This is a genomic window from uncultured Serinicoccus sp. (genome assembly GCF_947500995.1).
Taxonomy (GTDB): domain Bacteria; phylum Actinomycetota; class Actinomycetes; order Actinomycetales; family Dermatophilaceae; genus Ornithinicoccus.
On the sequence record NZ_CANMUA010000001.1, the window covers coordinates 285,352 to 343,022 of the forward strand.

The window sequence follows — 57,671 nt, forward strand, 5'->3', positions numbered from 1 at the left end:
CCGTTCATCGCCCTGGCGCTGGCGGCGGTGCTGCTGGGCGAGCGCCTGCGCCGCTCCTACCTCCTCTTCCTCGTGCCCGCGGTGGTCGGCGCGTGGCTGATGACCTTCGCCGACCCCCTCGCGGTGAGCGTGAGCTCGGCCCAGGCGGCCCTGCTGGCCCTGGGGGCAGCCGCCCTGTGGGCGGCCGGGACCGTGCTGGGCCGGGCGGCCAGCGCCGAGCTGCGGTTCGTCGACCTCACCGCCCTGCGCTTCGCCTTCGGCCTGGTCACCCTCGCGGTCATCGCCGCCCTCACCGGGACCCCGCTCGCGGTGCCGCTGTCCGCGGCCCCCTCCATCCTCGCCCTCGCCCTGCTGCCCGGGCTCGCGGCGATGACGCTCTACTACCGGGCGCTGCGGCATACCCCCGCCGCACGGGCGACCCTCGCCGAGCTCACCTTCCCGCTCACCGCGGCTCTCATCGGCGTCGTCGCCTTCAGCAGCCGGCCCGAGCCCACGCAGTGGCTGGGCATGGCGGTCGTCGTGGCCACGGTCGTGGCGCTGTCGCTGCACGAGCACCGGGCTCAGCGCCCCTCGGTCAGCGCCCCCGCGCCCGCCGACGCCCTGCGCTGACCCTCCCCGACCACCGCCCGCCCCGGCGTGGCCGGGCGTCGCCGCCCCTCGCCTTCCGGGCGTGGGCCGCCCCGGCTCTCCCCGGCCCGGCGTGGGTGCGACTGCACCGGGTATGTCGCCGTCACGCCTCGCTGGGTGACATATCCGCTGCAGTCGCGCACCGCGGCCGCAGCCGGTCTCGTCGAACGCGTGCGGGCGCTCAGCCTCGTCCCGGGAAGTGGCGGCGCCACTCGTCGCTCGGCGGCTCGAGCGGGATGCCCCGCTGCGCGAAGATCCGCCGCAGACGCTCCACCGTCCGGCCCGGCGTGCGGTAGATGTCGGCGCCGACGAGCACGACGATGCGCCACGCAGCGTCCTCGAAGTCCTCCCGGCGCCCGAGGTCCGCCTCCCACTGGTCCTCCCGCTCGACGTGGTGCCTCCCGTCGTACTCCACCGCGGTCCGTGTCGCCCGGTCCCCCGCATCGAGCCGCCGCACCAGGTCGCCCCGTTCGTCGTGGAAGCGGAGGTCGGTCTCGAGCTCGGGAAGGCCCGAGAGCACGCGCAGCATCCGCGCCCGGGTCTCCATGGGTGAGTCCACGCCGGCCCGGACGAGGCCTGCCGCTCGCCGGGCGAGGCGGGAGCCCCGGCCCGTCGACTCCTGCGTCCCCTGCCCCAGCCGCTCGGGCGTGATCCGGCGCCGGGCGACGAGGCTGTCGCCCAGCACCACCAGGTCGACGAGGTCGAGGACGCGCGCGCAGTCGAGGAAGGTGTCCAGCGGCGTGCTGACCCGCTGACCCCGGAAGACCACCGGCTCCCGCGACGAGGCGTGCACGACGAGATCCTCGCGGGCCGACCGCGGCCGCCCCGTCGGCACGCTGACGTGCGGACGCACCGCGTGCGGGACGACGCCACCCCACAGCTCTGCGGCGGTGTGGTGGGACGCGAAGGCGTCGGCCGGCGCGACCAGCAGCACGGCCCGGGCGCGCACGTAGCCGTCCACCCGCACCCGGCGGTCGACATACACGCCGCGCAGGAGGCACACGTGGTCCCGGTGCAGCTGCGCCCGCGTCATCCCCACCTCGCGCGCACGGCGGTACGTGAACGGCATCGCCGTGAACCCCTCGGCGCTCCCCTCAGGCTGGCTCATCGAGCCAGCGTGCCTGCTCCCCTCCCGTGCTCGCAGACGTTGTCCACAGCCCACCCCGAGCACGAGAAAAGCGACTGCACCGGGTATGCCGTGAACTCACCCTGCTGGGCGGCATACCCGGTGCAGTCGCGCACCGTGCGTGGTGGGTCAGGCATTGGCGGCCGACTCCTCCTCGGTCTCGACGACCTCGTCACCGGCCTCGACGACCTGGTCGCCCGGGGCGACCTCCTCGTCGGCGTCCTCGTCGTCGTCGCCCTCGATGGCGTCCAGGTCGACCACGTTGCCCTCGGTGTCGGTGACCGTCGCCTGCTCCAGCACGTTGGCGAGCGCCTTGCGGCGGCCGACCTCGGCGACCATGGCGGGCACCTGGTTCTGCTGGTCGATCTGCTGCGCGAACTGCTGGGCGTTCATGCCGTACTGCTGCGCGGTCATCATGATGTACTCGATGAGCTCGCCCTGGTCGACCTCGACCTCGTCGCGCTTGACCAGCGCGTCCAGCAGGAACTGCGTCTGCATGGCCTTCTTCGTCGACTCGGTCACCTCGGCGCGGTGCTCGTCGTCCTCCAGGCGGTCCTCGCCCTCGAGGTGACGGTGCACCTCGGCCTCGACGAGGCTGTCCGGCACGGGGATCTCGACCATCTCGAGCATGGCCTCGAGGACCTTGTCGCGGGCGGCGACGCCCTGCTCGAACCGGGCGCCCTGCTCGGCCTGCTGGGCGAGGTCGGCGCGCAGCTCGTCCATGGTGTCGAACTGGCTCGCGAGCTGGGCGAACTCGTCGTCCAGCTCGGGCAGCTCGCGCTCCTTGGCGGCCTGGACGGTCACGGTGACGTCGGCCTTCTCGCCCTTGCGGTCACCGCCGGCGAGCGGGGACTGGAACTCCACCGTCTCCCCGGCCTTGGTGCCGCGCAGCGCCGTGTCGAGGCCGTCGAGCATGGTGCCCGAGCCGATCTCGTAGGACACGCCGGTCACCGAGTCGATCTCCTCCTCGCCGATCGTGGCGGTGAGGTCGATCGTCAGGTGGTCGCCGGTCTTGGCCTTGCGCTTGATCGGCTTGAGGGTGCCGAAGCGCTCACGCAGGTTGTCGATCCGGGTCTGGACGTCCTCCTCGGAGGCCTGGACCGGGTCGACCTGGACCTCGATGCCGGAGAAGTCCGGCAGCTCGAACTGCGGGACGATGTCGACCTCGGCCTCGAAGGCGAGGTCCTGGCCCTCCTCCATCGGCAGCGAGGTGAGGTTGACCTCGGGCTGGCTCAGCGGGGTGAGGTCGTTCTCGGTCATCGCCTGCGTGTAGTACTCCGGGAGCGCCTCGTTGACGGCCTCCTGCACCACGGCACCGCGCCCGAAGCGCTGGTCGATGATCCGGTTCGGGACCTTGCCCTTGCGGAAGCCGGGGATCTGCACGTTGGCGCCGATGCTCTTGTAGGCGGCGTCCAGCCGCGGCTTGAGGTCGGCGGCGGGGACCTCGACGGTCAGCTTGACCCGGGTCGGGGTCAGGGTCTCGACAGCGCTCTTCACTGCTGGTTGCTCCGTTGTCATGTCGGGGGTATGTCGTGGCCCGCCGGGCACAGATAGGCCGCGGGCGGGCACGCGGATCAGCACCATGCTAGGTGGTCGGGGTAGCCGGATTCGAACCGGCGGCCTTCCGCTCCCAAAGCGGACGCGCTACCAAGCTGCGCCATACCCCGTGGCGGGGCGGCGTCACGGCCGCCCCAGGTGGAGGTTTAGACTAACTGCTCGGCCAGGGCGAGCAGGACGTCGCGCTGGTCACGCGGGTGTAGCTCAATGGTAGAGCCCCAGTCTTCCAAACTGGCTACGCGGGTTCGATTCCCGTCACCCGCTCCACCCCACCCCGCTCGTCGGACGCCGGTCCCCACCCGGTACGGCCCGCTCAGGAGCCGTCGTCCGGGGGCACCATCTCCCCACGGACGCCGAGCAGCCGCACCGGCCGGTGGTCCTCGAGCCGCTCGTAGAGCGCGAAGGCCTCCCCCGCCAGCACCTCGGGGTCGGTCGTGGGCGCGGCCAGGACTTGGGACCGGTGCACGGTGAAGAACGGCGCGAAGCGGACCTTGAGGTGGACGCGCCGGACGGGGCGGCCCTCCTCCCCGACGTCCGCGACGACCCGCTCCGCGAGCCCGCCCAGGGCCTCGCGCACCTGCTCGGGGGTGAGCAGGTCCTCCTGGTAGGTCGTCTCCCGCCCCCGGGCGCGCGCCACCCAGGGCGTGTCGTCGGGGCGGTCCGCGCCCTCCCCGCGCGCCAGCTCGGACAGCCGCGGACCGTTGCCCGGGCCGAACTCGGCGCGCAGCACCTCGTCGTCGGCGTGGGCCAGCTCGGCCACCGTCGCGATGCCCAGCCCGGCCAGCCGGCTGGCGATCCGCCGGCCGACGCCCCACAGCGCCGTCGTGGGCCGTGGGCCCATCACCTCGAGCCAGGTGTCGGGGGTGAGGACGGCCGTGCCGCGGGGCTTGCCGAGGTCGGTGGCGGTCTTGGCCCGGACCAGGGTGTCGCCGATCCCGACCGAGCAGTGCAACGCGGTCTCGCGCAGCACCGCGGCCTGCAGGCCCCGCGCCACCTCCTGCGGGTCGTCGGCCCGGATGCCGACGAAGGCCTCGTCCCAGCCGAGGACCTGCACCACCGCGTACGGCCAGCCGCGCAGGACCGCCATGACCTGCTCCGAGGCGTCCTCGTAGGCGGGCAGGTCGAGCGGCAGGAACACCGCACCGGGGCACCGTCGGGCGGCGACGCGCAACGGCATACCGGAGCGGATGCCGTGCTCGCGCGCCTCGTAGGACGCGGTCGACACCACGGCCCGCTCGGTCGGGTCGCCCCGGCCGCCGACCACGACGGGCCGACCGGCCAGCTCTGGACGGCGCAGGACCTCCACGGCGGCGAGGAACTGGTCCAGGTCGACGTGCAGCACCCAGCGTCGGCTCACCCGACCATGGTGGCCGAGCCCGTGGACCGGCGCCACGGGGCGTGGCGCCCCGGTCGCCGGTGACGGCGCGGGTTAGCGTGAAGGGGTGGCGCCGGGACGGTCGGCGCGCGGTCGATCGCAGGGAGTCGTATGTCTGTCCACCACGCCCGTGCCCGTCGCCGGTGGGCGGCCCTGACCGCGACGGCGGTGGTGCTCGCCGCATGCACCCCGGGCGCGGACTCCCCCGGCTCGTCGGACGGGACGGGGTCGCAGACCGGCACTGACGGGTCCTCCGACGGTGGTGGTGACCCGGCAGGTGAGGGGGGTGAGGGGTCCGACACCCCGGCCGCCGCGCCCGTGGCCGACCCGGAGCAGACCGTGCTCGCCGGCGGGACAGCCGCGGAGCTCTCGGTCGAGGCCTCGCGCGCCTTCTTCGAGAGCGCCCCTGTGGTCGTCGTCGCGGCGCAGGACGAGCAGCTGGCCGCCGCCTCGGCCGGCGTCGCCCTCGGCGTGCCGGTCCTCGTGGACGGCCCCGGGGTGGCCGAGGAGGTCGAGCGGCTCGGCGCGGAGACGGCCCTCACCGTCGGGCCCGTCGAGGACCCGGGTGTCGACGTGCTGGCCGTCGAGGACGCGCAGGCGCTGGCCGAGGTCCTCGATGTCGAGGGGCCGGCCGAGCCGGTGCCCGACGGCGAGCAGGTCCAGGCCCTGGTCGGGCTCGAGCCGGGGGCGAGGACCGTGCTGACGGGAGCGGACCAGGACGACACCCCGCCCGGGGCCGACACCGACGCCGCGACCCGGACCGCGGGCGACCCGGCCGGGCAGACGGAGGCCCCGGCGGAGCCGCTGGAGTCCGACGTCGAGGAGCTGCCGGAGACCTCCGCCCCCGAGCCGGTCGACGGGGTCACGGTGATGACGACGGGCGTCGACCGGGACGTCGCCGCCGTCGCCTCGGCCCGGGCCGTCGGCGCGCCGGTGCTGGTCGTGCCGGAGGGCGACCCCCGGGCCACCTCCGAGACGGTGCAGGCGCTGGCCGACGCGGACCCGCGCACGGTCATCGGCATCGGGGAGGAGTTCGGTGCCGCGCAGACGCTGGCCTGGCGGGCGCAGACGGCCGCGACCGGCGTCGAGCTGCCCGGCGGGGGCCAGCTCGTGCTCCCCGACAAGACCTACGTCGCGCTCTACGGCAACCCGACGACGTCCTCGCTCGGCGTCCTCGGGGAGCAGGGCCCCGAGGAGACGGTCGAGCGGGCCGAGGAGGTGGCGGCACCCTACGCCGACCTCACCGACGAGCCGGTCGTGCCGGCGCTGGAGATCATCGCCACCGTCGCCAGCTCGGACGCCGGGGCGGACGGCAACTACAGCAACGAGATGGACCTCGAGACCCTGCGGCCCCTGGTCGACCTGGCCGAGGAGCACGGGATGTACGTCGTGCTCGACCTCCAACCGGGTCGGACCGACTTCCTCACCCAGGCGAAGGTCTACGAGGAGCTGCTGCGGCGCCCGCACGTCGGCCTCGCGCTGGACCCGGAGTGGCGGCTGGGCCCCAGCGAGGTGCACCTGCAGCAGATCGGGCAGGTCGACGTCGCCGAGGTCGACGCCGTGGTCGACTGGCTGGCCGACCTCACGCGCGACCACGACCTGCCGCAGAAGATGCTGGTCCTGCACCAGTTCCAGACCCGCATGATCCCCGGGGCCGACGAGGTCGACCAGTCCCGCACCGAGGTCGCGGTGCTCATCCATGCGGACGGGCAGGGCGCCCAGGCGGACAAGCAGGGCACCTGGCGGTCGCTGCACGACCACGCCCCGTCGGTGCCGTACTGGGGCTGGAAGAACTTCTACGACGAGGACCTCCCCGGGCCGCTCTCGCCGGAGCAGACGATGCAGGTCGAGCCGACGCCCGACTTCATCAGCTACCAGTAGGGCGACGCGCCGGGGACCCGGACAGGTCCACCACGCCGAGGCCCCCGACCGGTCCGTCCGGTCGGGGGCCTCGTCGTGAGTGGTGTCAGGGCAGCGGGGGCACGGTGCCGTCCGCCTCGTAGGCGCTCACCATGTCGATGCGGCGCTGGTGGCGCGGGTCGCCGGAGAAGGCGGTGGCGAGGAAGACCTCGACCATCGCCCGGGCCTCCTCGACGCTGTGCATGCGGGCGCCGATCGACAGGACCTGGGCGTCGTTGTGCTCGCGCATGAGCCGCGCGAGCTCCGGGTTGTAGGCCAGCCCGGCCCGGATGCCGGCGACCTTGTTGGCCGCCATCTGCTCGCCGTTGCCGGACCCGCCGAGCACGATCCCGAGCGACCCCTCCTCCTGCGCGACCGCCCGGGCCGCGCGCAGCACGAAGACCGGGTAGTCGTCCTGGGGGTCGTGGTCGAGGGGGCCGTGGTCGACCACGTCGTGACCCTGCTCGGCCAGCCAGGCCACGAGGTCGCGCTGCAGCTCGTAGGCGGCGTGGTCACCACCGATGTGCACCCTCATGTCCGCTCCTCCTCAGCTGAAGTCGGGACCCACGCTGCGGGTCCGCTTCATCTCGTAGAAACCGGGGGTGCCCGCGACGAGCAGGCAGCCGTCCCAGAGCCGGCCGGCGGCCTCGCCCTTGGGGGCCGGGGTGACGACGGGTCCGAAGAAGGCGACGTCCTCGACGCGCACCACCGGCGTGCCCACGTCGTCGCCGACGAGGTCGATGGCCCGCTGGTGGCTGGCCCGCAGGGCCTCGTCGTGCTCCTCGCCGGCGCCCGCCTGCGCGAGCGCCGGGTCGAGGCCGAGCTCGTCCAGCACCTCGGTGGTGATGGTGTCGAGGTCCTCGCTGCCGCGGCCCTCCAGGTGGATCCGCTGGCCGTAGGCGTCGTACATCCTCCGGCGCAGGGCGTTGGCCTCGTCGTCGGGCAGGTCGGCCGTGGCGGCGACGATGGTCCGGACCGGGCCCCACGCGCGGTCGAGCATCGCGCGGTAGCCCTCGTCGAGGTCGCGGCCCTCGTTGAGGACCGCCAGGCTCATGACCGAGAAGGTGATCTCGAGGTCACGCACCTCCGCCGCCTCGAGCAGCCAGCGGGAGGTCATCCAGGCCCACGGGCACGCCGGGTCGAAGAACATCTCGGCATGGGTGGTACCGCCGGAGAGGGCAGGGGACTCGTGATGCGTCATGCGACCATCGTGTCACGGCATACCCTGTCCTTCAGCCGCACCCGACGCTCGACGAGGAGACTCTGCATGCCCGGCACCAACCTGACCCGTGACGAGGCCGCCGCCCGCTCGGCGCTCATCCGGACCGAGTCCTACGACGTGGTCCTGGACCTCACCCGCGGGTCGGAGACCTTCTCGACGCGCAGCACGGTGCGGTTCACCTGCTCCCGGCCGGGGGAGTCCACCTGGATCGACTTCGTGGGTCCGTCCGTGGAGCGGGTCGTGCTCAACGGCACCGAGCTCGACCCCGCCGACGTCCTGACCGACTCCCGGATCGCGCTGCCGGACCTCACGGGGACCAACGAGCTGGTCGTCGAGGCGACCGGGGCCTACATGAACACCGGCGAGGGCCTGCACCGGTTCGTCGACCCGGCCGACGGCGAGGTCTACCTCTACACGCAGTTCGAGGTCCCGGACAGCCGGCGGATGTTCCCCGTCTTCGAGCAGCCCGACCTCAAGGCGACCTTCGCCTTCACCGTCACCGCGCCCGCGCACTGGCAGGTCATCTCCAACGAGCCGACCCCGGAGCCCACGCCCGCGGACCAGGGGCGCGACGCCGACGGCGGCGGCACGGCCACCTGGGCGTTCGCGCCGACCGCGCGCATCTCGTCCTACATCACGGCGCTGGTCGCCGGACCGTATGACGTCGTCCGCGACTCGGTGAGCACGCGTGCCGGTGAGGTGCCGCTCGCGGTCTACTGCCGCCGCAGCCTCACCCCCCACCTGGACGCCGACAACATCCTCGACGTGACGAAGAAGGGGTTCGCGTTCTTCGAGGAGGAGTTCGACTGCGCGTACCCGTTCACCAAGTACGACCAGATCTTCACGCCGGAGTACAACATGGGCGCGATGGAGAACGCCGGGTGCGTCACCATCGTGGAGAACTACGTCTTCCGGTCCAAGGTGACCGAGGCCATCGTCGAGCGGCGCGCGCTCACCATCCTGCACGAGCTGGCGCACATGTGGTTCGGCGACCTCGTGACGATGACGTGGTGGGACGACCTGTGGCTCAACGAGAGCTTCGCCGAGTGGGCCTCGACGACCGCCCAGGCCGAGGCCACCGGCTGGACCGACGCGTGGACCACCTTCGGCACCGCCGAGAAGGCCTGGGCCTACCGTCAGGACCAGCTCTCCTCCACCCACCCCGTCGCCGCCGACATGGTCGACCTCGCCGCGGTCGAGGTGAACTTCGACGGCATCACCTACGCCAAGGGCGCCTCGGTGCTCAAGCAGCTCGTCGCCTACGTGGGCCGGGAGCCCTTCCGCGACGGCCTGCGCGCCTACTTCGCCAAGCACGCCTGGGGCAACACCACCCTGCGCGACCTGCTCGTCGAGCTTGAGGCGACCAGCGGCCGCGACCTGGGCTCGTGGAGCGAGGTCTGGCTGGAGACCGCCGGGGTCAACACGCTGACGCCCGAGGTGGAGGTGGCGCAGGACGGCACCATCGCCGCGCTGGCCATCCGCCAGACCACGCCGCCGGAGCACCCCACCCAGCGCCCGCACCGGCTGGCCGTCGGGTGCTACGACCTCGTGGACGGTGCCCTGCGCCGCACCCACCGGGTCGAGCTCGACGTCGACGGGGAGCGCACGGAGGTGCCCGAGCTCGTCGGACGGCCGATGCCCGGCCTGCTCCTCGTCAACGACGACGACCTCGCCTACGCCAAGATCCGCCTCGATGAACGCTCGCTCGCGACGGCGCTGGAGCACCTGCGATCCTTCACCGAGTCGCTGCCGCGGGCCCTGGTGCTCGGCGCCGCGTGGGACATGACGCGGGACGGGGAGATGGCCGCGAGCGACTACGTGCGGCTGGTCCTCACCGCGCTCCCCGGCGAGACCGACTCCACCCTGCTCCGGGTACTCATCCAGCAGGTGAGCGCCGCCGCGCTGACCTACACCGCGCCGGAGCACCGCGCGGCCGTCGTCGCCGAGCTCACCGCCGGCCTGCGCGAGAGCACCCTGGCCGCCGAGGCCGGCAGCGACGCCCAGCTGCAGCTGGTGACGGCATGGGCCTCCTTCGCCCGGTCCGAGGACGACCTCGCCCTGGTGCGGGGGCTGCTGTCCGGGGACGAGAGGCTGGCCGGGCTGAGCGTCGACCAGGACATGCGCTGGACGCTGCTCACCGCCCTGGCGACGGCCGGCGCCGCCGGCGAGGAGGAGATCGCCGCCGAGCGGGAGCGCGACAACACCGCGACCGGCAACGAGAAGGCCGCGCGGGCGCGGGCCGCGGTGCCGACGGCGGAGGCGAAGGAGACCGCGTGGGTCGACGCCGTCGAGACGCCCGGCCTGTCGAACTCCGTGCTCGCGGCCATGGCGCTGGGCTTCGGCCGGGTGCACGACGAGGCGCTGCTGGCGCCTTACGTCGAGCGCTACCACGACGTGGTGTCCCGCGTCTGGGACGAGCGCACGCACCACATCGCCGAGTCGCTGGCGGTCGGGTTCTACCCGCTCGCCGTCGCCTCGCCCGAGCTGCTCGCGGCCAGCGAGACCTGGCTGGAGGCCCACCCCGACGCCTCCAACAGCCTGCGCCGGACCGTGGCCGAGAACCGCGACGCCGTCGCCCGCGCCCTGCGCGCGCAAGCCGCCGACGCCGACGCCGCCGCCCGGACCCAGGACTAGACGCAGACCTATCCCCCCGCCCCCGCACAGGACGCGCGCCCAGGCCGCACCAGACGCGTGGTCCGACGACTCGGGACTCGTGGTCCGACGACTCGGGACGCGTGGTCCGACGACTCCGGACGCTTGTTCGGCGTCCTCATGTGCGCTGATCCACACCCCGGTCTGCAGCCGGCCTTCATCCACAGGATGGTCCGGAGGCCTGGTCGTGTCTCTGGTCGAGACAGAGGCTGAGTGGCATGGACCTCGACTCCCTGCCCTCGGTCTTCAGTCGCCGGTTCGCGCTCGATGCCGGTATGTCGTCCCGCGAGCTCACCGAGCTGCTCCTGCTCGGCGAGATGGTGCGGGAGTCGAGGAGCTGGTTCCGGCGGCCCCGTGCCAGCCTCCAGCCCGATCAGGAGGAGTGGCAGCGGGTGCAGGGCGAGCACCTCGACCGACTGCGTCTTCAGCTGCAACGCTTCCCCGGGCACGTGGCCAGTCATACCAGCGCCGCCCTGCTGCACGGGCTCGCCGTCACCATCTCCCCCGATGCCCCGGTCGAGCTGACCGTCCTCGAGGGCGTGCAACGGTCCCGGACACTGCCTGGCGTGATCCTGCACCACTGCGACTCCGCGGGCACGGAGGTGGCCGTCGTGGACGGGCTGCGCACCACGAACCTGTTCAGGACGGTCGCCGACACCGCGCGCACCCGCCGGCTCCCGCACTCGACGGCACTGGTGGACGACGCCCTGCGGCGGGGCATGCTGACCACGTCCGATCTGCGCAAGCAGCTCGACCTGCAGAAGCGGTGGAGGGGACGCCCCAAGGCCGTCGCCGCGCTCGCGTTGTCCGATCCGCGGCGCGAGACCTGGCTGGAGTCGTTCTCCTTCGTCACGCTGCACGAGCGCGGGCTCCCGATCCCACTCGCCCAGGTCGACATCCTCGACGACGACGGCACGTTCCTCGCCAGGACGGACGGGCTGCAGCCGGAGTCCGCGTCGTTCTACGAGGCGGACGGGCGTGGCAAGTACTTCCTCGATCAGTCCGAGACCGTCTCACCCGAGCAGTCGGTCCGTGGCCGCATGGAGGCCGAGCAGCGCCGGCACGGTTCGCTCTGCGAGATCGGTCTGCGCGGGGTGCGCTGGACCAGCGACGAGATCCTCGGTGACCCGGAGTCGGTGGCGAGCCGCGCGAAGCAGGTGCTCGGACCCCCACCGGCACCCGTCCGTGGGTATGCCGTGTGGAACGGCGAGCGCCGTCGTCTGCCGTTCTCGGCGGAGCGTCCGGCGGTCGACCTGGAGCAGATCTACGTCACCCGCAGCATGCGTGAGCGGGCACGCCGTACCTTCTGACCAAGAGGCACCGCCACCCTGTGCCGACCGCGCGTCCGGTGCGGCCTGAGCGCGCGTCCGGTGCGGCCTGAGCGCGCGTCCGGTGCGGCCTGAGCGCGCGTCCGGTGCGGCCGGGGCGCGCGTCCGGTGCGGCCCTACCGCGCGTCCGGTGCGACGGCGCGCGCGATGCGGCGGGCGCTGCGCCAGGTGACGAGCTCGTCGAGCAGCACGGGCTGACCCTCTGGGCCGGCGAGCGGCACCCGCCAGTTGGGGTACTCCTCGTCGGTGCCGGGCTGGTTGATGACCCGCTTGTCGCCGGCGAGGTCGCTGACGCTCACTCCGAGCAGCTTGGCCGGGGTGCGGGCGAGGAAGGCGTGCAGCGCCTCCACCTGCTCGGACACCTCGGCACCCTCGCGCAGCAGACCCCGCCGGCGCAGGTCGGTGAGCACCTCGTCCCGCGAGCGCGCCTCCTCCTCCTGCTCGACCTCCAGCGGCCGGTCCAGCAGGCCGAGCCGCGAGCGCAGGTCGATGTGCACGCCCTCGAGGTAGCCGGCCGTCGGCGGCAGGTCGTGGGTGGTGACGGTCGCGAGGCACAGCTCGCGGTAGGCCTCCGGGTCCAGCAGGCTCCCGTCGCCGTCCCAGTCACGCTCGAACCACAAGATCGAGGTGCCCATGACGCCGCGGTCACGCAGGTAGTCCCGCACCCACGGCTCGACCGTCCCGAGGTCCTCACCCACGACGACGGCACCGGCGCGGTGCGCCTCGAGGAGCAAGATGCCGATCATCGCCTCGTGGTCGTAGCGCACGTAGGTGCCCTGGAACGGCTCGGCGTCCTGCGGGATCCACCAGAGCCGGAACAGCCCGATGACGTGGTCCACCCGCAGGCCACCGCTGTCGCGCAGCGCCGCCCGCACCATCTCGCGGTAGGGGGCGTAGCCGAGCTCGGCGAGCTTGTCCGGCCGCCACGGCGGCTGCGACCAGTCCTGCCCCAGCTGGTTGTACTGGTCGGCCGGCGCCCCCACCGTCACACCGCGGGCCAGGGCGTCACCCAGACCCCAGGCGTCGGCGCCGTCCGGGTGCACCCCGACGGCGAGGTCAGAGATGACGCCCAGCGACATCCCGGTGGCCAGCAGGTCGCGCTGCACCCGCGCCAGCTGCTCGTCGAGCACCCACTGCAGCCAGCAGTGGAACTCCACCTCGTCGGCGTGCTGCTGCCGGTATGCCTCGACCGCATCTCCCCGGGCGTCCTGGAGCTCGCTCGGCCACTGCCGCCAGAAGGTGCCGTGCTCCTGGCTCACGGCGCACCACGTGGCGAAGTCCACGAGCCCCTGACCCTCACGCTCGACGTAGGCCTCGAAGGCCCGGGAGCGGCGCAGCGAGCGCGGCTGCCGGAAGACGAGCCGCAGCGCCGCCTCCTTGGCCGCCCACACCGGGTCCCGCTCGATCACGTCGAGGGCGAGGTAGCGCTGGGCGTCGTCGGCGTGCCACTCGACGAGCTGGCGCTCCGCGGCGGACAGGTAGGCGACCTCCGGCACGTCCTCCACCCGGATGTAGAGGGGGTTGACGAAGCGCCGGCTGGTCGGGAGGTAGGGCGAGGGCTCCATCTCCCCGACCGGTTCCGCCGCGTGCAGCGGGTTGACCAGGACGAAGTCGGCGCCCAGCCCGGCGGCCCACGCCCCCGCGTCCCCGAGGTCGGCGAGGTCACCGATCCCCCACGAGCCGGCCGAGCGCATCGCGTAGAGCTGGGTCATCAGCCCCCAGGCGCGCGCGCCGTCCTCCCCCAGCCCGGCCGGCAGCCCGAGCGTGGGCGGCGTCACGACGAGGGGCATCCGTGTCTGCTCACCGCCGGCCGAGACGGCCACCTCGTGCCAGCCGAGCGGCAGGTCGGTGGGCACGTCGAGCAGCACCCGCCGCAGCCGACGACCGTCGACCTCGCGCTCCTGCTCCCCCGACTGCATACCCAGGGACCGCTCGTGGCCGTCCTCGGTCCGCAGCGTCGCCGCCGGCGTCGTCCCCGCCTCGTGGTGCACGGGGACGACCGGGCCGACCCCCTGGGCGACCACGACGACCGGGGGCAGCAGCCGGCGCCACTCCCGTTCCTGCACCCGGGACAGCTCGCGCTCGACGAAGTCGCCGTCGACGTCCACCCCCAGGGCCTGCAGCACCGCGACGACCGTCTCCTCCGGGACCTGGGCGTGGCGCCCCTGCCAGTCCCAGAACTCGGTCGCGATGCCGTAGGCGTCCGCCAGCTGGGCGAGGGCGGGGGTGCGCTGCGTCACGAGGGTGGAACCTTTCACCAGTGGGTGGTCACGCCCAGTCTCTCAGGAGAGGAGCCCCCTGCCCTAGTGCCGTGACGGGGCGTCGTGCAGGACGGGCGGGTTCACCGGTCACCCCGCGGGACCCCGACAATGGGAGGTATGCCGAATCTCGACGTGCCCTTCGACTCGTGGGGGTCGACCGTGGACTGGTTGCTCGGCGCACCGCTGCGGATCGTCCTCATCCTGCTCTTCGCCGTCATCGCCCGCTGGGCGGCGCACCGCGCCATCAAGGGGGTGGTCGAGCGGGCCGCGACCCGCGCCGACGACCACGAGCGCTCCTCGCTGGAGCGGGTCTTCGACTCGGCGGCCGGGGTCCGCCGGGAGCGTCGGCGGCAGCGCGCGCTGACCATGGGATCGCTGCTGCGCAGCATCGCGACCTTCGTCGTCGCCACGGTCGCGCTGCTGACGATCATGGCCGAGCTCGGTATGCCGCTCGCCCCCCTGCTGACCAGCGCCGGTATCGGCGGCGTCGCGCTCGGTTTCGGCGCCCAGTCGCTGGTCAAGGACTTCCTGTCCGGTGTCTTCATGATCATCGAGGACCAGTACGGAGTGGGGGACTTCATCGACACCGGCGAGGCGGTCGGCACCGTCGAGGAGGTCAGCCTGCGTGTCACCCGGCTGCGCGACGCGAGCGGCGTCGTCTGGTTCATCCGCAACGGCGAGATCATCCGCATCGGCAACAAGAGCCAGGGCTGGGCGATGGCGACGATCGACATCCCGGTCGCCTACGACGAGGACCCGGCGCAGGTCATCCCCATGCTCCGCGAGGTCGCGACCCAGGTGTATGCCGACCCCGAGTGGTCGACCAAGCTGCTCGAGGAGCCCACGGTGGCCGGTGTCGAGTCGGTCTCCGGCGGCACGATGACGCTGCGGATCTTCGCCAAGTGCCGGCCCGGCGAGCAGTGGGGCGTGCCCCGCGTCATCCGCGAGCGCGCCAAGGAGCGCTTCGACACCGAGGGCGTCCGCGGCCCGCGCATCACCCCCTTCGGGGACGCCCAGGCCTGAGACCGTGCGCGCCGGTGTCGGCCCAGCCACGCACGTGAACGCCTGAGCCGGTCCGGCCGGGCGTGTCGTCGGCCCAGCCACGCATGTGAACGCCTGAGCCGGTCCGGTCGGACGGCCGTGGGCAGGGAGGTGGCCCGGCGGTCCGCCGAGAGCTCGCGGTGCGGGTTTGGCACGATGGGTCGATGGCAGGGGCGCCGGAGGAACGCCACGACCAGGGTGACCTGGTCGCCGAGCACGGTGCCCGGCTGCACCACCTGGCCGCCGTGCTGACCGGGGCCACCGACGGCGCGACCCGGCTGACGGCGCAGACCCTGGCCACTGCCGACCCGGGTGCCGGATGGCGCGAGCTGCGAGCCGCGCTGGTCCGCGCCTACCTGGGCACCGCACCCCGACGACCCGAGCGCATGCTGCCGGGTGGGGTCCGGGACGCCGGCGACGTGCTGGAGCGGCTGCGTCCGCGCGAGCGGGCCGTCGCCTCGCTGCGTCTCGTCGAGGGGGCCAGCACGGCCGACGCGGCTGAGGCCCTGCGGCTGCCGGCGGACAAGGTCGCGCGTCTGCTGCCCACCACGCCGGGGCTGGCCACCGCGCTCCTGGCGGTCGGGGACCGCTACGCCCTCCACGGCTCCGACCTGGCCGCGGCTCTCGAGCCCGCCGTCGCGCAGGCGCCGTCGGAGCCGCCCGGCCGCGACCGTCGGCGGTGGTGGTGGGTGGCCGCCGCAGCCGTGCCGCTGGCCGTGCTGGTCGGCTACGCGCTCTCCCCCGACGGGGAGGAGCCTGATGGATCGGACGTAGCGGCACCGTCGGATCCCGGGGTCGTCCAGGCCGGTGCGGTGGACCTCTCCGAGGCGGGCTTCGAGCTGGACGAGGACGGCGAGCCGCCCCGCGGTGCAGCGGGGCTGACCCGGATGGAGACGCTGGAGCTGACCCCCGGACGGAGCACCGACCTCGCCCTCAACACCGTCGACGCACGCTTCGGCGGCCAGGTCGCCTCCTTCGCGGTGCTGTGGTGCGACATGCCACCCGCCGACGACCCCGCGCTGGACCGTCCGGTCGGCGAGATCACGGTGGAGGGGTCGACGCTCACCCTGCCCTGCGCCGGCACCGCGGGCGAGCCGGCCGTCGGTCTCGACCACCTGGTCGCCCTGCCGGCGAGCGGCGATGCCGAGGTGCGCGTCACCGGTGACCTGCCGCCGGACGGCGGTGCCGTCCTGGGGCTCTACGCGCAGACCGACGACATGGCGGTGGAGCCGCTGCCCGATGGTGACCTGACCGCGGGACCGCCCGTCCCCCAGGACGCCGTCGTCATCGAGGAGGCCGGGGCGGTCATGCCCTTCGACCCGGGCGAACGGCTCGTGCAGCCGGTCGAGCTCTCGCCCACCAGCACCATCCGGGTCTGGTCCGGCCGGACTGGCGCGGTCTCGGTGCTCGTCGACGGCATTCCGGTGACCGACGACGGCGACCTCGAGGCGTGGACCACCGGGCAGGCCGACTGGCGGGGCCAGCAGCCGGACATCCGGGAGGGCCGGTGGATGGTCTACGTCCCGGGGTCGATCCGGGAGTTCACCATCCCCGACGACGTGGTCCCGCCGAACGGCCGGCGGCCCGCCGTCGTCGAGGTCGTCACGAACAGCACCGAGCACGTCCAGGTCGTGGCGACCCAGGCCGCCCCGGGCGAGGCGGACCGCGAGCCGGTGCCGCAGGGGGACGGCGGCGAGGCACCCGGGCTGATCTCGGGTCACCGTCTGGTCGGCGCCTGGGAGCTGCCGATGGACGGGCTGGAACGCGAGCTGCTGAACCCTCCGGACGGCGCGGGTGTCGTCTGGGCGTTGCTCGGCGCCGGCCCGGGTGAGGGTCGAGGGCCGTTGGCCTACTTCGGTGGGGGCATCCTGCATGCGGGTCAGACGGTCATGCCCGTATGGCCGACACAGGACCCCTCCGAGGTCTCCTACACGTTCCAGGAGTCGTGGACAGGGTGGTTCGAGACATCGAACGATCGACTGACCGAAGCCGACCAGCCGCCTGCGGGGGTGCCTCTGCTGGCGAGCGCCCAGGCGTCCCCCGGGCACCCGTCGAGCTGGCTCCTGGCCTACGAGCCTGTTCCCTACGAGGAGTTCGACTTCGCGGCGGCGCAGGTCCCCGCGACCAGCTGGCCGGAGGGCGAGGAACCGGCGCAACGTCTCCTCGGCTCCACCTCCCCCATCGCCACGGTGACCGGCGACGACCTCGACGAGGAGGGGCAGACCACCGTCGAGGCCCCGACCGGCGTGCTCGGGGCCCGCATCACGACCGAGGGCCCAGGTCGCATCCGGTTCCAGGTCGACGGGGAGCCGGTGGAGCTGTGGGCAGCGACCGACGGCTGGTGGTCCAGCTGGACCGACCGGGACGTGGTGTCCGAGACCCAGCTGTCCCACGGGACCTACAGCACCACCGGTGACCTGGAGCTCACGATCACCGTCGAGGACTACGAGGACGTGCGGATCGAGCTGCTGCGCAACTGACCCTCCCTCAGCCGTCCTGCGACAGCACCAGGGCGGCGTAGGGACCCACGGTGACCAGGGCGCTGTCCGCCCGGTCGTCCCAGGGACGCGGCTCGGTGTCCGTGTCGTGGGCGTGCACCGCACCCAGCCCCGGCCCGAAACCTGGCGCGTCGGTGTTGCAGCGCACCCGCCAGCGGCCGGCGCGCGGCATACCGAGGCGCACGTCGTGCCGCGGGTGGGTGGTGAGGTTGACGACGACCACGACGTCGTCTCCGGGGCCGCCCCGGTCCCACCGGTGGTAGGCGAGGAGGCCGTCGTCGGCGCGCAGGATCGCGGTATGCCGTGCCTGGAGCCCCCGGGTCGTGCCGGAGGCGTTGCGGCGCAGCAGGACGAGCTGCCGGGCCAAGTGCAGGAAGCCGGCCCGGTGGTGGGCCTTGGACCAGTCGACCGGCCGGGTGTCGGTGAACCAGCCGTCCTCGAGCACGTCCTGGCCCTGGAAGAGCATGGGGATGCCGGGGGCGGTCAGCGTGAGCACCAGCCCGAGGGCGGAGCGGGTGCGGGCGTGCCAGGAGTCGGCGTGCCCGGGGGTGATCTGCTCCGGCACCCGGGCCCGGCCGTTGGCGACCTCGTCGTGGGACTCGGTGTAGACGACCCGCTCATGCACGGGGCCCCCTCCGCCGAGCACCGCGGCCGCCACCGCCCGCACGTCCCGGTGCGCGTCGTCAGGGGCCTCGAGCGCGGCCCGGACCGTGTGCACGAAGCCGGCGTCCCACTGGCTGTGGAAGCCCAGGCCACCCTCCTGCGGCGGCCGCGTCACCGCGGGGTCGCGCTGCATGTCCTCGGCGACCAGCAGCTTCCACGGCTGTCGCGAGCGCAGGTCGGTGGTGAGGGACGCGAGGTAGCGGTCGCCGGCCGAGATGTGGTGGGCGGGGTCGCGCACGTCGCCCCACCGCGAGCGCACGAAGTTGGTGCCGTCGACGCGCAGCCCGTCGACCCGGAAGTCCTCGAGCCACATGACCGCCGAGTCGCGCAGGAAGTTGCGGACCGCCTTGCGGTCGTAGTTCGGCCTCGTCGCCCCCCACGGGGTGAGCGCGCGGCGATCGTTGTAGAAGTAGGCCCCGCCGTAGCGACGCCGCCCGGCCGCCCCGTCGAAGCGCCACAGGTGCGGGCCGTCCGGTCCCAGGTGGTTGTGCACCACGTCGAGGATCACCGCGATGCCGCGGGCGTGCGCCTCCCCCACGAACCGCGCGAAGGCGTGCGGCCCGCCGTAGCTGGACTCGACGGCATACAGCTGGGAGGGGTTGTAGCCCCAGCTCGTCGCGGAGGCGAACTCGAAGGGCGGCATCACCTCGACGGCGCTCACCCCGAGCCACGCCAGGTGGTCGAGGCGCCCCACGGCGGTGTCGAAGGTGCCCGGCCCCTCCCCCGTGGCGGCGAAGGTCGGCACGTGCATCTCGTAGACGACGAGGTCGTCCCACCCCGGGGCCCGGAAGTGCTCGTCGCCCCAGTCGAGGTGACGCGGGTCGAAGACGACGGAGGCGCCACGTGCCCCGGTCACCTGCCTCGCGCACGGGTCCTGGCGCGAGAGGTAGGGCCCGCCGCGGCGCACCAGGAAGCGGTAGTGCGTGCCGGGCCCGGCGCCCGGCACGAAGACCGACCAGGTGCCGGAGCGGTGGTGGTCCTTCGCCAGGACGGTGCGGCGTCGCGCGTCCCAGCCGCAGAAGTCGCCCACCACCGCGACCTGTCGGGCCTGCGGCGCCCAGACGCGGAAGGTGACGCCGTCGTCGTGGGGCACTGCACCCATGCCCGGGTGGGAGGACGATCTGGGTGGCACGGCCCCGAGCGTAGGGGTCACGACCGACAGTGCCCCAATCGTCGAGGTGGGGCGGCACGTCCCGGGCCACCGTGCGCGTTTGGCACCATGGAGAGGTGACCCAGCCCTCCCCCGACACCCCCACCACCGTCTACGAGCGCGTCGGCGGGCACCAGACCTTCGTCGACCTCGTGCACGCCTTCTACCAGGGCGTGCGGCAGGACCCGCCGCTGCGCGACCTCTACCCCGAGGAGGACCTCGGACCGGCCGAGGTGCGGCTGCGGATGTTCCTCGAGCAGTACTGGGGCGGCCCCACGACCTACTCCGACCAGCGCGGCCACCCCCGGCTGCGGATGCGCCACCACCCGTTCCGGGTCACCCCGGCCCAGCGGGACCGCTGGCTGCACCACATGAACGCCGCCCTGGACACCGTGGCCGACCGGATGGACACGCTGGACGAGCAGCAGATGCGGGCCTACATGGCGCACGCGGCGCAGGCCATGGTCAACACCCTCGAGGAGGACTGACCAGCGCGATTTGCGCGCACCAGGGAGTCGCGACATACCGTTGCCCCTCGTGACTCACCCCCCTCCGCGCACGACGCGCCCTGGTGGCGCCACGCCGTCATCTACCAGGTCTACCCCCGCAGCTTCGCCGACGCGACCGGCGACGGGGTGGGCGACCTCCCCGGCATCACCTCCCGGCTGCCCTACCTCGCCGGGCTGGGGGTGGACGCGGTCTGGATCAGCCCGTTCTACCGCTCCCCCATGGCCGACGCGGGGTACGACGTGGCGGACTACCGCGACGTCGACCCGGTCTTCGGCACCCTCGACGACGCCGACGCGCTCCTGCAGCGCGCCCACGAGCTCGGCATCCGGGTCATCGTCGACCTCGTGCCCAACCACACCAGCGACGAGCACGCGTGGTTCGAGCAGGCGCTCGCCGCCGCCCCCGGCAGCGCCGAGCGCGAGCGCTACGTCTTCCGCGACGGCCGCGGCGACGGCAGCGAGCCGCCGAACAACTGGAAGAGCATCTTCGGCGGCATCGCCTGGACCCGGGTGACCGAGCCCGACGGGACCCCGGGCCAGTGGTACCTCCACCTCTTCGACACCAAGCAGCCCGACCTCAACTGGCGCAACCCCGAGGTCGTCGAGGAGTTCCACGACATCCTGCGCTTCTGGCTGGACCGCGGCGTCGACGGCTTCCGGGTCGACGTCGCGCACTCGCTGGTCAAGGACGCCGCGCTGCCCGACTGGGAGGCGCGGGCGGTCATGGCCGGCGCCGACGACGAGCCGGTCGTGCACGGCGACCTCGGCCCGATGTGGGACCAGGCGGAGGTGCACGAGATCTACCGGGGCTGGCGGCAGGTGCTCGACTCCTACAACCCCGAGAGCGACCCGCAACGCGACCGCATCCTGTGCGCCGAGGCGTGGCTGCCGACGCAGGAGCGGACCATGGCCTACGTCCGCCCGGACGAGATGCACCAGGCGTTCAACTTCCACTACCTGCAGGCCCCGTGGCGCGCCGCGGACCAGCAGCGCATCGTCGAGACCTCGCTCGAGGCGGCCGAGGCGGTGGGCGCGCCCACGACGTGGGTCCTGTCCAACCACGACGTCGTCCGCCACGCCTCACGGCTCGGGCTGCCGGTGGGGCAGCCGCGGCCCAACGGCATCGCGGCCGGCGACCCGCAGCCCAACGCCGTCCTGGGGCTGCGGCGCGCGCGGGCGGCGACCGCGATGATGCTGGCGCTGCCCGGCTCCGCCTACCTCTACAACGGCGAGGAGCTGGGGCTGCCCGACCACACGGCCCTGCCCGACCACGTCCGTGCCGACCCGGCCTTCCACCGCACGCAGGGCGAGGAGACCGGGCGCGACGGCTGCCGGGTCCCGCTGCCGTGGGTCGCCGGGGAGCCGTCCTTCGGCTTCGGTGCGCCGGACGACGTCGACACGTGGCTGCCGCAGCCGCTGCTCTACGGCTCCCTGTCGGCGGACCGCCAGGAGGGCGTGGCCGGGTCGACGCTGGAGCTCTACCGCCGGCTCCTGCAGGTGCGCCGCGAGCACGACCTCGGCGTCGGCGGCCTGGAGTGGGTCACCGCCCTGGAGGGTATGCCGCTGCCCGAGGGCGTCGTCGCGTTCACCAACGCCCGCGAGGACGGGCCGGTGGTCACGGTGCTGACGAACTTCGGCGAGGAGCCGGTGGCGCTGCCCGAGGGGCGGGAGGTGCTCGTGACGAGCGGTCGCCTGCACCGCGACGCCGACGGGCGACGCACGCTGCACCAGGACTGCACGGTCTGGCTGGGCTGACCCGCGGCTAGGGTCGGGCCATGCGCACCATCGGCCTGCTCGGCGGGATGAGCTGGGAGTCCAGCGCGGAGTACTACCGCCTCCTCAACGAGGGGGTCCGCGAGCGGCTCGGCGGCCTGCACTCCGCGCGCGTCGTCCTCGCCTCCCTGGACTTCGCCGAGGTGGAGGCCCTGCAGGTCGCCGGCGACTGGGAGGCCGCCGGGCGGCTGCTCGCCCGGCACGCGAGCGGGCTGGAAGCCGCCGGCGCCGACCTCGTGCTCCTCTGCACCAACACGATGCACAAGGTGGCGGACGAGGTCGAGGCGGCGCTCGGCATACCGCTGCTGCACCTGGCCGACGCCACCGCGGCGGCGGTCCGGGCAGCGGGGCTGGGCCGGGTCGGGCTGCTCGGCACGGCCTTCACCATGGAGCAGTCCTTCTACACCGGCCGGCTCGCCGACCACGGCCTCGAGGTCCTGGTCCCCGGCGCTGCCGACCGCGAGCTGGTGCACCGGGTCATCTACGACGAGCTGTGCCGAGGCGTGGTGCGCGAGGAGTCGCGGGAGGCATACCGGCGGGTCGTCGACGACCTGGTGCAGCGGGGCGCGCAGGGCGTCGTCCTCGGCTGCACCGAGATCGAGCTGCTCCTGCGGCCGGAGGACGTCGACGTCCCGACCTTCCCGACCACGCGGCTGCACGTCGAGGCCGCCCTGGAGGCGGCGCTGTAGGTACCCCTGGTGTCTGCGCCGAGGCAACCGATCCGCAGGCCCAAGCGGTTCACCCTCCACAGCACCCGAGCGGAGGGAAAGACCATGGCGCGAGAACCGGAGGGGTTCCGGGCGTTCGTGACCGAGCGCTCGCCGGCCCTGCTGCGCACGGCCTGGATGCTGACCGGGGACCCGCACACGGCCGAGGACCTGCTGCAGACCGCGCTGGCGCGGACCTGGCCGCACTGGTCCAGGATCCGCGACCAGCACCCCGAGGCCTACGTCCGGAAGGTCATGGTCCGGACCAACGCGAGCTGGTGGTCCCGCCGCTGGCGCGGCGAGCGGCCGACCGAGGACCTGACCGCAGCCGCCGCTCGCTCGGGCGACCCCGGTCAGGCTGTCGCGCGTGCCGCCGACCCGCAGCACGCGGTACCGGAGCAGCTCGACCTGGCCAGCGCCCTGCGGACGCTGCCGCTGCGTCAGCGGCAGTGCGTCGTGCTGCGGCACTTCGACGACCTCTCGGTCGCCGAGACCGCCCGCCTGATGGGGTGCTCGGACGGCACCGTCAAGAGTCAGACGGCCAAGGGCCTGGCAAGCCTGCGGGCTGTCGTCGAGCAGGAGGAGCAGGTGTCATGACGACCGACCAGATCCGCGACCAGCTGCAGGCGTTGCCGCCCGACCTCCCCGACGCACCGGACCGGTTCGATGCTGTCCAGGGCCGGGTCGTCCGTCGCCGACGCAGGTTGGCCGCCGTCACCGCAGGTGCTGCACTGGCCCTCGTCCTGGCCGGGTGGGGAGCCGCCGAGCTGCTCCCCCTGGACACGGGCGGCACGACGGCCCCAGCGGGCCCCGACCAGCACCAGGGCCCCGGAACCGAGTTCAGCAACCGTTCGCCGGGGACCATCCTCGGCTCCGAGGCGACCGGGGAGTCGACGGTCCGCCGGGGCACCGGTGTCCAGCAGGTCGACCTGCCCGCGCCACCCCTGCCTGCCGGGACAGACGCACTGCGGCTCAGGGTGACCTGCCAGGAGGAGGCGACGCTCATGTGGCCGTTCAACGGCACCACCACGGGGTGTCCCCAGGCCGAGGCCGAGGTGGGCGCCACCGACCTCGACTCCTTCCCGTTCACGTTCCTGGTGCCGCTGACCGACGCCGGGCAGCCGTTCGAGGTCCAGGTCTCGGGCGCCACGCCCTGGGAGCTCTCGGTCACGCCGGTGAGCGTCGACCAGATCCCCTACGGCGTCAATGCCCGGGGGCAGACCTACGGCGTCGCCACCCCGCTGGTCCGACCGGACCTCGTGGAGGTGCGGGGGGAGGACCTGACGGCCGGCTACCTGGACGCGCGGAGCACCGAGGAGCTCGTCGGGCTGCCGCCGGAGACCCTCGCGGAGCTCGAGGCCTACCGGCAGGTCGAGCGCGAGACGCTCCGGGTGCCGCTGTACGCCTCGGACGGGCTGACGTTGCGAGGCACCTACGAGATCCAGGCCCCGGTCGACGGCGGCCCGTGAGCGCACCACCCGCGCCGTCGCCGAGGGCGCGCCTCGTGTCGGTCGACGGTCCCCTCAGCCCGCCGGCTCGGTGCCCGGCTCCCGGGCCACCTCGACCTCGGTGATCCGCAGCCCCTCCAGGGCGAGCACCGTGAGCCGGACGTCCTCGACCTCGACGGTGTCGCCCTCCTCGGCGACCCGGCCGAGGCGGTCCAGCACCAGGCCGGCGACCGTCTCGTAGGACCCGTGCGGCAGGGTCGTGCCCAGGACGTCCTCGAGCTCCTCGACGATGAGGCTGCCGGAGACGACGGTGCGGCCACCCGCCACGACCAGCGAGTCCTCGGGGTCCCGCTCGGTGTCGTACTCGTCGTAGATCTCCCCCACCACCTCCTCGACGAGGTCCTCGATGGTGACGATCCCCTCGGTGCCGCCATGCTCGTCCACCACGAGGGCGAGGTGCTGCTGCTCGGCGCGCAGCAGGGCCAGCGTCGCGAGCACCGGCTTGGTCACCGGCAGCGCGACGACCTCGCGGGTCAGGTCGCCGACCCTCCGCTGCCCGCGCTCGGCGTCCGGCAGGGTGAGGAGGTCGCGGATGTGCACGAAGCCGAGGACGTCGTCCACCCCGCGGCCGGTCACCGGGTAGCGGCTGTGGCTGCTGGTGCGGACCTCCTCGAGGACGTCCCCGACGCGGGCGTCGGCGGCGAGGAACTCCACGTCCGGCCGGGGCCGCAGCACGTCACCCAGGGTCCGCTCGCTGGCCCGGAAGACGTCGGAGAGGATCTCGCGGCTGTAGGGCCGCAGGTCGCGGTTGTCCTCGACGGTGCGCCGCAGCTCCTCGATCGTCATCTCCTCCTTGGTCGCGCCCGGGTCGCCGCCGAGGAGCCGGACCATGAGGTTGGTGGAGGCGGAGAGGAAGAAGATGACCGGCCGCAGCAGGGTCGCGAAGATGCCCAGCGGGGGCGCCAGCGCCCGGGTGAAGCCGGCCGAGCGCTGCATCGCCAGGCGCTTGGGGGTGAGCTCGCCCAGCACGAGGGACAGGTAGGCGATGACCAGCGTCATGGCGACCAGCGCCACCGGGTCGGCGACGGAGGGCGGCATACCGAGGCCCTGCAGCCAGCCCGACACCGAGGGCGCGATGGTCGCGCCGCCGAACGCGGAGGAGAAGAAGCCGGCCACGGTGACGCCGACCTGCACCGCGGAGAGGAAGGTGTTGGGGTCGCGGACGAGCGCGGCGATGCGCCTGCCCCGGGGCCCGGAGCGCTCGATCTCGTCGACCTGGGAGGGCCGCAGCGACACGATGGCCATCTCGGTGGCGGCGAAGACGCCGCCGACGAGGACGAAGAGCAGGACCAGCGCGATGTTGGTCAGGAGGGCGGCGTCCATGCGGTCAGGGTATGCCGGTCCTCCCCCGCGGCGGCGTCGTCACCGCCACGCCGTCGTCACCGCGACGCCGTCGTCAGTCCGCCGCGGGAGCCCGGTCAGCGCCGTCGGCCAGCGCGTCGAGCTCGCGGGGCAGCTCGCGCATGCGGACGAGCGGGGAGAGCAGGACCGGCAGCGCCGCGAGGACGGACAGCGTGGCCAGGCCCCAGAGGGTCGGCACCAGGCCGAGCTGCTGGCCGGCCACGCCACCGAGGAAGGCCCCGATGGGCATGGGCCCCCAGACGAGGAAGCGGATCGAGGCGTTCATCCGGCCCAGCAGCGGCTTGGGGCACAGCCGCTGGCGGAAGCTGACCTGAGCGATGTTGTAGACCACGACGCCCCAGGAGATGAGCAGGTTGCCGACCAGCAGCGTGGGCACCGCCGGCAGGACCGAGGCCAGCGGCACGGTGAGCATCGCCAGGCCGGAGAGCACGGCGGCGATGGGGATGGCGCGGCCCTCGCCCACCCACCGGCCGAACCATCCGGAGGTGACCGCACCGAGCAGCCCGCCGACCGCCCCGAGGGACAGGACCAGGCCCAGCGTGGTCTCGGCGAGGTCGAGGGTGGTGAGGGCATACAGCACGAAGAGGGCGAAGACCCCCGAGGAGGCGAGGTTGCTCAGGCCGGTGCACGCCACGATGCGCCGCAGGAGCGGGTGACCGAGCACGAAGGACAGCCCTTCGCGGATCTCGGTGACCAGCGGACGGCGGGCCGCCGGGTCGGGCGCCTGCTCCTGGTGCCGGATGCGGCTGACGAAGAGCGAGGACAGCCCCATGCACAGGCTGGTGACCGCGATGGTCAGCGGGGATCCGAGCAGCCGCACCATGGCGGCGGCCGCCGCGGGACCGACCACCATGGCGGTCTGCTGGCTGGCCTGCAGCTTGCCGTTGCCGTCGGAGATCTGCTCGCCCTCGACGAGCTCGGGCAGGTAGGACTGGTTGGCCACGTCGAAGAAGACCGTGATGACCCCGACCCCCACGGCGACGACGTAGAGCTGGCCCATCGTCAGGACGTCGAGCAGCCAGGCGGCCGGCAGGGTGAGCAGCAGCAGCGCGCGCCCGACGTCGCCGAGGACGAGCACGGTCTTCTTGCGCCAGCGGTCCACCCAGGCCCCTGCCGGGAGCCCGATGAGGAGGAAGGCCAGCGACTCCAGCGTCGCGAGCAACCCCATCTGGAAGGCGTCGGCCCCCAGCAGCTGCACGGCCATGAGCGGCATCGCGAACCCGACGAACTGCGCGCCGAAGACCGACACCGTGTCGCCCATCCAGAGCTGACGGAAGTCGTGGTGGCGCCAGAGGCTGGCGGGTCGTGGGGTGGTCACGGGAACGATCCTGCGACAAGTGATTGAGTTCTGTCAATCACTTTGCCAGACTGGAGGGTATGCAGCCCGACCCGTCCCCCACGGCGTTCCGTCCCGACGTGGGCGCCACCCCCGGTGGCCCCGCACCGAGCCACCAGCCCCTGGCGCCTCGGGGGCCCGTCGCTGCGCCCGACCCGCACGACGGCGGGTTCGAGGCCAGCGACGCCGAGGCGAGGGCGCTGGCCTCGGGGGTGCGGCTGCGCATCCTGCGCCTGGCCCTCGACGAGCCGATGACCAACCGCGAGCTCGCCGCTGCCCTGGACCTCAACCCGGCGACGGTCCTGCACCACGTGCGCACACTCGTCGACACCGGTTTCCTCGAGGCGCTGGAGCCCCGCCGCGGCCGCCGCGGTGCCCGCGAGATCCCCTACCGCGCCACCGGCCGCTCGTGGTGCGCCCGCACCCCCGTCACGTCCAGGGGCATGCTCGAGGCTTTCGTCGCCGAGATGGCCCAGGTGCCCGCGGACCGCGCCGACGTCACCATGACCCGGCTCGGGCTGCGGCTGCCGCCGGAGGAGCTGGAGGAGTTCCGGACCCGGCTCGGCGAGCTGGTCGAGGAGTTCCACGGCCGAGGACGCGACCCCTCCGCCGAGCCGTGGTCGCTCTTCCTCGCCCTGCACCCGGACACGAGCGCCCGGCCCGGGTCGGCGCCCGGGGACCGGGACGATCCGGAGGGCGCCGGCGCCCAGGGCTGGTGACGCGACCTCACCACCGCGCGACGCCGCGGACGACGTCCGCGCCGCCCGGACGGTCCCTCAGACGCGCAGCACCACGTGCCCGACGGCGGTGGAGACCCGCAGCCACGAACCGTTGCGGTGGACGGCCACCTGCTTCTCCCCCGGCCGCAGGAAGCCGAGGGCGTGGACGGCGAGGCCCGCCGCGGCCGGCACCTCGGTGCCCTCGACAGGCCGCTCCCAGACCCGCGCCCGCAGCGCCTCGACCGCCGCGGCGCCGGACCCCTCCGGGGCGCCGGTGGCCACCTCGGCGATCCCCGCACGCGCGGCCGCGACCAGCTGCTCGGACGGTATGCCGCCGCGCGGCTCCCAGCCCCCGCGCGGCGGGGACTGAGCGGCCCACGGCGGGGCGAGGGTGGTCGGGGGGACGGGCAGCGTCGTCGAGCTGTCGCCGGTGGCGGCCCGCCGCGCGAAGCGGTCGGTCAGCCCGGCCAGCGGCACGGTGACGTCCAGCGGCTCGCCACCCGGCGCCAGCGCCATGGTCCGCAGCCCCAGGGTCAGCCCGCTGCGCAGGAGCCCGGCACCGGGCAGGACGCAGACCCACGCCGCGAGGACGCCGCCGGCCGCCTGCAGCCGGATCGCCCCGTCCTCGTCGAGCCGTGCCGCCCGGCGCACCAGGGTGGCCAGGTCCGCGACCGACTCGCCGTCCGCCAGCGACAGGCTCCGCGGCCCGGTCACCGGGCCACCCGGCCCCGCCCGGCGTCCCCGCGCAGCACGGGCGCCGGCCCGGTGACCGCGGCGAGCGCCTCGCGCTCCTCGGCCCCCAGACGCCGCGGCCGCTGCTCGCGCAGGTCGTAGGCGACGAGGCTGACCCGACCACGGGCATACACGGTGTCGTCGCCGACCGGGCCGGCGACGGCATACCCCAGCTCGAAGGAGGCGCCGCCGACGCCGCCGCACCACACCGCCACGCGCGCCGGTGCATACGCGAAGGACATGGGCAGCAGGTAGTCGATGGCCTGCGACACCACGAGCATGCCCTCGTCGATGAGGTCGCGGCCCTGCCCGAACCACGCCTTGAAGGCGTAGACGCGCGCCTCCTCGAAGAGCCGGAGGTACTGGACGTTGTTGACGTGCGCGTAGGCGTCGAGGTCGGACCAGCGCACGGTGATGTCGAAGGTCGAGGCGACCTCGGGGACGTCGGGCAGGGAGGTGCTCATGGCGCCATTGTGTCTGCCGTCGCGTCACCGACGCGACGGGCGGCCGCAACGATAGGTTGGGAGCAGCACCAGCACCGCAGAGCGGAGGAGGCACCGTGACCGGGTCGGCCGAGCCGTGGGTGGCGCGCCCGACGGTGGCGCTCTTCGCGACCTGCTTCAACGACACGATGTGGCCGCAGGCGCCGAGGGCGGTCGTCACCCTGCTGGAGCGGCTGGGCTGCCGGGTCGTCTTCCCGCGGGAGCAGACGTGCTGCGGGCAGATGTTCACCAACACCGGGTACGCCGACGAGGCCACCCCCCTGGTGCGCCGCTTCGTCGACGTCTTCGCCGGCGCGGACCACGTGGTCTCACCGAGCGGCTCGTGCGTCGGGTCGGTCCGCGAGCAGCACGCCGTGCTGGCCCGCCGGGCCGGGGACGCCGGGCTGGAGCGCGAGGTGCGCTCGCTCGCGCCGCGGGTGCTGGAGCTCTCGGAGCTGCTCGTGGACGTCCTCGGCGTCACCGACGTCGGCGCCTACTACCCCCACCGGGTGACCTACCACCCGACCTGCCACAGCCTGCGGATGCTCGGGGTCGGCGACAAGCCGCTGCGGCTGCTGCGCGCGGTCCGCGGCATCGACCTCGTGGACCTGCCCTCCGCGCAGGAGTGCTGCGGCTTCGGGGGCACCTTCGCCATGAAGAACGCCGACACCTCGATCGCCATGGGCGCGGACAAGGCGCGGCACGTGCGGGAGACCGGGGCGGAGGTCGTGGTGGCCGGCGACAACTCCTGCCTCGCGCACATCGGCGGGGTGCTGGACCGGCAGCGCTCCGGGGTCCGCACGGTGCACCTGGCGCAGGTGCTCGCCTCGACGCAGGAGGTGCCGTCATGACCGACCTCCCGGTGCAGGACACCTCTCCCACCTTCCTCGGTATGCCGTCGTTCCAGCGCTCGGCGAAGGTCGCCCTCGCCGACACCCAGCAGCGGCGCAACCTGGCCCACGCGACGGCGACGATCCGGGCCAAGCGGGCGGCCGCCGTCGGGGAGGTCGAGGGGTGGGAGGATCTGCGGCTGGCCGGGGCCGCGGCCAAGGACGAGGCCCTGCACCACCTGCCCGACTACCTCGAGCAGCTGGAGGCCGCGCTCACCGCCCGCGGCGCGACCGTGCACTGGGCCCGGGACGCCGCCGAGGCCAACCGGGTCGTCGTCGACCTGGCCCGGGCGAAGGGGGCCGACGAGGTGGTCAAGGTCAAGTCCATGGCCACCCAGGAGATCGAGCTCAACGAGACGCTCGAGGCGGCCGGCATCGCGGCCTGGGAGACCGACCTCGCCGAGCTCATCGTGCAGCTGGGCGAGGACCGCCCGAGCCACATCCTCGTGCCGGCCATCCACCGCAACCGGGCCGAGATCCGGGAGATCTTCGCGCGTCGCATGGGCACGGTGGGGCGGGCCGCACCGGCCGACCTCACCGACGAGCCGGAGCGGCTGGCGGAGGCGGCACGGCTGCACCTGCGGGAGAAGTTCCTGCGCGCCCGGGTCGCGGTCACCGGGGCCAACTTCGCCGTCGCCGACACCGGGACGCTGGTGGTCGTGGAGTCCGAGGGCAACGGGCGCATGTGCCTCACCCTCCCCGAGACGCTCATCACCGTGGTCGGGATCGAGAAGGTGCTGCCGACCTTCGCCGACCTGGCCACCATGCTGCAGCTCCTGCCGCGATCCAGCACCGGCGAGCGGATGAACCCCTACACCTCGATGTGGACCGGCGTGACCCCCGGTGACGGGCCCCAGGAGGTCCACGTCGTGCTGCTCGACAGCGGCCGCAGCCGGGTGCTGGCCGACGAGGCCGGGCGGGAGGCGCTGCGGTGCATCCGCTGCTCGGCCTGCCTCAACGTGTGCCCGGTCTACGAGCGGACGGGCGGGCACGCCTACGGCTCGGTCTACCCCGGCCCGATCGGTGCCGTGCTCAACCCGCTGCTGCGCGGCACCTCCTCGGAGGTCGACCGGAGCCTGCCCTACGCCAGCAGCCTGTGCGGGGCCTGCTTCGAGGCCTGCCCGGTGCGCATCGACATCCCCTCGCTCCTCGTGCGGCTGCGCACCCAGGTCGTCGACGAGGCCTCCGGGCGGTCGGCCGAGGCGGCGTCGATGAAGGCCGCCGCCTGGATGTTCGGCGACCACCGGCGGCTGGAGGCGGCCCAACGGGCCGTGACCCTGGGGGGCCGGCTGCTCGGTGGCCGGACCATCCGCTCGCTGCCGGGCCTCGGTGCCTGGACCCAGGCCCGCGACGTCCCCAGCCCGCCCACCGAGACCTTCCGGCAGTGGTGGGCGCGTACGCACGGTGACGACGCACCGCACACCTCCGAGGAGACGCCGTGAGCAGCCGCGAGGAGATCCTGGGGCGCCTGCGCGCCGCGACCGGTGACGTCACGTCGCGGCCCGGGGACCGCGGACCCGTCCCGGTCATCGCCGCGACGGGCGAGTCCGCGCAGGCCACGCTGGACCTGTTCGTCGCGACCGTGGCCGACTACCGCGCCAGCGTCGTGCGGTGCACGCCGGAGCAGGTCGGGGCCGAGGTGGCGGCAGCGCTGGTGCGGGCGCGGGCGCATACCGTCCTCGTCCCGCCCGGCCTCGACACCTCCTGGGTGGCGCGGGCGCGGGACGCCGGTCTCCGGCTGCGGACCGACGAGGGCGAGGACGGCGGCCCGCTCACCGCGCAGGAGCTGGACGGGATCGACGCCGTGGTCACCGCGGCCCGCGTGGCCGTCGCCACGACCGGCACCATCGTCCTGGACCACGCTCCCGACCAGGGCCGGCGCGCCCTCACCCTCGTGCCCGACCAGCACGTCTGCGTCGTCCGCGCCGACCAGGTCGTGCACGACGTGCCCGACGCGGTGGCGCTGCTCGACCCCGCGCGCCCGCTGACCTGGGTCAGTGGTCCGAGCGCCACCAGCGACATCGAGCTGGACCGCGTGGAGGGCGTGCACGGCCCGCGCACCCTCGACGTCATCGTCGTCGGCTGAGCCACCGCACGCCCCACGCGCCCCGTGTGACAGAACCTGAGCAGAGAAGAGCTCCTCAGGCAGGGGTACAGGGCCTGCTTCGGGCGTCTTTCTCTGCTCAGGTCGCGGGACCACCGGGTATGCCTGCCCCGCCCGGTCACTCCCCGCGCAGCACGTCGACGTGGACGTGGTCGCGGTGGCGCAGGACCGGGTCGTCCGAGCCGCCCGGCGCCCGGTAGTCCTGCCAGCCCCGCGCGGACCCGCGCACGCCCCAGTAGTGGTCGTCGAAGATGACGTACTGCACCGTCAGCTCGTCGGCGTGGGCCACCAGCCACTGGCTCAGCACCCACCCGTCGTCGAGGTGGTCCTCGGTCACCGGCCGGAAGAAGTAGTCCACCGCCCGGCCCTCGTAGTGCGTGGACTCCTCGCCGTGCCCGGAGTCCACACCGCCCGGGGCGAACCCCCCGACGGGCAGGTCACCCACCTCGGTGCGCACCGCGTCGAGCACCGCCTGCGCCCTCGGGGTGAGGCCGGACCCCGTCTCCGCCTCGACGGCCGGCTCGGCCACCGGCACCCGGCAGGTCAGCGCCGTGTCGGCGCGCGCAGCGAGCACGGCCTGGACGACCCCCTCGGGCAGCTCCGACACCGCGGCCCGGTCGCCCGCACCCGGCCCACCCAGCGAGCGGGCCGCCTCCGCGGTGGCCGCCCGCGCCTGGTCCCGGTCCAGCGGCACCCGCTGCCCGTCGACCACGACCCCGCACGGTGCCGCCACCTCGCCCACCCAGTCACCGACCGACCGCATGAACGGCCGCGCCAGCACCGCGCCCACCAGGGCGGCGAGGAGGACGAGCACGACGACGACCCCACGTCGCGACCCGCCGCGAGCGGACGCGGGGGTCGGGCGCTGCGGCATACCTCATGGTCCCAAGCGCGGCTGACCCGGACCTGGGTGCGGGCCGCGGCGACCGGCCGCGCACCCCGCGCGTAGCGTGAGACCCATGACCGATGCCTACTACGCCCAGGACGTCCCCGACACCCACCGGCCCTACGTCGCGGCCCCCGACCGGCACCAGAAGCTGGACTACCGCCGCGTCGGGGACAGCGGGCTGCTCCTGCCGCCGCTCTCGCTCGGGCTCTGGTACAACTTCGGCGACAACCGCCCCTTCGACACCCAGCGGGCCATCCTGCGGCGCTCCTTCGACGAGGGCATCACCCACTTCGACCTGGCCAACAACTACGGCCCGCCCTACGGCTCCGCCGAGGAGAACTTCGGGCGGATGATGCGCACCGACTTCGCTCCCTACCGCGACGAGATGGTGCTCTCCACCAAGGCGGGCTGGGACATGTGGCCCGGCCCCTACGGCATGCTCGGCTCCCGCAAGTACCTCCTCGCCAGCCTGGACGAGTCGCTGCAGCGCATGTGCGTCGACCACGTCGACATCTTCTACTCCCACCGCGCGGACGAGGGGACGCCCGTCGCCGAGACCGTCGGGGCGCTGGACACCGCGGTCCGCCAGGGCAAGGCGCTGTATGCCGGGATCTCCAGCTACTCCCCGGAGCGCACCGCCGAGGCGGTCGCCGTCGCCCGGGAGCTGGGCACCCCCCTGGTCATCCACCAGCCGGCCTACAACATGCTCAACCGCTGGGTCGAGGACGGCCTGCTGGAGGCCCTGCCGGGGCACGGCATGGGCTCGATCGGCTTCACCGCGCTCGCCCAGGGCCTGCTCACCGACAAGTACCTCGACCGCGACGACGCCGAGCGTGCGACCGCCCGGCCCTCCTTCGACGCGAGCGTGCTCACCGACGCCAACCGGGAGCGGCTGCGCGGGCTGGCGAAGGTCGCCGAGGGCCGCGGGCAGAGCCTGGCGCAGATGGCCTTGTCGTGGGCGATCCGCCCCGGCGGGGTGACGTCCACGCTCATCGGGGTCTCCAGCATCGAGCAGCTGGAGGACAACCTCGCCGCGGCGCACCGCACCGACTTCACCGACGACGAGCTCGCCGAGATCGACCGCCTCTCCGGGAGCACCGAGGGCGTGGACATCTGGGCGCCGTCGGCGCGGATCGAGTGAGTCACTAGGCTGCGTGGTCGTGACCGACGCGCCGCTGGACTACCCGATCGACGACCTGCTCGACGTGCTCGACCTGCGCCGCGAGGGGTCCACCACCATCCGGGTGGCCTCCCCCGAGGGCACCGGTGAGGACCTGGCCGACTCCCAGGGCGACGTCTTCGCCGGCCGCAGCCAGCCGATGCCCCACGGCCGGGTCTTCGGCGGGCAGGTGCTCGCGCAGTGCCTCGTCGCGGCCGGGCGGACGGTGGAGCCGGTCGAGGACGGGTCGGACGTCGAGCCCCTGGCCCGGCCGATCCACTCCATGCACGGCTACTTCCTGCGCGCGGGCGACGCGAACCGTCCGCTGCGCTTCCTCGTCGAGCGGATGCGCGACGGGCGCAGCTTCAGCGCCCGCCGGGTGCACGCGGTGCAGGACGGCCGCATCCTCATGTCGATCATCATGTCCTTCCAGGAGGTCTCCGGGGGGCTCGAGCACCAGATCCCCATGCCGGCGGCTCCCGCCCCCGACACCCTGCGCTCGGACCGGGAGATCCTCGAGCACGTGCCGCACCCGGTGGCGCAGGAGACGGCCCGCCGCAGGCCCGTCGAGCTCCGGCACGTGGACCCGCTGCTCCTCGGCCCTGGGGAGCCCGGGGCCAGCGAGCAGTCGGTGTGGCTGCGGATCGCGCGGGAGCTGCCGGAGGACCCGCTGCTGCACGCGGCGATCCTGGCCTACGCCTCGGACTACACCCTGCTGGAGCCGATCCTGCGGCGCCACGGCATCGGCTGGGGCGACCCCCGGCTCCGCCCGGCCAGCCTGGACCACTCCATGTGGTTCCACCGGCCCGCCCGCGTCGACGACTGGGTGCTCTACACCCAGAGCTCGCCGTCGGCCCAGTCGGGCCGCGGGCTGGGGACGGGGCACATGTTCGCCGCCGACGGCACGCTGCTCGCGACCGTCGGCCAGGAGGGGATGGTCCGGCTCAAGGGGTCCGCGGACCACTGAGACCTGACGCTGCGTCAGGGTAACGATCCGGTCACGACGGGACCTCGTCACGATCTCCCTGTAGACACCCTGGGAACCCCGGACGATACTGCCAAGGGTCACCCCTGGGGATCACGCGGCTCGTCGACGGAGACAGGCTGTCCAGTGGCGGCGTCCCACCGTTCCAAGCAAAGGACACACTGTGCACCAGCCATCTGCTCGCCGGAGGACGCGCCTGCTGGCGCTCGCCGGCGCAGGGGCCGTCGTCGCACCGCTGGCCCTGGTAGCCCCCGCAGCATGGGCGAACCCGGAGATCACGGTCAACGAGGACGGCACCTACATCGTCATGCTCGCGGACAGCTCGCTGGCCGCCTACGAGGGCGGCGTCAGCGGCATCCCCGCGACCAAGCCCGCCGAGGGGGAGAAGCTCAGCACCACGAGCGCCGCCGCCGAGGAGTACACCGCATACCTCGACCGGCAGCAGAACGCCGTGCTCGACTCGGTCGGTCTGGACCGGGCGGACGCCCGCTACACCTACTCGACCTCGTTCAACGGCTTCACCGCCGAGCTGACCGGCTCCCAGGTGTCCGCCCTGCGCAAGGACCCCGCCGTCGCCGCGGTGTGGGAGGACGAGATCCGGACCACCGACACCATCACCACCCCGGACTACCTGGGCCTGACCGGCGAGGACGGCGTCTGGAACACCCAGTTCGGCGGCGACGCCGACGCGGGTGCGGGCATGGTCGTCGGCATCATCGACACCGGCTTCTGGCCGGAGAACCCCAGCTTCGCCGCGCTCCCGGGTGACCCCGCCGCGCCGGACGGCTGGCAGGGCGAGTGCGTCGAGGGTGACGCGGCCGACGACGCCGACAACGTGACCTGCAACAGCAAGGTCATCGGCGCGCGGTACTACCCCGAGGGCAACACCACCGACTTCGACTTCCTCTCGCCGCGCGACACCGACGGGCACGGCAGCCACGTGGGTGGCACCTCGGCCGGCAACGTCGACGTCCCCATGGACTTCGCCGGCACCGAGCTGGGCACCGGCAGCGGTATGGCGCCGGCCGCCCACCTCGCGTTCTACAAGGCGCTCTGGGCGACCGAGGACGGCGGCGGCAGCGGCACGACCGGTGGCCTGGTCGCCGCGATCGACGACGCGGTCGCGGACGGTGTGGACGTCATCAACTACTCGGTCTCCGGTTCCTCGCAGTTCGTGGTGACCCCCGACGAGCTGGCCTTCCTGGACGCCGCCAACGCGGGCGTCTTCGTGTCGACCTCGGCGGGCAACTCGGGCGACGACCTGGGTCCGGGCTCGGTGGCGCACAACTCGCCGTGGACCATGACGGTCGCCGCCTCGACGCACGACCGCACCAATTCGGCCGAGGTGGAGCTGGGCGACGGGCCACCCGTCACCCGGGTGTCCGGCACCGACCGGTACGACACCGCGGCCCAGATCGCCGCGGCCTACCCGGAGGGCGTGGACACCGTCTACATCGCCACCGGCAACCAGTTCGCCGATGCGCTGTCCGGCGCCGCGGCCGCCTCGCAGGGCCTGGTCCCCGCGACCGGCCTCGACCAGCCGGCGGTCGCTCCCGACGGCTCGCCCGCCCCTGTGCTGCTCACCAAGGTGGACGAGATCCCGGGCGCCACGATGGACGCCCTGGAGTCGATCGACCCCGACAACATCGTCGTGCTCGGCGGTGAGGTCGCGGTCTCCGACAGCGTCGCGGAGGAGCTGGAGGACTACGCCACGGTCACCCGCGTCGCGGGTGCCGACCGCTACGAGACCGCCGCCCTGGTCGCGCAGCAGTACGGCGAGGTGGACCACGTCTACGTCGCCACCGGCCAGGACGAGGCCTTCCCGGACGCGCTGTCCGGGTCCGCGCTCGCCGGCAGCGAGGGCGTCCCGGTGCTGCTCACCAAGACCGACATGGTCCCGAGCGCCGTCACCGAGACGCTGGCCGCCATGGGTGACCCCGAGGTGCACGTCATCGGCGGCGAGGTCGCCGTGAGCGAGGACGTCTACGAGGACCTGGGCGCGAGCGCCCGGCTCTCCGGCACCAACCGGTACGGCACGTCCGTCGCCGTCGCCGAGGAGTTCGGCTTCGGCGAGGACAACCCGGCGCCCGTGGTGCACACCGCCACCGGTCGCGACTACCCGGACGCCCTCGCGGGGTCGGCGCTGGCCGGCTACCAGGGCGTGCCCGTCATGCTGAGCCGTCCCGACATGGTGCCGAGCGTCGTGCTCGACGGCATGGTGGCCCTGGCTCCCGAGTCCGCCTTCATCCTCGGTGGTGAGGGTGCGCTGGGCGAGGACGTCCAGATGCAGATCGAGGCGCTCTTCGGCGAGGACGAGACCTTCGCCGGCATCAGCTCCGGCGAGGGCGTCGGTCCGGCCCCGCTGGTCAACTCGGTCGACATCCCGGCCGCGGGCGCCACCGCCGACGACGCGGAGTTGTGCCTGCCCGGGTCGCTCGACGCGGCCGAGGCCGCGGACCACATCGTCATCTGCACCCGGGGCACCAACGCCCGGGTGGAGAAGAGCGAGACGGTCGAGGCCGCCGGTGGCGTCGGCATGATCCTGGCCAACAACACCGACGACGAGTCGCTCAACGGCGACTTCCACGCGGTGCCCACGATCCACGTCAACGGCACCGCCGGCGACGCGATCAAGGAGTACGAGGCCTCCGACCCCGACCCGATGGCCACCATCTCGGCCTCCGGCGAGGGCCCGGACATCACCGTCCCGGAGATGGCCGGCTTCAGCTCCTACGGCCCGGCGACCGCCGGTGGCGGGGACCTGCTCAAGCCGGACATCACCGCCCCGGGTGTCGACGTCATCGCCGCGGTCTCCCCGGCCGGGTCCGCCACCGGCAGCAACTTCGACAGCCTCTCCGGCACCTCCATGTCCGCCCCGCACATCGCCGGCCTGGCCGCGCTGATGATGCAGGACAACCCGGACTGGGGCCCGATGGGCGTCAAGTCCGCCATGATGACGACGGCCGACCCGACCAACTCCGAGGGTGAGCTCATCACCTACGCCGGTGAGCCGGCGAGCCCGCTCCACTACGGGTCGGGTGAGGTCGAGCCGGGTGCCGCCTACGACACGCCGCTGGTCTACGACTCCGGCGCGGTGGACTGGATCGAGTACGCCTGCGCCATCGGCCAGCTCCAGCTGGTGACGGAGCCTGGTACCTGTGACGCCTTCGACGAGACCGACCCGAGCGACCTCAACTACCCGAGCATCGCGATCGGTGACCTGGGTGGGGCGCAGACCGTCACCCGCACGGTGACCGACGCGACGGGCGACGGTGGCACGTTCACCGCCGAGGTCGAGGCGCCCCCGGGCGTCGACGTGGTCGTCGAGCCCTCCACGGTCACCGTGGAGCCCGGTGGCACGGCGACCTTCACGGTCTCCTTCACCACCGCGGGTGCGACCCTGGACGAGTGGACCTTCGGGTCGCTCACCTGGACCGGGCCCGGCGCCGACGTGACCAGCCCGCTGGCGATCCAGCCGGTGGCGATGGGCGCGCCGGAGGAGATCCGCGGCGACACCACCGAGGGCTCGGCGACCTTCGAGGTCACCCCGGGCTTCACCGGTGAGCTCACCTCGGTGCCGCACGGCCTCGTGGCCTCGGACGTCACCGACGTCGAGGTCACCTCGGACGGCCCGAGCGGTGGCCCGGGTATCGCGGACGAGGTCGTGCCGGTCACGGTGCCCGAGGGCACCACGGCCATCCGGGTCGAGGTCGTGGCGTCGGAGTGGGCCCCGGACGGGCTCGACCTCGACCTCTACCTCGCGACCGCCGACGGCACCGTCGTCGGCCAGTCCGCCGCCGGCGGCTCGGACGAGTCGGTCACGGTGGTGGCGCCCGCCCCGGGCGACTACCTCGTCGCGATCGACTACTGGGACGGCGCCGCAGGCGACACCGCCGACGGTCCGCTGCACGTCTTCATGCCGTCCGCGGACGAGGGCAACATGTCGGTCACGCCGTCCCCGGTCGCGGTGACCGCCGGCACACCGCTGGAGCTGACCGCCGCCTGGACCGGGCTGGAGGCCGCCACCCGCTACATGGGGGCGATCGGCTACAGCGACGGCACCGAGGAGGTCGCCTACACCCTGGTCTCGGTCAACACGCCGTGACCCACGGGCGGCCGGGCTGAGGCCCGACCGACCCTGAGCACCGGGCCCGTCCCCTCTTCGGAGGGGGCGGGCCCGACGCATACCCCCTCCCCCTCCCCCTCCCCCTCCCTCCGCTCCCCTTCCCCTGCACCGAACGCGTGGCCAGACAACACCGGACGCACCCTCAGCCCGCACAGGACGCGCGGTCAGCGCAGGGCAAGGCCACAGCGTCTATCGGCGGCGCGATGAGTCCGGCACCTCCCCCTCACGTGACTGGCATGGGCCGACCGCACGCGCGGTTCAACCTGACCAGGCGTCCGGTTCAACCTGACCAGGCGTCTGGTTCAACCTGACCAGGCGTCCGGTTCAACCTGACCAGGCGTCCGGTTCAACCTGACTACGCGTCCGGTGCGAGATGGGCGGCGGGGAGGAGGACCCGGAGAGACCACGCCGCCGTCGCCCTCGCCGCGGCCGTCGCCGTCGCCGCGGCCGTCGCTCAGCCAGCGGTCTCGCGCACCTGCGCGATGGCGTCGGCGGCCCGCACCAGGCCCAGGTGGCTGAACGCCTGCGGGTAGTTGCCGAGCATGCGGCGCGAGGCGGGGTCGTACTCCTCGGCCAGCAGGTCCAGGGGCTGGCCCGCGTCGACGCAGGCCTGCATGAGCGCCTCCGCCTTCTCGAGCCGGCCGCTGCGGGCGTACTGCTCGACCAGCCAGAAGGTGCAGATGAAGAAGGTCGCCTCCCCGCCCTCCAGGCCGTCCATGTTGTCCGACTCGGTCACCCGGTAGCGGTGCAGGAACCCCGCGTCGTCGACGAGGTCCTCCTCGAGCCGTCGCACGGTCGCCAGCATCCGGGGGTCGTCGTAGCCGCAGAAGCCGGTGTGCGGGATCTGCAGCAACGAGGCGTCCACCTCGTCGTTGGCGTAGGTCTGACGGAAGGCGCCGTCCGGCCCCACGCCACGCTCCTCGATCTCCGCCCGCACGCGGTCGCGCAGCTCGCGCCAGTGGTCCACGTCGCCCGGCAGCCCGTACTCCTCCACCGCGCGGACCCCCTGGTCGAAGGCCGCCCAGATCATCACCCGGCCGTGGGTGAAGAAGTGCTTGTCCCCGCGCATCTCCCAGATGCCGTGGTCCGGCTCCGAGAGCCGCTCGGCCTGCGTCTCCAGCATCATCTGCTGGATGCCCCAGCTGTAGCGGTCCTCCTCGATGCCACTGTCACGCAGGTCCGCGAGGGCGAGCATGACCTCGCCGATGACGTCGGCCTGGTACTGGTCCGCCGCTCCGTTGCCGATACGGACCGGGCGCGACCCGGCATAGCCGCTCAGGTGCGGCAGCTCCCGCTCGGTCAGGTCACGCTCGCCGCCGAGCCCGTACATGATGCGCAGCTGGTTGGAGTGGCCGGCGATGGCCCGCAGCAGCCACTCCCGCCAGGCCTCCGCGCCGCCGTCGAGGCCGTGGGTCATCATCGCCTGCAGGGTCAGCGCCGAGTCCCGCAGCCAGGTGTAGCGGTAGTCCCAGTTGCGCTCCCCGCCCGGGTCCTCCGGAAGCGACGTCGTCGCGGCCGCGACGATGCCGCCGGTGTCGGCGTGGGTGAGCGCCCGGAGCACGGTGAGCGAACGGGTCACCTGGCGGGCCCACGGCCCCTCTGCCTGGATGCGCCCGGTCCAGGCCCGCCAGTCGTCGATGGTCTCCTGCAGCAGCGTCGGGGGGTCGATGAGGGACGGCAGGGGTCGCCAGGACTCCTGACCGGTGAGCACCCAGCACAGCTCGTCACCCTCGTCGATCCGGTGCCGCCCCCGGTGGGCGTCCTCCTCGGGCACGGGCTCGGGCAGCGGACCGTGCAGGACCAGCCGGGACGGGCCGCCGACGGCGGTGAGGACCTCCTCGCCGCCGTCCTCCTCGACGCGGGTCCGGTGCACCCACGGGCGCAGGGTCGCGTAGTCGAAGCGCATGATGAGCTCGTGCTCCACCTCGACGCTGCCCGAGGTGCACCGCACCTGCCGGACGATGTCGGAGCGGCCGTCCCCCGGCGGCATGAACGTCAGCACCTCGGCGGTGCCCTCCGGTCCGCGCCAGACGGTGCGGAAGACGAAGGTGCCCTCCAGGTAGTCCCGCGACTTCACCTCGCCCTCGACGACCCGGACCAGCCACCGGCCGTCCTGCTCGGTCCCGAGCAGGGAGGCGAAGACGGACGGCGAGTCGAAGCGCGGCAGGCACAGCCAGTCGACGCTGCCCTCCGGCGAGATCAGCGCGGCCGTGCGCATGTCGCCCACGACCGCGTAGTGGCCGATGGGGACGTCCGCGGTCGGGTCGGTGGCAGCAGGCATACCCCGAAGTCTGTCAGGTGGGCTGGCGGTCGCCTCGGGCGGCGCCGACGGGGACGCACATGTCCGGCACAGGTCCGCGGTGCACCATGGGAGCAGGGGCGGCCCCGTGACGCCGCCCGCAGACGACGGACGAGAGGATCACCGGTATGTGGTGGAACGACCTGCTGTGGGGGATGTGGAACGGGCTCACCGCCTGGGTGGTGCTCATCGCCCACGTCTTCGGGGCCTGGGAGCAGTTCCCCTTCTACAACGTGGACCGCGCGGGCAACTGGTACGACCTGGGCTTCCTGCTCGGTGCCGGTTCCCCCCTGCTCGGCCTGCTCGGTCGACGCGGCTGAGCGCAGCTCAGACCTCGTCGGCCCCGCTCGACGGGGACGACCGGTCGACCACGGCAGGCGCCCCCAGGACGGGCAGCGTGCGCCGTGAGGTGACAGTCCGCTCCTCGCCGCTCACGGGGTCGCGGAAGCGGACCTCCCGGGCCAGCAGCTGCAGCGGGGAGCCGAAGTCGGCGGGGTCGACCTCACGCACCACCGGGTAGAGCGGGTCGCCGACGACGGGGATCCCCAGGCCGCAGAGGTGCACGCGCAGCTGGTGGGTCCTCCCGGTGGTCGGGGTGAGGCGGTAGCGGCCGTGCCCGTCCCGCTCCTCGACGAGCTCGACGTGGGTGCGCGCGTTGGGCGTCCCGGCCACCACGCGGGCCGTCAGCTCACCGCGCTCCTTGACGACGCGGTCGACGACCGTGGTGGGCAGCACCAGGTCGGGGCGCACGGGCGCGATCGCCTCGTAGGTCTTGGACAGCCCGCCGTCCTGCACCATCCGCTGATAGGGCCCCCGCGCGGCACGCCGGGTGGTGAGCAGGAGCACCCCGCTCGTCAGGCGGTCCAGACGATGGACCGGGGCGAGCTCGGGCAGGTCCAGGGCACGACGCAACCGGACGAGCACCGTCTGCGCCACGTGCCCACCGCGCGGTGCGGTCGCGAGGAACGGCGGCTTGTCCACGACGAGGAGCCCGGTGTCCTCGTCGTGCAGCAGCACGTCCACCTCGAAGGGCACCGGCACCTCGACCGGCAGGTCGCGGTAGAGGTACACCACCCCGCCCGGACGGTATGCCGTCCCTGCCGTCACCGTGCTGCCGTCACCGAGGGCGATCTCGCCGTCGGTGAGACGCCCGTCGATCCCCACGGGGTCGCCGGTCACGTGCACGAGGAAGTCGACGACTCGGCCCCAGGGCCGGCCCTCGGGGTCGGTCGCCCCGACGGGCATCCGCACCCGCGCCGGGCCCAGGCCGTCCCGCGGCGGGAGGGGCGCCCCGGGGCGGGGACGGCGCGGCATGCTCCTCAGTCGCGCGTGAGCCGGCGGTAGGTCACCCGGTGCGGGCGGGCCGCCTCGGCGCCGAGCCGCTCCACCTTGTTCTCCTCGTAGGCACCGAAGTTGCCCTCGAACCAGTACCAGTTCGCCGGCTCGGACTCGGTGCCCTCGTAGGCGAGGATGTGGGTCGCCACGCGGTCCAGGAACCAGCGGTCGTGGCTGATGACCACGGCGCAGCCGGGGAAGTTGAGCAGGGCGTTCTCCAGGCTGCCCAGGGTCTCGACGTCGAGGTCGTTGGTCGGCTCGTCGAGCAGGAGCAGGTTGCCGCCCTCCTTGAGGGTCAGCGCGAGGTTGAGCCGGTTGCGCTCCCCACCGGAGAGGACACCCGCCTTCTTCTGCTGGTCCGGGCCCTTGAAGCCGAACTGGCTGACGTAGGCGCGGCTGGGGATCTCGACCTGCCCGACCTGGATGAAGTCCAGCCCGTCGGAGACGACCTCCCAGAGCGACTTGTCGGCCGCGATGCCGCCACGGGACTGGTCGACGTAGGAGATCTCCACCGTGTCGCCGACCTTGACCTCGCCGCCGTCCGGCTCCTCCAGCCCGACGATGGTCTTGAACAGCGTGGTCTTGCCCACGCCGTTCGGGCCGATGACCCCGACGATGCCGTTGCGCGGCAGCGTGAACGACAGGCCGTCGATGAGGGTGCGGTCGCCGAAGCCCTTGGTCAGGTCCTTGACCTCGATGACCTGGCTGCCGAGGCGCGGACCCGGCGGGATCTGGATCTCCTCGAAGTCCAGCTTGCGGGTCCGCTCGGCCTCGGTGGCCATCTCCTCGTAGCGGGCCAGCCGGGCCTTGTTCTTGGTCTGCTTGGCCTTGGGGTTGGAGCGCACCCATTCCAGCTCGTTCTCGAGCCGCTTGGCGAGCTTGGCGTCCTTCTTGCCCTGCACCGCCAGGCGCTCGCGCTTCTTCTCCAGGTAGGTGGAGTAGTTGCCCTCGTAGGGGTAGAGCCGCCCGCGGTCCACCTCGGCGATCCACTGGGCCACGTTGTCGAGGAAGTACCGGTCGTGAGTCACGGCCAGGACGGCGCCGGGGTAGGAGGCCAGGTGCTGCTCGAGCCACTGCACCGACTCGGCGTCCAGGTGGTTGGTGGGCTCGTCGAGCAGCAGCAGGTCCGGCTTGGACAGCAGCAGCTTGCACAGGGCCACGCGGCGCCGCTCACCACCGGAGAGCACGGTCACGTCGCTGTCGGGCGGGGGGCACCGCAGGGCGTCCATCGCCTGGTCCAGCTGGGCGTCCAGGTCCCAGGCGTCGGCGTGGTCGATCTCCTCCTGGAGCGTGCCCATCTCGGCCATCAGCGCGTCGAAGTCGGCGTCGGGGGCGGACATCTCCTCGGAGATCTCGTTGAACCGGTCGACCTTGCGCTTGATCTCGCCGAGCCCCTCCTCGACGTTGCCGAGCACGGTCTTGTCCTCGCTGAGCGGGGGCTCCTGCTCCAGGATGCCCACGGAGTAGCCCGGGGTCAGGCGGGCCTCGCCGTTGGACGGCTGGTCCATCCCGGCCATGATCTTGAGGATCGTCGACTTGCCGGCGCCGTTGGGCCCGACGACGCCGATCTTGGCGCCGGGGTAGAAGGACATCGTCACGTCGTCGAGGATCACCTTGTCGCCGTGCGCCTTGCGCGCACGGGTCATGGTGTAGATGAATTCGGCCATGCCGCCAGGGTATCGGGGCGGGCGGGCCGACTCCGAATCTCCGGCCCGTCCCGCCCTCGGCTCAGGCGCTGCGGGCGAGCACCCCGTCGGCCTGCGCGTCGTCGGCCACCACCCCGTCGTCGTCGACCTCGATCTCGAGGTCCCGCCCGGCGTCCTCCCCGACCGGTGCTCCCTCGCCACCGGCCCCCTGGTGGCCGCCCGCTCGGCCGTCCTCACGACGGGTACCGGTGCGCTGCTCGGCGGCACCGACCAGCCCACCGGTGAGCGCGGCGGGCGGCGTCGGGTCGTGCTCGTCGAGGCGGTCTCCGTCGTAGCCGACGCGTCCCTTGGTGAAGCGGCTCACCCCGCGCGACACGTCGTGGCCGATGGTGTCCACGTCGACCACCGCCGTCGTGCCGGCCGAGGTCTCGGTCTTCCAGTCGCGCAGCGACAGGCGGCCGTGCGCGATGACCGGGTCGCCCTTGCGGAAGCTCGCCAGGGCCAGCGCCCCGATGTGCCGGAAGCACAGCAGGTCGATGAACATCGTGTCGGCGGTGACCCAGGAGTCCTGGGCCGGGTCGAACCGGCGGCGGTTGACCGCGATCGGCACGACCGCGAAGTCCTTGCCGTTGGCGGTGCTCGTCTTGCGCTCCGGGTCACGGGTCAGGTTGCCGGACAGCGTGATCGTGGGTTCGTTCATCATGGTGCGTCCCCCTCCTGGACGATGGGCGCCCACGGTGTCGTGGACGTCTCTCCAGGATGGGCGCCCGGCCGGGGGCCGGACCAGGGGCAGAGAGGGATCTGTGGACGACGGGGCCGGCGCGGCGAGGGTGTGGACGACGGGCCGAGGAGCGACCCGCGCGCGGACGTGGACGCCGAGCCCTCAGGCCGCCGCCTGCTCCAGCAGCGACCGCGTCTTCTCGTGCCGGTCCAGGACGGTCATGACCGGCTTGCGCACGTGCCGGAAGGACACCTCGTCTACCGCGTCGTCGAGCGCGTGCTGGACCTGCCGTCGTCGCCGCGCCGCTCCCACCCCGGCCGCGCCGCGCCCGACCAGGGCGAGCAGCAGACCGGCTGCGGCCCCGCCGACGAGCAGGGCGAGCGGGATCGGCACCGGGCCCCAGAACGGCGCCTCGACCGGCAGCTGCAGCCAGCCCAGCACCACGAGCGTGGCCAGCCACAGCGCCCCGGCGACGGCGGTGGCCGCGAGCAGCAGCTGCAGGCTCCCCAGCACCGCCCACCACAGCGGGGTGCGGGTGCGCAGGGGCACGCCGACGACGGCCTGGTCGAGGGCGTCCGAGAGGGTGTCCTGCTCGGGGCTGGCGGCCTCCATCACCGCATCGGCCCAGCGCGGCGGCAGGGCCCCGCCGGTGCGCTCCCCCAGCTGCTGCGTCGCGAGCTGCACGGTGGCGCGCGCCGCGGGGGTCGGCCCCGGCAAGGAGGAGCGGCCCAGCACCGACCGGACGTCGGAGGGCGCGATCCCGGACCGCCCGGCGGTGTCGTCGCCGAGCCGCAGCCGCCGCAGGGGGTCGGGACGCAGCCCGGCGAGCCACCGGGTGAAGGGCCAGCCCGTGCGGGCGTGCGCGCGCCGGCGGTAGTCCCGGTGCACGGCGTCCAGCACCACCGGCACGCCGGCGGCGACGGTGAGGGCCTCGTGCAGCTGTCGGTCCGCCTGCTCCCCGAACTCCGGGGTCCGCTCGCCCACGCCGTCGGCGAGCACCCGGGACGCCGAGGCGCGAAGGTCGGCGGCGAGGCGCGCCTCGGCGGCGTTGCGGGCCCCGACCACGGCCCCGATGCGCGAGGCCAGCTCCCCCACCCCGTGCCGGGTGCGCGCGGACGTGGTGATGACCTCGTGGTCGCCGGCACCGTCGGCCTGCACCAGCCGCCGCAGGTCGGCGGCGACCTGCTCCACCCCGCCCTCCTCGCGGATCCGGTCCACCTGGTTGAGCACCACGAGCATCACCGCGTCGTGGTGGCGCAGGGGTCGCAGGTAGTCGTCGTGCAGGCGGGCGTCGGCATACTTCTGCGGGTCGGCGACCCAGACGAAGACGTCGGCGCGCTCCAGGATGCGGTCGGCCTCGACCCGGTGCCGCAGCTCGCGGGAGTCGACGTCGGGCAGGTCCACGAGCACGAGCCCGTCGAGCCCGCCGTTCTCCTCGGTGGGGCTGACGTGGTGCCGGTGGGCGATGCCCAGCCAGTCCAGCAGCTCGCCGGCGTCCTCCTCGCCCCAGACGGCGGCACCGGACTCCGCGGTCGTCGGCCGCCGCGGGCTGATGGCCGAGACGTCCTCCCCCACGAGGGCGTTGAACAGGCTGGACTTGCCCGAACCGGTCGCGCCGGCCAGCGCGACCACGGTCCGGCCCCCGGCGATGGCCCACCGCTCGTCGACCCGGCCCAGCACCTCCCGGGCGGTGCCGGCGCTCCCCGGCTCCAGCTGCTCCCCGCCCACGTCCAGCGCCGTGGCCAGCCGCGCCGAGCGCTGCGGGATGTCCAGCGGTGTCTCGCGCCGCCGGCGGCTCACCGGGCGCCCTCCACGGCGGCGGCCGACGACTCCAGCTCGGCCAGCGCGTCCTCCGACACGGCCACCTCCTGCAGCGCGGCGTCGAAGCGGGACCGCTGCGCGGCATACAGCTCCTCCACCCGGCCCAGGAGCGACTGGCGCGCCTTGAGCGCCATGGCGCGGACGGCCTGGTCGCCGAAGACGGCCTCGAGCAGCCGTTGGGCGAGCACGGCGGACCCGGCGCCCACGGCCACCTCGGCGCCGGTGGGGATGAAGGCGGTGGCGCTGAAGACGACGAGCATGAGGAGCACCCCCAGACCGTTGACGCCGAAGGCGAGGTAGCGCGCCGTGGTGCGCCGCGAGCCTGCCTCCTCCCGGACCATCTCCAGGATGTCGCGCTGCCAGTCGCGGATGAGCCGCTCCACCTGCTCGGCGAGGTCGGGGGTGGACCGGCCCAGCTCGAGGTGGGCCTCGACCAACGACCGCCCGCCCGGCGCCTGCCTCCAGGAGCGGGCCGCGGTGCTCGCGGCCACCTGGCCGTGGGAGGTGATGAGGGCGGCCGCGCCGCTCTGGAGCGCCTCGCCCAGCGGCTCGGAGGAGACCTCCTTGCCCGTGAGGAAGGAGGTCACCCGGTCGCGGACCCGGCCGACGCCGACCTCGACCGAGCGCAGGAACTCCCCGGTCCCGACCAGCTCGTGCCAGCGCGCGAGCACCTCGCCCCGCAGCAACGAGCCGTCCTGGACACCCTGGCCGACCGACTCCAGCGCGTCCTGGTATGCCGTCCGCGGCCCCTGCTCGAGGACCCGCCACGCCTCGACCTGCTCGCGTCCGGCGCCCGCGAGCGCGGTGGCGCGCCCGCCGAGCGACCCGAGCGTGCCGTCGAGGGTGCGCCTGATGACCACGGCCCGGGCGCGGGCGTCCAGGGCGAGCGAGTGCAGCCACCCGCGCACCCGTCCGGCGTGCCGTTCGGGGATGCGGCCCTCCTCGAGCTCGTCCTCGGGGACGGTGAAGATCGGGGACTGCCCCAGCCCCTGGTCCCGGAGCATGGTCGCCAGGTGCACCCGGACCTGCTGGAGGGCCTCGGGCGGCACCCGGTTGAGCACGACCGCGACCGACGTGCCGCGCTGGCTGGCCTCCCGGAGCAGGTCCCACGGCACGGCGTCGCCGTAGCGGGCCGCGGTCGTGACGAACACCCACAGGTCGGCGGCCGAGAGCAGCTGGCGGGAGAGCTGGCGGTTGGCCTGCACGACCGAGTCGATGTCAGGGGCGTCCAGCAGCGCCAGCCCGGCCGGGAGATCCGGCGTCGGCACGAGCCGCACGGCGCCCGGGTCCTCGACCCCGGCGGCGTCCCCACCGACCCGGGCGAGCCCGGGCAGCACGCGGGTGCCGGTGAACCACCGCGCGTCGTCCGGGTGGTGCACCAGCACCGAGGCGCGGGTGGTGGGCCGCAGGACCCCCGCCCGGCTGACCTCGTGACCCACGACGGAGTTGACCAGGGTCGACTTGCCGGCGCCGGTGGACCCGCCGACGACCGCCAGCAGGGGTGCGTCGAGCGAGCGCAGCCGGGGCAGGACGTAGTCGTCGAGCTGCTGCTCGAGCTCGCGCCGCGCGGTCCGCGCCGGCGCAGCCCGCTCGAGGTCCAGCGGCAGGCGCACCTCCCCCGCGGAGGACCGCAGCCTCTCGACGGCCTCGAGCAGCACGGCAGGGTCGGTGGTCACGGCCCCAGTGTGGACGCCGCGGGGCCGACCTCCAAGACGAACCGCCGCCCGGGTCAGGCGCGGGAGGCGTCGGCGTGCGCGAGCAGCGCCTTGGACTCCCCGAGGAAGCGTCCGGCGTGCTCGCCGAACCACTGCTCGACCTCGCCGAACTGCCGGACGAAGGCCTCCCGGTCACCCGTGCGGAGCAGCTCGATGGCGGTGGCGTAGCGCTCGTGGTAGCGCTCGATGAGGTCCAGCGCGTCGGAGGAGCCGGTGATGATGTCGAAGTAGAGCTCGGCGTCCTGCGCGAAGAGCCGGCCGACCATGATGAGCTCGAGCCGGTAGATCGGCGAGGACAGCGCCAGGAGGGTGTCGAGGTTGCGGTCCTCGTGGGCCAGGTGCCAGCCGTAGGCGAAGGTCGAGAAGTGGCGCAGCGCCTGGATGAGCCCCATCGCGTGGTCGTGCTCGTCGGCGTCGACCTCGTGCACCCGCGCCCCCCAGAGCCGGATCTGCTCGAGCAGCCAGGTGCTGGCGTCCGCGTCGCGGCCGGGCACCGCGGCGACGACCTGCTTGGCGAAGCTGTCGACGTCCGGCCCGAACATCGGGTGTAGCCCGAGCACCGGACCGGCGTGCGCGCTCATCATGGCCTGCATGACGGCCCGCTTGGTCGAGGTGAGGTCCACCAGTAGGCAGTCGTCCGGCAGGGCGGGCAGGTCCTGCACGACCCGCACGGTGTCGTGGATGGGGACCGACACGAGCACCATCCCGGCGCCCTCGACCGCCGCGGCCACCTGCTCGGGGGTGTCCTCGCGCTCGACGACGCGCACCGCATACCCGGACAGGGCGAACATCCGGCCCCACAGCGCGCCCATCCGGCCGCCGCCGCCGACCACCACGACGGGCCCGAGGTCCGGCGCCTGGCGGGTGAAACCCATGTTCTTCTCGTGGGTGTATGCCTCGCGCATGCACCGGCGCAGGACGTCCTCGACGAGGTCCGGCGACAGCCCGCGCTCGGCCGCGCGCTCGCGCTTGGTCGCGATCATGGCCCGCTCGCGCTCCGGGTCGTAGATCGGCAGGCCGTGCCGACCCTTGACCTCCCCGACCTGGGAGACGAGCTCGAGGCGGCGCGCCAGCAGCTCCATGACCTGGGCGTCGACGTCGTCGATCTCGGTCCGCAACCGGGCCAGGGGATCCGGTGCCCCCGAGGGTGTGGTCATGGCGCCCGATCCTAGAGGAGCCAGGTCCTAGACTGGGAGGCTGTGGCCCCCGTAGCTCAATGGATAGAGCACCGGCCTTCTAATCCGTAGGTTGCAGGTTCGAGTCCTGCCGGGGGCGCGTGGCGGTGTCCGGCGGACGCCGCGGACCGCCGGTGCAGGTCCAGGTCGCCCCTGTCGACCTCATCGGCGAGTCTGGTGCCATGACCAAGCACACCCTGACCATCACCCTGGACGCCGACATCACCGACGAGGACGCCCTCGTCGAGTCGGTCGAGCAGGACACCCCCGAGGACTCCCTGTCGCCCCAGGACATCCGCGAGGAGGAGCGCGCGGCCTCCAGCCTGGTGGCCGGCGTCTCCAAGGCCCTCAAGGACCTCTCGGTCCCCGGCGTCGAGATCAGCCAGCCCAAGGTGGAGGCGCGCGACGCCTGACCGGCTTCGTCGCCCCGGGCACGCCCGTGTCACGAGAGGTGGCACAGGCGTGCTCAGGCCTGCGGCACGAAGACCCTCCGGTGGGCGGTGACCGCCCCGAGGATGCGCTGCTCCCGCGCCAGCCACACGGCGTCCGGGCCGTCGTGCACGAGGTGCTTGCGCACCATCGCCAGCTCGCCGCTCTCGTCCTGGAACGCCTCCATCGCCCGCTCGGCCTGCCGCCCGCCGACACCGCGCGCCCACCTGCGCGCCCGGCGCCGTTCCCCGGGGCTGGCGAGCATGGCGACCTCGGCGGGGGTGTACCACCCCGCCATGCCGTAGCCGGTCAGCACGTCCCGCAGCAGCCGGGACTCGCGGTTGCGGGCCCAGCGCAGCAGGAGCAGGAAGCCGACGAACAACGGGACCTGCACGAGCGCGAAGAGCACGAGGTAGTTCTGCGAGGCGGCCACGGCGCTGTAGTTGAACAGGGCGTGCAGGAAGACCGCGCAGGCGAAGCCCACGAGCACCACCCCCGCCGAGCTGGCCCGGCGCCGGTGGGTGACCAGACCGAGGGCCAGCCCGATGCAGACGGTGAACATCGGGTGGGCGAAGGGGCTCACCAGGCAGCGCATGATGAAGATCCCGACCAGGCCGGCGGTTCCCGCCTCGAGGTACATCTGCCCCAGGTAGATGATGTTCTCGACGAACGCGAAGCCGGCGGCGACGATGCCGGCATACACGATCCCGTCGGTGACGCCGTTGAACTCCCGGCGCGCGACGAGGAAGATCAGCAGCACCCCCAGCCCCTTGAAGAACTCCTCGGTGAGCGGCGCCACGACCACGGCGCCGACGACGAGGGGATCGGCGTGCCTCCCCGCGAAGAAGGCGACACCCAGCTCGTTCAGCACGACGGCGCCGAGCGTCGAGATGAGCGCACCCCAGAGGAAGGCGAACCACAGCAGCCTCGTCGGCTCGGCCTCGAGGCGGTCGACCCAGATGAAGAGGGGTATGACGATGCCCAGGGCGAGCGAGGCGCTCAGCATCCCCAGGATCGCGGCCTGCAGCCCCACCGCGGTCGTGACGAGCAGGGTCATGGCGAGCGCCGCGAGCCCGAAGACGGTCACCACGACGCTCCACAGCAGCAGCCGGCGGACGGCGGGCCGGCGCGTGGCGTTGGGTGTCGACCCGGTCGGCGACTGCGGTAGGAAGGTCATGACCTGGTGCCAGTCACCCCCCGGCCCGGGGTCGGGCATAGGGCGCTGACCTGGGGCGTCGGGCACCGAGCTCGTCGGCGGCCGCGGCTGGGGGACCATGGGGCGAAGAGTACCGGGGGGACGGGGCATACCCTTGTCTGCCGTGAGTGGTGAACGCATCGTCTGGATCGACTGCGAGATGACGGGCCTGGACCTCGTCGCCGACGCCTTGGTGGAGGTGGCCTGCCTGGTCACCGACTCCGAGCTGACCGTGCTGGGTGAGGGGGTCGACGTCGTCGTGCGGCCGCCGGCCGCCGCCGTGGAGCAGATGGGGGACTTCGTCCGCGGGATGCACACGGACTCGGGGCTCCTCCCCCAGCTGGACGACGGGGTGACCCTCGAGGAGGCGCAGCGCCGGGTGCTGGCCTACGTCCGGGAGCACGTCCCCGAGGGCCGCAAGGCCCCGCTGGGCGGCAACACGGTGAGCACCGACCGGGCCTTCCTCGCCCGGGACATGCCCGAGCTGGAGTCGTACCTGCACTACCGGATCATCGACGTGTCGTCCGTCAAGGAGCTGGCCAAGCGCTGGTTCCCCCGCGCCTACTACATGGCGCCGAAGAAGACCGGTGGTCACCGCGCGCTCGGGGACATCAGGGACTCCATCGCCGAGCTGCGCTACTACCGGGAGGCGGTCTTCCGCGAGCTCCCGGGCCTGGACAGCGACACCCTCAAGGAGATCGCCGCCCGGCACACCGCCGCACCGGACGCGCCGTAGGACCACACCGGACGCGCGGTCCGGCCCCACCCCGACGGTATGCCGTCGGCCCCTGCACGACGAAGGCCCCGGCACGATGCCGGGGCCTTCGTCCTGCCTGGGGTGAGCGACGGGGTTTGAACCCGCGACCCTCGCGACCACAACGCGATGCTCTACCTGCTGAGCTACGCCCACCATGCTGCGCCGGACACGTCCGGGCAACGCCGTCCATCGTAGCGCCTCCGACCCGGTGCTCCGAAACCGACGACGCCGTGGTCGGCACGACCGGTGTGCGCGGCCGGCGCGCACGCCTGCCTGGGCCGGCCGACGCACGAGGGTCCGTCAGCGACGCGCGTCCTCGCGCCCCTCGAGGCCCGTCTCCTGCCCGTGCGCGCGCAGCTCGGCTGCCGCCTGCATCCGCACCTCACGGGCCTCCCGGACCGCCTCGGCCTGCTTGGCCTCCTTCTTCTCCGTGCCGACGACGTCGCGCGGCGGCAGGAGGATCTCCTCCTCGGCGGCCATGCCGGCGGCCAGCTCCCGGCCACGCTCGATCTCGGCGTCCAGCTCGGCCCCGAGCACCAGCACGTTGTTGATGATGTAGAGCAGCAGCAGCAGGATGATGACGCCACCGATCGCGCCGTAGGTGCCGTTGTAGCTGTCCTGGCCGCCGAACCCGGTGAGGTAGATGTAGAAGCCTGCGGCCGCGACGATGGCGGTGAGGACGGCGAGCGCCGCACCCGGGGACAGCCACCGGAAGGACGGGTGCTGGACGTTGGGGGTGCCCCAGTAGAGCAGGCCCACGATGACGACGAGGATGAGCAGGATCACCGGCCACTTGGCGATGTTCCACACCGTCGTGAAGGTGCCCGACAGACCGACGGCCCCGAAGATCGCCTCGGACACAGGCCCGGACAGGGTCACCGAGAAGATGATGAGCATGAGCCCGCCGATGAGCACCAGGGTGAGCCCCAGGAGCCAGGGCCGCAGCTTCCACACCGGGCGCCCCTCGTCGATCTCGTAGACCTTGTTCATCATGCGGCTGAACGCGTTGACGTAGTTGGAGGCCGACCAGAGGGAGCCGAGCAGGCCGACGACCAGGATGATGCCGCTGCCGCTGGAGTCGGCCATGGTGCCGAGGTAGCCGTTGACCGTCGTGATGGTCTGCTCCTGCATCCCCAGCTGCCCGCCCAGCTCCTCCACCACCTGCTGGGTGCCCCCGCTCTGACCGAGGAAGGTCAGCAGGGTGGACAGCGCCAGCACCATCGGCGCCAGCGAGAGGATCGCGAAGTAGGTCAGGGCCGCCGCGAGGTCGGGGCCGCCGTCCTCGAGGAACTCGGACACGGTGCGCTTGGCGACGGCCTTCCAGTCCGTCCGCGCTGTGGTCGTCTTCGCCTGGTCGCTGCTCACGTCGTCAGTCTGGCACGCGGGCCCTGGACCGGCAGGGCGGATGATCGGCATACCCCGAGCACGCGAGAGGCGCCCTGGCCGGAGCCAGGACGCCTCTCGAGGTGGTGCGCCCACAGGGACTCGAACCCCGAACCCGCTGATTAAGAGTCAGCTGCTCTGCCAATTGAGCTATAGGCGCGCAACAGCCATGAACTCTACCACCGGGCCTCGGACCCCACGAAATCCTGCGACGGTCGCCAGAGCGACCGTGATGCTGCTGCCGGGGCGGCACTTTCGCGGTCTGGCTCGATGGGTGACCGCGGTTCTGCTGCCGGGGCAGCAGGTCGACGGTCAGCCCGCCCCCGGTGAGGTGTCGACGACGAGATCGGCGCGCCCGCGGGTGCCGTCGGCGGCGAAGACCTGCGCCTCCTGCGCGGCCCAGCGCTCCCAGTGCGGCCGGAAGGCCTCGCCGTCGCGCGCGACCCCCCGCCGCATCCGCAGCGCCGGCTCGGCGTCCACCCACACCCGCACCGCGGCACGCTCCCCCGCCGGCCCGACGCTGCTGCCGCACCCCTCGACGACGAGCACCCCGCCGGGCGGCTCGGGCACCTCGACCGGGTCGCTCGCCCAGTCGCCCGCGTGCCAGTCCCACCGCCGGTATGCCGCCCGCTCACCTCGCGCGAGCGGGTCCAGCACCTGGTCGGCCAGGAGGGCGGGGCTGGCGGCGAGGCCGTCCCACCCGGGGTAGAGGTCGTCCATGTGCAGGAGGGGGGCGCCCAGGTCGCGGGCCAGCGCGCGGGCGAGCACGGTCTTGCCCGAGCCGCTCGGCCCGTCCACCGCCACGACGGTGACGCCAGGACGCACTCCGGTCTCCCCCGGCCCCGGCTCCCCCGGCACGGCCCTCGCCTGGCGCGCCCGCTCGACCAGCGACCGCATCCGGCCCACGGTGGCCTCGTCGACGGGCCCGACGCCGAGGGCGGTCTCGGGCAGCCCCGGGCCTCCCGCCGCCCGCCAGGCCGTGTCGACCAGGCTGAGGCACGGCAGGGTGGCCAGCTCCCCGAGCGGCACCCAGGCCACGTCGTCGCTGCTGCCCTCCTCCTCCACGGTGAGCTGGCCACTCTCGACCTCGGCGGTGAAGACGATCCGGACGGCCTGCCACACCCGTCGGCCGGCCGGGTCGCGGTCGTCCACGCCGCTCCAGGCGTCGGTGGTGAGCACGCCGGTGAGGCGGACGGCATACCCGCTCTCCTCGTGCACCTCGCGCACCGCCGCCTGCTCGGGCGTCTCCCCCGGCTCGATCCCGCCCCCGACCAGCGTCCAGCCCGGTCGCGCGACCCGGCCGTCCGGCAGGGTCATGCCCCGCCACCGGCTCAGCAGCACCGCACCGTCCCGCTCGATCCAGGCGTAGCACCCCACCCGCGTCCGCACGTCCACCGCGCCACCCTAACCATTCACGACGCTCGGTCAGGTGGGGAACAACCATTCACGACGCTCGGTCAGGTGGGGAACAACCATTCACGACGCTCGGTCAGGTGGGGAGCAACCATTCACGACGCTCGGTCGGGCGGGTGGCTCGCAAGCCTGACCGATACGTCAGGATGGACCCGTGCGCGCCCTCATCAAGCCCACCGCCGGGCCAGGCCTGGAGCTGACCGACGTCCCCGAGCCCACCCCGGGGCCCGGCGAGGTCAAGATCCGGGTGCTGCGGGCCGGGCTGTGCGGCACCGACCTGCACATCGAGGCCTGGGACGACTGGGCGGCCTCCATGCTCGAGCCGCCGCTCGTGGTGGGGCACGAGTTCTACGGCGAGATCGTCGAGCTCGGGCCGGGGGTGCCGACCGAGGACGAGGACGGCCTGGCGGTGGGCCAGCGGTGCTCGGTCGAGGGCCACGTCGTCTGCGGCACCTGCCGCAACTGCCGCGCGGGGCGCCGACACATGTGCGTGCGCACCTCGAACCTCGGCGTCAACCGCGACGGGTGCTTCGCCGACCACGTCGTGGTGCCGCACACCAACGTCTGGGTGCAGCCCGAGGTCATCGACCCCGACCTCGGCGCCGTCTTCGACCCCCTGGGCAACGCCGTGCACACCGCGCTGTCGTTCCCGCTGGAGGGCGAGGACGTGCTCATCACCGGCTCCGGTCCGATCGGGGTCATGGCGACCGCCATCGCCCGGCACGCCGGCGCCCGCTACGTCGTGGCGACCGACCTCTCCGACTCCCGGCTCGAGCTCGCGCTCGCCGCCGGCGCCGACCTCGGGATCAACGTCGGCAGGGAGCGGATCGCGAGCGCCCAGGACCGGCTGGGGATGTCCGAGGGCTTCGACCTGGTGCTCGAGATGTCCGGCAACCCGGCCGCGATGGCCGAGCTCATCGACAACTGCACCCACGGCGCGCGGGTGGCGATGCTGGGGCTGCCCGCCGAGCCGTTCGCGATCGACTGGGGCAAGGTGATCACCCACATGATCACGCTCAAGGGGATCTACGGGCGCGAGATGTACGAGACGTGGTACAAGATGACCGCCATGCTGCAGACCTCCGAGCTGCTGCGCGACCGGATCCGGTCGGTCATCACCCACCGCTTCCCCGCCGAGCAGTGGGAGGACGCCTTCGCGGCGGCCCGCTCCGGCGAGGGTGGCAAGGTCGTCATGGACTGGAGCTGAGGAGACACACATGTATGCGGACGTCAAGGACCAGCTGGCGCAGGAGCTGGCGCAGATCGAGGCCGACGGGCTGACCAAGACCGAGCGGCAGATCACCACGCCCCAGAGCGCGCACATCGCGACGACGGCGGGGCGGGCGCTGAACTTCTGCGCCAACAACTACCTCGGTCTGGCCGACCACCCCGAGGTGGTCGACGCCGCCCGGCAGGCGCTGGACGAGTGGGGCTTCGGCATGGCCTCGGTCCGGTTCATCTGCGGCACCCAGACCCAGCACCGCGACCTGGAGCGCGCGATCGCCGACTTCACCGGGATGGAGGACTCGATCCTCTTCCCGTCCTGCTTCGACGCCAACGGCGGCATCTTCGAGGTCATCTGCGGCCCGGAGGACGCGATCATCTCCGACCAGCTCAACCACGCCTCGATCATCGACGGGGTGCGGCTGTCCAAGGCGAAGCGCTTCCGCTACGCCAACCGGGACATGGACGACCTGCGCACCCAGCTCGAGGCGGCACGGGAGGCGGGCGCGCGGCGGGTGCTCGTCGTCACCGACGGCGCGTTCTCGATGGACGGCTACCTCGCGCCGCTGGAGGAGATCTGCGACCTGGCCGAGGAGTTCGGCGCGATGGTCATGGTGGACGACAGCCACGCGACCGGCTTCGTCGGTGCGAGCGGGCGCGGCTCGCACGAGGCGTGCGGGGTCGTGGACCGGATCGACATCATGACGGGCACCCTCGGCAAGGCGCTCGGGGGCGGCAGCGGCGGGTACGTCGCGGCCCACACCGAGATCGTCGAGCTGCTCAAGCAGCGGGCGCGGCCCTACCTCTTCTCCAACGCCGTCGCGCCCTCGGTGGTCGCCGGGTCGCTCAAGGCGCTGGAGATCGCGCGCGACAGCGACGAGCCCCGGGCCCAGCTGCGGCGCAACGCCGAGCTCTTCCGCTCCCTCATGGACGAGGCCGGCTTCGAGCTGCTGCCCGGCGAGCACCCGATCGTGCCGGTGATGTTCCCGGGCGAGGACGGCGCCCGCCGGGCCAGCCAGGTCGCCGACGCGATGCTGGAGCGGGGCGTCTACGTCATCGCCTTCTCCTACCCCGTCGTCCCCAAGGGCCAGGCCCGCATCCGGGTCCAGCTCTCCGCCTCGCACAGCGAGGAGGACGTCCGCGCCTGCGTCGACGCCTTCGTCGCGGCGCGGGACGAGGTGGGCTGATCCCACGCGGACAGGCCGAGCAGCAGGCGCTGGCCCTGCTGCGCAGGAGCACCGACCCCCTGGGGATGTGGGTCGTGCTGGCGTCCATGTTCGTGGGGCTGACCCTGCTCATGCTGCTGTTCCAGCGGTTCCTCAGCGGCGAGGGATGGGGCCCGGCCCTGTTCTTCTCCCTCGTGTACGCCTCGGTCTTCGTCCTCCTCTGGGGCTGGGGTGAGAGCCGGCGCCGTCGGCGTCGCCGGCACGTCGCGGGCACCACGAGCCTCGAGCGCGGCGTCGTCACGGGCAAGGAGGGGCGACGGCTGACCGTCCGCGGCGACGACCACGAGGTGAGCTGGCGCGCCGAGGCTGCCCTCGGCCTGGGCGAGGGCGACGCGGTCTGGGCGGCACCGCGGATCGCGCCGGGCGAGCACATCGTGCTGGTCCGTGCGACGCCGACCCACGGTCTGCTCCAGGACGTCCTCGGCCCCCGCACCGAGGCGGTCGCGGCCGACGCCGCGCCGCCGCACCAGCCGTCAGCCGACCCGCCTCCACCGACCGACGGCCCCGAGCGAGGGCATACCCCGTGACCGAGGAGCGGGCGAGGGAGGTGCTGCGGGCCGAAGGTCGACGAGGCAGGGTGATCGTGCTGATCATGCTCGTCGTCATCTACCTCGGTTATCTCGCCGTGCAGGTCTGGATTCTGGACCGCTCC

48 protein-coding genes and 5 tRNA genes (2 of these 53 only partly in view) are annotated in these 57,671 nt (G+C 73.3%); 27 read left to right on the forward strand and 26 right to left on the reverse strand.

Going from position 1 to position 57,671, the window contains the following annotated elements:
• On the forward strand, positions 1-609 hold the 3' portion of the coding sequence (locus Q0967_RS01200) for a DMT family transporter (protein WP_298747396.1). Its footprint begins 321 nt before the window's first position; 609 of the gene's 930 nt are visible here — the last part of the coding sequence; the start codon falls outside the window, past its left edge; its stop codon occupies positions 607-609.
• A gap of 199 nt (positions 610-808) precedes the next feature.
• On the opposite strand, the gene Q0967_RS01205 is transcribed toward Q0967_RS01200, so the two are convergent.
• The 4 genes from Q0967_RS01205 to Q0967_RS01220 all read right to left on the reverse strand — a co-directional run bounded on the left by Q0967_RS01205 (position 809) and on the right by Q0967_RS01220 (position 3,420).
• Positions 809-1,735, reverse strand: coding sequence for a hypothetical protein (locus tag Q0967_RS01205; protein ID WP_298747394.1), 927 nt, complete (start codon positions 1,733-1,735; stop codon positions 809-811).
• On the reverse strand, positions 1,732-1,890 hold the full coding sequence (locus Q0967_RS01210; protein WP_299448853.1) for a hypothetical protein: 159 nt from the start codon (positions 1,888-1,890) through the stop codon (positions 1,732-1,734). Before Q0967_RS01210 ends, Q0967_RS01205 begins: the two co-directional genes overlap by 4 nt.
• Positions 1,883-3,250, reverse strand: coding sequence for a trigger factor (gene tig / locus Q0967_RS01215; protein ID WP_299448855.1), 1,368 nt, complete (start codon positions 3,248-3,250; stop codon positions 1,883-1,885). Before tig ends, Q0967_RS01210 begins: the two co-directional genes overlap by 8 nt.
• A gap of 93 nt (positions 3,251-3,343) precedes the next feature.
• Positions 3,344-3,420, reverse strand: a tRNA-Pro gene (locus tag Q0967_RS01220).
• Positions 3,421-3,503: 83 nt separating this feature from the next.
• On the opposite strand from Q0967_RS01220, the gene Q0967_RS01225 reads away from it, so the two are divergent.
• Positions 3,504-3,577: transfer RNA gene (locus Q0967_RS01225), tRNA-Gly, on the forward strand.
• Between the two features lie 46 nt (positions 3,578-3,623).
• Here Q0967_RS01225 and Q0967_RS01230 read toward each other — a convergent pair.
• Complete coding sequence (locus Q0967_RS01230) at positions 3,624-4,667, reverse strand: DNA polymerase IV (protein WP_298747388.1); 1,044 nt, start codon at positions 4,665-4,667, stop codon at positions 3,624-3,626.
• A 129-nt stretch (positions 4,668-4,796) separates the two neighbouring features.
• Between Q0967_RS01230 and Q0967_RS01235 the strand changes: the two genes are divergently transcribed.
• Positions 4,797-6,566 carry a hypothetical protein gene (locus tag Q0967_RS01235; RefSeq protein ID WP_298747385.1) on the forward strand — a complete coding sequence of 590 codons (1,770 nt, stop codon included), beginning with the start codon at positions 4,797-4,799 and terminating at the stop codon, positions 6,564-6,566.
• Between the two features lie 85 nt (positions 6,567-6,651).
• Here the strand turns inward: Q0967_RS01235 and Q0967_RS01240 are convergent, their stop codons facing one another.
• Positions 6,652-7,119 carry a ribose-5-phosphate isomerase gene (locus tag Q0967_RS01240; protein ID WP_298747382.1) on the reverse strand — a complete coding sequence of 156 codons (468 nt, stop codon included), beginning with the start codon at positions 7,117-7,119 and terminating at the stop codon, positions 6,652-6,654.
• 12 nt (positions 7,120-7,131) lie between these two features.
• A complete protein-coding gene (locus Q0967_RS01245) occupies positions 7,132-7,785 on the reverse strand; it encodes a disulfide bond formation protein DsbA (protein ID WP_298747379.1) in 654 nt (217 codons plus the stop codon).
• Between the two features lie 66 nt (positions 7,786-7,851).
• Between Q0967_RS01245 and pepN the strand changes: the two genes are divergently transcribed.
• Both pepN and Q0967_RS01255 read left to right on the forward strand, forming a co-directional pair.
• Positions 7,852-10,440 carry an aminopeptidase N gene (pepN, locus tag Q0967_RS01250; protein WP_298747376.1) on the forward strand — a complete coding sequence of 863 codons (2,589 nt, stop codon included), beginning with the start codon at positions 7,852-7,854 and terminating at the stop codon, positions 10,438-10,440.
• Positions 10,441-10,676: 236 nt separating this feature from the next.
• On the forward strand, positions 10,677-11,768 hold the full coding sequence (locus Q0967_RS01255; RefSeq protein ID WP_298747373.1) for a hypothetical protein: 1,092 nt from the start codon (positions 10,677-10,679) through the stop codon (positions 11,766-11,768).
• Positions 11,769-11,902: 134 nt separating this feature from the next.
• Here Q0967_RS01255 and malQ read toward each other — a convergent pair whose 3' ends face one another.
• Positions 11,903-14,026 carry a 4-alpha-glucanotransferase gene (gene malQ / locus Q0967_RS01260; protein WP_298747370.1) on the reverse strand — a complete coding sequence of 708 codons (2,124 nt, stop codon included), beginning with the start codon at positions 14,024-14,026 and terminating at the stop codon, positions 11,903-11,905.
• Between the two features lie 138 nt (positions 14,027-14,164).
• On the opposite strand from malQ, the gene Q0967_RS01265 reads away from it, so the two are divergent.
• The gene (locus Q0967_RS01265) at positions 14,165-15,070 is read left to right on the forward strand and encodes a mechanosensitive ion channel family protein (protein ID WP_298747368.1); all 906 of its coding nucleotides are present in this window, start codon (positions 14,165-14,167) and stop codon (positions 15,068-15,070) included.
• A 182-nt stretch (positions 15,071-15,252) separates the two neighbouring features.
• Positions 15,253-17,568 (forward strand): hypothetical protein, encoded by a 2,316-nt coding sequence (locus Q0967_RS01270; protein WP_298747365.1) that lies wholly within the window; start codon positions 15,253-15,255, stop codon positions 17,566-17,568.
• Between the two features lie 7 nt (positions 17,569-17,575).
• Here Q0967_RS01270 and Q0967_RS01275 read toward each other — a convergent pair whose 3' ends face one another.
• A complete protein-coding gene (locus tag Q0967_RS01275) occupies positions 17,576-19,381 on the reverse strand; it encodes an alpha-amylase family glycosyl hydrolase (protein ID WP_299448860.1) in 1,806 nt (601 codons plus the stop codon).
• Between the two features lie 95 nt (positions 19,382-19,476).
• Between Q0967_RS01275 and Q0967_RS01280 the strand changes: the two genes are divergently transcribed.
• From Q0967_RS01280 to Q0967_RS01300, 5 genes are all read left to right on the forward strand, one after another.
• On the forward strand, positions 19,477-19,887 hold the full coding sequence (locus Q0967_RS01280; protein ID WP_298747359.1) for a globin: 411 nt from the start codon (positions 19,477-19,479) through the stop codon (positions 19,885-19,887).
• A 99-nt stretch (positions 19,888-19,986) separates the two neighbouring features.
• A complete protein-coding gene (locus Q0967_RS01285) occupies positions 19,987-21,663 on the forward strand; it encodes an alpha-amylase family glycosyl hydrolase (RefSeq protein WP_298748184.1) in 1,677 nt (558 codons plus the stop codon).
• Positions 21,664-21,683: 20 nt separating this feature from the next.
• Positions 21,684-22,370 (forward strand): aspartate/glutamate racemase family protein, encoded by a 687-nt coding sequence (locus Q0967_RS01290; protein WP_298747357.1) that lies wholly within the window; start codon positions 21,684-21,686, stop codon positions 22,368-22,370.
• An 84-nt stretch (positions 22,371-22,454) separates the two neighbouring features.
• Entirely contained in the window at positions 22,455-22,985 is a 531-nt protein-coding gene (locus tag Q0967_RS01295; RefSeq protein ID WP_298747355.1) for a SigE family RNA polymerase sigma factor, read from the forward strand.
• A complete protein-coding gene (locus Q0967_RS01300) occupies positions 22,982-23,857 on the forward strand; it encodes a hypothetical protein (protein ID WP_298747352.1) in 876 nt (291 codons plus the stop codon). Before Q0967_RS01295 ends, Q0967_RS01300 begins: the two co-directional genes overlap by 4 nt.
• Before the next feature lie 54 nt (positions 23,858-23,911).
• On the opposite strand, the gene Q0967_RS01305 is transcribed toward Q0967_RS01300, so the two are convergent.
• A complete protein-coding gene (locus Q0967_RS01305) occupies positions 23,912-25,219 on the reverse strand; it encodes a hemolysin family protein (RefSeq protein WP_298747348.1) in 1,308 nt (435 codons plus the stop codon).
• Positions 25,220-25,292: 73 nt separating this feature from the next.
• Positions 25,293-26,576 carry an MFS transporter gene (locus Q0967_RS01310; RefSeq protein ID WP_298747345.1) on the reverse strand — a complete coding sequence of 428 codons (1,284 nt, stop codon included), beginning with the start codon at positions 26,574-26,576 and terminating at the stop codon, positions 25,293-25,295.
• Positions 26,577-26,635: 59 nt separating this feature from the next.
• On the opposite strand from Q0967_RS01310, the gene Q0967_RS01315 reads away from it, so the two are divergent.
• Positions 26,636-27,313 carry a winged helix-turn-helix domain-containing protein gene (locus Q0967_RS01315; protein ID WP_363321975.1) on the forward strand — a complete coding sequence of 226 codons (678 nt, stop codon included), beginning with the start codon at positions 26,636-26,638 and terminating at the stop codon, positions 27,311-27,313.
• Between the two features lie 57 nt (positions 27,314-27,370).
• Here Q0967_RS01315 and Q0967_RS01320 read toward each other — a convergent pair whose 3' ends face one another.
• Positions 27,371-28,027, reverse strand: a complete 657-nt coding sequence (locus Q0967_RS01320; protein WP_298747342.1) for a hypothetical protein — start codon at positions 28,025-28,027, stop codon at positions 27,371-27,373.
• Positions 28,024-28,509, reverse strand: a complete 486-nt coding sequence (locus Q0967_RS01325; protein ID WP_298747340.1) for a thioesterase family protein — start codon at positions 28,507-28,509, stop codon at positions 28,024-28,026. The genes Q0967_RS01320 and Q0967_RS01325 overlap by 4 nt, the downstream gene beginning before the upstream one ends.
• Before the next feature lie 95 nt (positions 28,510-28,604).
• On the opposite strand from Q0967_RS01325, the gene Q0967_RS01330 reads away from it, so the two are divergent.
• The 3 genes from Q0967_RS01330 to Q0967_RS01340 are packed head-to-tail and all read left to right on the forward strand — an operon-like array spanning position 28,605 to position 31,503.
• Entirely contained in the window at positions 28,605-29,378 is a 774-nt protein-coding gene (locus Q0967_RS01330) for a (Fe-S)-binding protein (protein ID WP_298747337.1), read from the forward strand.
• Entirely contained in the window at positions 29,375-30,859 is a 1,485-nt protein-coding gene (locus tag Q0967_RS01335) for a LutB/LldF family L-lactate oxidation iron-sulfur protein (protein WP_298747334.1), read from the forward strand. Before Q0967_RS01330 ends, Q0967_RS01335 begins: the two co-directional genes overlap by 4 nt.
• On the forward strand, positions 30,856-31,503 hold the full coding sequence (locus Q0967_RS01340; protein ID WP_298747331.1) for an LUD domain-containing protein: 648 nt from the start codon (positions 30,856-30,858) through the stop codon (positions 31,501-31,503). The genes Q0967_RS01335 and Q0967_RS01340 overlap by 4 nt, the downstream gene beginning before the upstream one ends.
• A 136-nt stretch (positions 31,504-31,639) precedes the next feature.
• On the opposite strand, the gene Q0967_RS01345 is transcribed toward Q0967_RS01340, so the two are convergent.
• Entirely contained in the window at positions 31,640-32,395 is a 756-nt protein-coding gene (locus tag Q0967_RS01345) for a hypothetical protein (RefSeq protein WP_298747329.1), read from the reverse strand.
• Positions 32,396-32,480: 85 nt separating this feature from the next.
• Here Q0967_RS01345 and Q0967_RS01350 point away from each other — a divergent pair, with 85 nt between their 5' ends.
• The 3 genes from Q0967_RS01350 (at position 32,481) to Q0967_RS01360 (ending at position 38,659) form a co-directional block, all read left to right on the forward strand.
• Positions 32,481-33,551, forward strand: coding sequence for an aldo/keto reductase (locus Q0967_RS01350; protein ID WP_298747327.1), 1,071 nt, complete (start codon positions 32,481-32,483; stop codon positions 33,549-33,551).
• 19 nt (positions 33,552-33,570) lie between these two features.
• Entirely contained in the window at positions 33,571-34,536 is a 966-nt protein-coding gene (locus Q0967_RS01355; RefSeq protein WP_298747325.1) for an acyl-CoA thioesterase II, read from the forward strand.
• Positions 34,537-34,717: 181 nt separating this feature from the next.
• Entirely contained in the window at positions 34,718-38,659 is a 3,942-nt protein-coding gene (locus tag Q0967_RS01360; protein WP_298747320.1) for a cell wall-binding repeat-containing protein, read from the forward strand.
• A 475-nt stretch (positions 38,660-39,134) separates the two neighbouring features.
• On the opposite strand, the gene Q0967_RS01365 is transcribed toward Q0967_RS01360, so the two are convergent.
• Entirely contained in the window at positions 39,135-40,961 is a 1,827-nt protein-coding gene (locus Q0967_RS01365; protein ID WP_298747317.1) for a glycoside hydrolase family 15 protein, read from the reverse strand.
• A gap of 146 nt (positions 40,962-41,107) precedes the next feature.
• On the opposite strand from Q0967_RS01365, the gene Q0967_RS01370 reads away from it, so the two are divergent.
• A complete protein-coding gene (locus Q0967_RS01370) occupies positions 41,108-41,299 on the forward strand; it encodes a hypothetical protein (RefSeq protein WP_298747314.1) in 192 nt (63 codons plus the stop codon).
• Between the two features lie 7 nt (positions 41,300-41,306).
• Here Q0967_RS01370 and Q0967_RS01375 read toward each other — a convergent pair whose 3' ends face one another.
• The 6 genes from Q0967_RS01375 to tyrA form a co-directional block, all read right to left on the reverse strand.
• Positions 41,307-42,293, reverse strand: a complete 987-nt coding sequence (locus Q0967_RS01375) for a pseudouridine synthase (RefSeq protein WP_298747312.1) — start codon at positions 42,291-42,293, stop codon at positions 41,307-41,309.
• A 5-nt stretch (positions 42,294-42,298) separates the two neighbouring features.
• Complete coding sequence (gene ettA / locus Q0967_RS01380; RefSeq protein ID WP_298747309.1) at positions 42,299-43,981, reverse strand: energy-dependent translational throttle protein EttA; 1,683 nt, start codon at positions 43,979-43,981, stop codon at positions 42,299-42,301.
• A 61-nt stretch (positions 43,982-44,042) separates the two neighbouring features.
• The gene (locus tag Q0967_RS01385) at positions 44,043-44,663 is read right to left on the reverse strand and encodes a single-stranded DNA-binding protein (protein ID WP_298747307.1); all 621 of its coding nucleotides are present in this window, start codon (positions 44,661-44,663) and stop codon (positions 44,043-44,045) included.
• Between the two features lie 180 nt (positions 44,664-44,843).
• A complete protein-coding gene (locus tag Q0967_RS01390) occupies positions 44,844-46,481 on the reverse strand; it encodes a YfjP family GTPase (RefSeq protein ID WP_298747305.1) in 1,638 nt (545 codons plus the stop codon).
• Positions 46,478-48,178: an ABC transporter gene (locus tag Q0967_RS01395; protein ID WP_298747303.1), complete on the reverse strand. Its 1,701-nt coding sequence runs from the start codon at positions 48,176-48,178 to the stop codon at positions 46,478-46,480. The genes Q0967_RS01390 and Q0967_RS01395 overlap by 4 nt, the downstream gene beginning before the upstream one ends.
• A gap of 53 nt (positions 48,179-48,231) precedes the next feature.
• Positions 48,232-49,374, reverse strand: a complete 1,143-nt coding sequence (gene tyrA / locus Q0967_RS01400; RefSeq protein ID WP_298747300.1) for a bifunctional chorismate mutase/prephenate dehydrogenase — start codon at positions 49,372-49,374, stop codon at positions 48,232-48,234.
• A gap of 45 nt (positions 49,375-49,419) precedes the next feature.
• Here tyrA and Q0967_RS01405 point away from each other — a divergent pair.
• Together Q0967_RS01405 and Q0967_RS01410 are read left to right on the forward strand one after the other, a co-directional pair.
• Positions 49,420-49,492 (forward strand) — tRNA-Arg (locus tag Q0967_RS01405).
• Positions 49,493-49,574: 82 nt separating this feature from the next.
• On the forward strand, positions 49,575-49,805 hold the full coding sequence (locus tag Q0967_RS01410) for a hypothetical protein (protein WP_298747295.1): 231 nt from the start codon (positions 49,575-49,577) through the stop codon (positions 49,803-49,805).
• A 53-nt stretch (positions 49,806-49,858) separates the two neighbouring features.
• Here Q0967_RS01410 and Q0967_RS01415 read toward each other — a convergent pair whose 3' ends face one another.
• The gene (locus tag Q0967_RS01415; RefSeq protein WP_298747293.1) at positions 49,859-51,097 is read right to left on the reverse strand and encodes a PrsW family intramembrane metalloprotease; all 1,239 of its coding nucleotides are present in this window, start codon (positions 51,095-51,097) and stop codon (positions 49,859-49,861) included.
• Between the two features lie 43 nt (positions 51,098-51,140).
• On the opposite strand from Q0967_RS01415, the gene orn reads away from it, so the two are divergent.
• A complete protein-coding gene (gene orn / locus Q0967_RS01420; protein WP_298747285.1) occupies positions 51,141-51,752 on the forward strand; it encodes an oligoribonuclease in 612 nt (203 codons plus the stop codon).
• 98 nt (positions 51,753-51,850) lie between these two features.
• On the opposite strand, the gene Q0967_RS01425 is transcribed toward orn, so the two are convergent.
• From Q0967_RS01425 to Q0967_RS01440, 4 genes are all read right to left on the reverse strand, one after another.
• Positions 51,851-51,926, reverse strand: a tRNA-His gene (locus tag Q0967_RS01425).
• A 147-nt stretch (positions 51,927-52,073) separates the two neighbouring features.
• The gene (locus Q0967_RS01430) at positions 52,074-53,138 is read right to left on the reverse strand and encodes a YihY/virulence factor BrkB family protein (RefSeq protein WP_298747279.1); all 1,065 of its coding nucleotides are present in this window, start codon (positions 53,136-53,138) and stop codon (positions 52,074-52,076) included.
• A gap of 102 nt (positions 53,139-53,240) precedes the next feature.
• Positions 53,241-53,316, reverse strand: a tRNA-Lys gene (locus Q0967_RS01435).
• Between the two features lie 152 nt (positions 53,317-53,468).
• The gene (locus Q0967_RS01440) at positions 53,469-54,551 is read right to left on the reverse strand and encodes an NUDIX domain-containing protein (RefSeq protein ID WP_298747276.1); all 1,083 of its coding nucleotides are present in this window, start codon (positions 54,549-54,551) and stop codon (positions 53,469-53,471) included.
• A 172-nt stretch (positions 54,552-54,723) separates the two neighbouring features.
• Between Q0967_RS01440 and tdh the strand changes: the two genes are divergently transcribed.
• The 4 genes from tdh to Q0967_RS01460 all read left to right on the forward strand — a co-directional run.
• Positions 54,724-55,776 (forward strand): L-threonine 3-dehydrogenase, encoded by a 1,053-nt coding sequence (tdh, locus tag Q0967_RS01445; protein WP_298747273.1) that lies wholly within the window; start codon positions 54,724-54,726, stop codon positions 55,774-55,776.
• Positions 55,777-55,786: 10 nt separating this feature from the next.
• Entirely contained in the window at positions 55,787-56,980 is a 1,194-nt protein-coding gene (locus tag Q0967_RS01450; protein ID WP_298747270.1) for a glycine C-acetyltransferase, read from the forward strand.
• Between the two features lie 74 nt (positions 56,981-57,054).
• On the forward strand, positions 57,055-57,546 hold the full coding sequence (locus tag Q0967_RS01455; protein WP_298747267.1) for a hypothetical protein: 492 nt from the start codon (positions 57,055-57,057) through the stop codon (positions 57,544-57,546).
• Positions 57,543-57,671 carry the beginning of a hypothetical protein gene (locus tag Q0967_RS01460; protein ID WP_298747264.1) on the forward strand. Its footprint extends 342 nt past the window's final position, so the window shows 129 of its 471 coding nt (coding positions 1-129); the start codon lies at positions 57,543-57,545; the stop codon falls past the right edge of the window. Before Q0967_RS01455 ends, Q0967_RS01460 begins: the two co-directional genes overlap by 4 nt.

Excerpts from the sequence above, each read along its gene's own strand:
- Q0967_RS01205 (WP_298747394.1), bottom strand. The coding sequence starts at position 1,735 with ATGAGCCAGCCTGAGGGGAGCGCCGAGGGGTTCACGGCGATGCCGTTC.
- Q0967_RS01210 (WP_299448853.1), bottom strand. The coding sequence starts at position 1,890 with ATGCCTGACCCACCACGCACGGTGCGCGACTGCACCGGGTATGCCGCC.
- Q0967_RS01235 (WP_298747385.1), top strand. The coding sequence starts at position 4,797 with ATGTCTGTCCACCACGCCCGTGCCCGTCGCCGGTGGGCGGCCCTGACC.
- Q0967_RS01240 (WP_298747382.1), bottom strand. The coding sequence starts at position 7,119 with ATGAGGGTGCACATCGGTGGTGACCACGCCGCCTACGAGCTGCAGCGC.
- Q0967_RS01245 (WP_298747379.1), bottom strand. The coding sequence starts at position 7,785 with ATGACGCATCACGAGTCCCCTGCCCTCTCCGGCGGTACCACCCATGCC.
- pepN (WP_298747376.1), top strand. The coding sequence starts at position 7,852 with ATGCCCGGCACCAACCTGACCCGTGACGAGGCCGCCGCCCGCTCGGCG.
- Q0967_RS01255 (WP_298747373.1), top strand. The coding sequence starts at position 10,677 with ATGGACCTCGACTCCCTGCCCTCGGTCTTCAGTCGCCGGTTCGCGCTC.
- Q0967_RS01265 (WP_298747368.1), top strand. The coding sequence starts at position 14,165 with ATGCCGAATCTCGACGTGCCCTTCGACTCGTGGGGGTCGACCGTGGAC.
- Q0967_RS01270 (WP_298747365.1), top strand. The coding sequence starts at position 15,253 with ATGGCAGGGGCGCCGGAGGAACGCCACGACCAGGGTGACCTGGTCGCC.
- Q0967_RS01290 (WP_298747357.1), top strand. The coding sequence starts at position 21,684 with ATGCGCACCATCGGCCTGCTCGGCGGGATGAGCTGGGAGTCCAGCGCG.
- Q0967_RS01295 (WP_298747355.1), top strand. The coding sequence starts at position 22,455 with ATGGCGCGAGAACCGGAGGGGTTCCGGGCGTTCGTGACCGAGCGCTCG.
- Q0967_RS01300 (WP_298747352.1), top strand. The coding sequence starts at position 22,982 with ATGACGACCGACCAGATCCGCGACCAGCTGCAGGCGTTGCCGCCCGAC.
- Q0967_RS01305 (WP_298747348.1), bottom strand. The coding sequence starts at position 25,219 with ATGGACGCCGCCCTCCTGACCAACATCGCGCTGGTCCTGCTCTTCGTC.
- Q0967_RS01315 (WP_363321975.1), top strand. The coding sequence starts at position 26,636 with ATGCAGCCCGACCCGTCCCCCACGGCGTTCCGTCCCGACGTGGGCGCC.
- Q0967_RS01325 (WP_298747340.1), bottom strand. The coding sequence starts at position 28,509 with ATGAGCACCTCCCTGCCCGACGTCCCCGAGGTCGCCTCGACCTTCGAC.
- Q0967_RS01335 (WP_298747334.1), top strand. The coding sequence starts at position 29,375 with ATGACCGACCTCCCGGTGCAGGACACCTCTCCCACCTTCCTCGGTATG.
- Q0967_RS01345 (WP_298747329.1), bottom strand. The coding sequence starts at position 32,395 with ATGCCGCAGCGCCCGACCCCCGCGTCCGCTCGCGGCGGGTCGCGACGT.
- Q0967_RS01350 (WP_298747327.1), top strand. The coding sequence starts at position 32,481 with ATGACCGATGCCTACTACGCCCAGGACGTCCCCGACACCCACCGGCCC.
- Q0967_RS01365 (WP_298747317.1), bottom strand. The coding sequence starts at position 40,961 with ATGCCTGCTGCCACCGACCCGACCGCGGACGTCCCCATCGGCCACTAC.
- Q0967_RS01370 (WP_298747314.1), top strand. The coding sequence starts at position 41,108 with ATGTGGTGGAACGACCTGCTGTGGGGGATGTGGAACGGGCTCACCGCC.
- Q0967_RS01375 (WP_298747312.1), bottom strand. The coding sequence starts at position 42,293 with ATGCCGCGCCGTCCCCGCCCCGGGGCGCCCCTCCCGCCGCGGGACGGC.
- ettA (WP_298747309.1), bottom strand. The coding sequence starts at position 43,981 with ATGGCCGAATTCATCTACACCATGACCCGTGCGCGCAAGGCGCACGGC.
- Q0967_RS01385 (WP_298747307.1), bottom strand. The coding sequence starts at position 44,663 with ATGATGAACGAACCCACGATCACGCTGTCCGGCAACCTGACCCGTGAC.
- tyrA (WP_298747300.1), bottom strand. The coding sequence starts at position 49,374 with ATGACCACACCCTCGGGGGCACCGGATCCCCTGGCCCGGTTGCGGACC.
- Q0967_RS01410 (WP_298747295.1), top strand. The coding sequence starts at position 49,575 with ATGACCAAGCACACCCTGACCATCACCCTGGACGCCGACATCACCGAC.
- Q0967_RS01415 (WP_298747293.1), bottom strand. The coding sequence starts at position 51,097 with ATGGTCCCCCAGCCGCGGCCGCCGACGAGCTCGGTGCCCGACGCCCCA.
- Q0967_RS01450 (WP_298747270.1), top strand. The coding sequence starts at position 55,787 with ATGTATGCGGACGTCAAGGACCAGCTGGCGCAGGAGCTGGCGCAGATC.